General features: G+C 55.8%; 56 protein-coding genes (1 of these 56 cut by a window edge). 38 read left to right on the top strand and 18 right to left on the bottom strand.

Annotated features, from left to right (window positions below; genetic code table 11):
* Together AU511_RS09995 and AU511_RS09990 are read left to right on the top strand one after the other, a co-directional pair.
* A protein-coding gene (locus tag AU511_RS09995) for an ABC transporter ATP-binding protein (RefSeq protein WP_094109558.1) crosses the window boundary here: on the top strand, positions 1 to 118 show its end. 569 nt of this gene lie to the left of the window's left edge; the window shows 118 of its 687 coding nt (coding positions 570-687); its start codon lies off the left edge, out of view; the stop codon is at positions 116 to 118.
* The gene (locus AU511_RS09990) at positions 115 to 1,347 is read left to right on the top strand and encodes an ABC transporter permease (RefSeq protein ID WP_094109557.1); all 1,233 of its coding nucleotides are present in this window, start codon (positions 115 to 117) and stop codon (positions 1,345 to 1,347) included. Before AU511_RS09995 ends, AU511_RS09990 begins: the two co-directional genes overlap by 4 nt.
* 39 nt (positions 1,348 to 1,386) lie before the next feature.
* Here the strand turns inward: AU511_RS09990 and AU511_RS17435 are convergent, their stop codons facing one another.
* Both AU511_RS17435 and AU511_RS09985 read right to left on the bottom strand, forming a co-directional pair.
* Complete coding sequence (locus AU511_RS17435) at positions 1,387 to 1,545, bottom strand: hypothetical protein (RefSeq protein ID WP_167372016.1); 159 nt, start codon at positions 1,543 to 1,545, stop codon at positions 1,387 to 1,389.
* Between the two features lie 216 nt (positions 1,546 to 1,761).
* A complete protein-coding gene (locus AU511_RS09985; RefSeq protein ID WP_094109556.1) occupies positions 1,762 to 4,080 on the bottom strand; it encodes a Tex family protein in 2,319 nt (772 codons plus the stop codon).
* Positions 4,081 to 4,348: 268 nt separating this feature from the next.
* On the opposite strand from AU511_RS09985, the gene AU511_RS09980 reads away from it, so the two are divergent.
* Positions 4,349 to 5,632: a citrate synthase gene (locus AU511_RS09980; protein WP_094109555.1), complete on the top strand. Its 1,284-nt coding sequence runs from the start codon at positions 4,349 to 4,351 to the stop codon at positions 5,630 to 5,632.
* A 20-nt stretch (positions 5,633 to 5,652) separates the two neighbouring features.
* Here AU511_RS09980 and poxB read toward each other — a convergent pair whose 3' ends face one another.
* The 3 genes from poxB to greB all read right to left on the bottom strand — a co-directional run bounded on the left by poxB (position 5,653) and on the right by greB (position 10,172).
* Positions 5,653 to 7,374: a ubiquinone-dependent pyruvate dehydrogenase gene (poxB, locus tag AU511_RS09975; protein ID WP_094109554.1), complete on the bottom strand. Its 1,722-nt coding sequence runs from the start codon at positions 7,372 to 7,374 to the stop codon at positions 5,653 to 5,655.
* Between the two features lie 216 nt (positions 7,375 to 7,590).
* A complete protein-coding gene (olsF, locus tag AU511_RS09970; RefSeq protein WP_094101561.1) occupies positions 7,591 to 9,333 on the bottom strand; it encodes a bifunctional ornithine lipid synthase OlsF in 1,743 nt (580 codons plus the stop codon).
* Positions 9,334 to 9,689: 356 nt separating this feature from the next.
* Positions 9,690 to 10,172 (bottom strand): transcription elongation factor GreB, encoded by a 483-nt coding sequence (gene greB, locus AU511_RS09965; RefSeq protein ID WP_026741292.1) that lies wholly within the window; start codon positions 10,170 to 10,172, stop codon positions 9,690 to 9,692.
* 248 nt (positions 10,173 to 10,420) lie between these two features.
* On the opposite strand from greB, the gene ompR reads away from it, so the two are divergent.
* On the top strand, positions 10,421 to 11,140 hold the full coding sequence (gene ompR / locus AU511_RS09960) for an osmolarity response regulator transcription factor OmpR (RefSeq protein WP_026744242.1): 720 nt from the start codon (positions 10,421 to 10,423) through the stop codon (positions 11,138 to 11,140).
* Complete coding sequence (gene envZ, locus AU511_RS09955) at positions 11,137 to 12,510, top strand: two-component system sensor histidine kinase EnvZ (protein ID WP_094101560.1); 1,374 nt, start codon at positions 11,137 to 11,139, stop codon at positions 12,508 to 12,510. The genes ompR and envZ overlap by 4 nt, the downstream gene beginning before the upstream one ends.
* Before the next feature lie 304 nt (positions 12,511 to 12,814).
* On the opposite strand, the gene pckA is transcribed toward envZ, so the two are convergent.
* The 5 genes from pckA to AU511_RS09930 form a co-directional block, all read right to left on the bottom strand.
* The gene (pckA, locus tag AU511_RS09950; RefSeq protein WP_094101559.1) at positions 12,815 to 14,434 is read right to left on the bottom strand and encodes a phosphoenolpyruvate carboxykinase (ATP); all 1,620 of its coding nucleotides are present in this window, start codon (positions 14,432 to 14,434) and stop codon (positions 12,815 to 12,817) included.
* A 200-nt stretch (positions 14,435 to 14,634) separates the two neighbouring features.
* A complete protein-coding gene (hslO, locus tag AU511_RS09945) occupies positions 14,635 to 15,507 on the bottom strand; it encodes an Hsp33 family molecular chaperone HslO (RefSeq protein ID WP_094101558.1) in 873 nt (290 codons plus the stop codon).
* 24 nt (positions 15,508 to 15,531) lie between these two features.
* A complete protein-coding gene (hslR, locus tag AU511_RS09940; protein WP_026741296.1) occupies positions 15,532 to 15,945 on the bottom strand; it encodes a ribosome-associated heat shock protein Hsp15 in 414 nt (137 codons plus the stop codon).
* Positions 15,946 to 15,954: 9 nt separating this feature from the next.
* Positions 15,955 to 16,641: a GMP/IMP nucleotidase gene (yrfG, locus tag AU511_RS09935; protein ID WP_094101572.1), complete on the bottom strand. Its 687-nt coding sequence runs from the start codon at positions 16,639 to 16,641 to the stop codon at positions 15,955 to 15,957.
* Positions 16,642 to 16,732: 91 nt separating this feature from the next.
* Positions 16,733 to 18,877, bottom strand: coding sequence for an intracellular growth attenuator family protein (locus AU511_RS09930; RefSeq protein WP_094109553.1), 2,145 nt, complete (start codon positions 18,875 to 18,877; stop codon positions 16,733 to 16,735).
* A gap of 389 nt (positions 18,878 to 19,266) precedes the next feature.
* Here AU511_RS09930 and nudE point away from each other — a divergent pair, with 389 nt between their 5' ends.
* Positions 19,267 to 19,830, top strand: a complete 564-nt coding sequence (gene nudE, locus AU511_RS09925; protein ID WP_094101556.1) for an ADP compounds hydrolase NudE — start codon at positions 19,267 to 19,269, stop codon at positions 19,828 to 19,830.
* Between the two features lie 56 nt (positions 19,831 to 19,886).
* Here nudE and mrcA read toward each other — a convergent pair whose 3' ends face one another.
* Positions 19,887 to 22,445 (bottom strand): peptidoglycan glycosyltransferase/peptidoglycan DD-transpeptidase MrcA, encoded by a 2,559-nt coding sequence (gene mrcA / locus AU511_RS09920; protein ID WP_094101555.1) that lies wholly within the window; start codon positions 22,443 to 22,445, stop codon positions 19,887 to 19,889.
* 114 nt (positions 22,446 to 22,559) lie between these two features.
* Between mrcA and pilM the strand changes: the two genes are divergently transcribed.
* The 15 genes from pilM to argD all read left to right on the top strand — a co-directional run bounded on the left by pilM (position 22,560) and on the right by argD (position 35,661).
* A complete protein-coding gene (gene pilM / locus AU511_RS09915; RefSeq protein ID WP_094109552.1) occupies positions 22,560 to 23,420 on the top strand; it encodes a type IV pilus biogenesis protein PilM in 861 nt (286 codons plus the stop codon).
* Positions 23,420 to 23,995 carry a PilN domain-containing protein gene (locus tag AU511_RS09910; RefSeq protein ID WP_094101553.1) on the top strand — a complete coding sequence of 192 codons (576 nt, stop codon included), beginning with the start codon at positions 23,420 to 23,422 and terminating at the stop codon, positions 23,993 to 23,995. The genes pilM and AU511_RS09910 overlap by 1 nt, the downstream gene beginning before the upstream one ends.
* A gap of 41 nt (positions 23,996 to 24,036) precedes the next feature.
* Positions 24,037 to 24,540, top strand: coding sequence for a hypothetical protein (locus AU511_RS09905; protein ID WP_094109551.1), 504 nt, complete (start codon positions 24,037 to 24,039; stop codon positions 24,538 to 24,540).
* Positions 24,537 to 24,947, top strand: coding sequence for a HofP DNA utilization family protein (locus AU511_RS09900; RefSeq protein WP_094109550.1), 411 nt, complete (start codon positions 24,537 to 24,539; stop codon positions 24,945 to 24,947). Before AU511_RS09905 ends, AU511_RS09900 begins: the two co-directional genes overlap by 4 nt.
* Before the next feature lie 20 nt (positions 24,948 to 24,967).
* Positions 24,968 to 26,233, top strand: a complete 1,266-nt coding sequence (gene hofQ, locus AU511_RS09895; protein ID WP_094109562.1) for a DNA uptake porin HofQ — start codon at positions 24,968 to 24,970, stop codon at positions 26,231 to 26,233.
* Positions 26,234 to 26,548: 315 nt separating this feature from the next.
* The gene (gene aroK, locus AU511_RS09890) at positions 26,549 to 27,070 is read left to right on the top strand and encodes a shikimate kinase AroK (protein ID WP_026741304.1); all 522 of its coding nucleotides are present in this window, start codon (positions 26,549 to 26,551) and stop codon (positions 27,068 to 27,070) included.
* 52 nt (positions 27,071 to 27,122) lie between these two features.
* A complete protein-coding gene (aroB, locus tag AU511_RS09885; RefSeq protein WP_094101549.1) occupies positions 27,123 to 28,208 on the top strand; it encodes a 3-dehydroquinate synthase in 1,086 nt (361 codons plus the stop codon).
* A gap of 127 nt (positions 28,209 to 28,335) precedes the next feature.
* On the top strand, positions 28,336 to 29,355 hold the full coding sequence (locus tag AU511_RS09880; protein WP_094109549.1) for an SPOR domain-containing protein: 1,020 nt from the start codon (positions 28,336 to 28,338) through the stop codon (positions 29,353 to 29,355).
* A gap of 77 nt (positions 29,356 to 29,432) precedes the next feature.
* Positions 29,433 to 30,263, top strand: coding sequence for an adenine-specific DNA-methyltransferase (gene dam, locus AU511_RS09875; protein WP_094101547.1), 831 nt, complete (start codon positions 29,433 to 29,435; stop codon positions 30,261 to 30,263).
* 120 nt (positions 30,264 to 30,383) lie between these two features.
* Positions 30,384 to 31,061 carry a ribulose-phosphate 3-epimerase gene (gene rpe, locus AU511_RS09870; RefSeq protein ID WP_094109548.1) on the top strand — a complete coding sequence of 226 codons (678 nt, stop codon included), beginning with the start codon at positions 30,384 to 30,386 and terminating at the stop codon, positions 31,059 to 31,061.
* Positions 31,054 to 31,758, top strand: coding sequence for a phosphoglycolate phosphatase (locus AU511_RS09865; protein WP_094101805.1), 705 nt, complete (start codon positions 31,054 to 31,056; stop codon positions 31,756 to 31,758). The genes rpe and AU511_RS09865 overlap by 8 nt, the downstream gene beginning before the upstream one ends.
* Positions 31,755 to 32,759, top strand: a complete 1,005-nt coding sequence (trpS, locus tag AU511_RS09860) for a tryptophan--tRNA ligase (RefSeq protein WP_094109547.1) — start codon at positions 31,755 to 31,757, stop codon at positions 32,757 to 32,759. The genes AU511_RS09865 and trpS overlap by 4 nt, the downstream gene beginning before the upstream one ends.
* A gap of 239 nt (positions 32,760 to 32,998) precedes the next feature.
* On the top strand, positions 32,999 to 33,568 hold the full coding sequence (gene ppiA / locus AU511_RS09855) for a peptidylprolyl isomerase A (RefSeq protein WP_094101807.1): 570 nt from the start codon (positions 32,999 to 33,001) through the stop codon (positions 33,566 to 33,568).
* 163 nt (positions 33,569 to 33,731) lie between these two features.
* Positions 33,732 to 34,313, top strand: a complete 582-nt coding sequence (locus tag AU511_RS09850; RefSeq protein WP_094109546.1) for an aminodeoxychorismate synthase component II — start codon at positions 33,732 to 33,734, stop codon at positions 34,311 to 34,313.
* 115 nt (positions 34,314 to 34,428) lie between these two features.
* Complete coding sequence (gene argD, locus AU511_RS09845; protein ID WP_094109545.1) at positions 34,429 to 35,661, top strand: bifunctional acetylornithine/succinyldiaminopimelate transaminase; 1,233 nt, start codon at positions 34,429 to 34,431, stop codon at positions 35,659 to 35,661.
* A 51-nt stretch (positions 35,662 to 35,712) separates the two neighbouring features.
* Here argD and crp read toward each other — a convergent pair whose 3' ends face one another.
* The gene (gene crp / locus AU511_RS09840; protein ID WP_026741314.1) at positions 35,713 to 36,345 is read right to left on the bottom strand and encodes a cAMP-activated global transcriptional regulator CRP; all 633 of its coding nucleotides are present in this window, start codon (positions 36,343 to 36,345) and stop codon (positions 35,713 to 35,715) included.
* 321 nt (positions 36,346 to 36,666) lie between these two features.
* Here crp and AU511_RS09835 point away from each other — a divergent pair, with 321 nt between their 5' ends.
* Positions 36,667 to 37,074 (top strand): OsmC family protein, encoded by a 408-nt coding sequence (locus AU511_RS09835; RefSeq protein WP_094109544.1) that lies wholly within the window; start codon positions 36,667 to 36,669, stop codon positions 37,072 to 37,074.
* Positions 37,075 to 37,110: 36 nt separating this feature from the next.
* Here the strand turns inward: AU511_RS09835 and AU511_RS09830 are convergent, their stop codons facing one another.
* From AU511_RS09830 to AU511_RS09820, 3 genes are all read right to left on the bottom strand, one after another.
* Complete coding sequence (locus tag AU511_RS09830; protein WP_094109543.1) at positions 37,111 to 37,980, bottom strand: phosphoribulokinase; 870 nt, start codon at positions 37,978 to 37,980, stop codon at positions 37,111 to 37,113.
* Between the two features lie 124 nt (positions 37,981 to 38,104).
* The gene (locus tag AU511_RS09825; RefSeq protein ID WP_094101812.1) at positions 38,105 to 38,335 is read right to left on the bottom strand and encodes a YheU family protein; all 231 of its coding nucleotides are present in this window, start codon (positions 38,333 to 38,335) and stop codon (positions 38,105 to 38,107) included.
* 1 nt (position 38,336) lies between these two features.
* Positions 38,337 to 39,302, bottom strand: a complete 966-nt coding sequence (locus AU511_RS09820) for a hydrolase (protein ID WP_240503807.1) — start codon at positions 39,300 to 39,302, stop codon at positions 38,337 to 38,339.
* 109 nt (positions 39,303 to 39,411) lie between these two features.
* Here AU511_RS09820 and AU511_RS09815 point away from each other — a divergent pair, with 109 nt between their 5' ends.
* Complete coding sequence (locus tag AU511_RS09815; RefSeq protein ID WP_094101814.1) at positions 39,412 to 40,017, top strand: LysE family translocator; 606 nt, start codon at positions 39,412 to 39,414, stop codon at positions 40,015 to 40,017.
* 40 nt (positions 40,018 to 40,057) lie between these two features.
* On the opposite strand, the gene AU511_RS09810 is transcribed toward AU511_RS09815, so the two are convergent.
* Positions 40,058 to 41,962 (bottom strand): ABC transporter ATP-binding protein, encoded by a 1,905-nt coding sequence (locus AU511_RS09810; RefSeq protein WP_094101815.1) that lies wholly within the window; start codon positions 41,960 to 41,962, stop codon positions 40,058 to 40,060.
* Between the two features lie 124 nt (positions 41,963 to 42,086).
* Here AU511_RS09810 and kefG point away from each other — a divergent pair, with 124 nt between their 5' ends.
* From kefG to slyD, 4 genes are all read left to right on the top strand, one after another.
* Positions 42,087 to 42,641 carry a glutathione-regulated potassium-efflux system ancillary protein KefG gene (gene kefG, locus AU511_RS09805; protein WP_100053005.1) on the top strand — a complete coding sequence of 185 codons (555 nt, stop codon included), beginning with the start codon at positions 42,087 to 42,089 and terminating at the stop codon, positions 42,639 to 42,641.
* 1 nt (position 42,642) lies between these two features.
* Positions 42,643 to 44,454 (top strand): glutathione-regulated potassium-efflux system protein KefB, encoded by a 1,812-nt coding sequence (gene kefB / locus AU511_RS09800; protein WP_094109542.1) that lies wholly within the window; start codon positions 42,643 to 42,645, stop codon positions 44,452 to 44,454.
* 32 nt (positions 44,455 to 44,486) lie between these two features.
* A complete protein-coding gene (locus AU511_RS09795) occupies positions 44,487 to 44,687 on the top strand; it encodes a YheV family putative zinc ribbon protein (RefSeq protein WP_094101816.1) in 201 nt (66 codons plus the stop codon).
* A 93-nt stretch (positions 44,688 to 44,780) separates the two neighbouring features.
* Positions 44,781 to 45,347 (top strand): peptidylprolyl isomerase, encoded by a 567-nt coding sequence (gene slyD / locus AU511_RS09790; RefSeq protein ID WP_094101817.1) that lies wholly within the window; start codon positions 44,781 to 44,783, stop codon positions 45,345 to 45,347.
* A gap of 96 nt (positions 45,348 to 45,443) precedes the next feature.
* Here slyD and eat read toward each other — a convergent pair whose 3' ends face one another.
* Positions 45,444 to 46,811 (bottom strand): ethanolamine permease, encoded by a 1,368-nt coding sequence (eat, locus tag AU511_RS09785; RefSeq protein ID WP_094109541.1) that lies wholly within the window; start codon positions 46,809 to 46,811, stop codon positions 45,444 to 45,446.
* Positions 46,812 to 47,109: 298 nt separating this feature from the next.
* On the opposite strand from eat, the gene AU511_RS09780 reads away from it, so the two are divergent.
* Positions 47,110 to 48,108 (top strand): phosphotransferase enzyme family protein, encoded by a 999-nt coding sequence (locus AU511_RS09780; RefSeq protein ID WP_094109540.1) that lies wholly within the window; start codon positions 47,110 to 47,112, stop codon positions 48,106 to 48,108.
* Positions 48,109 to 48,335: 227 nt separating this feature from the next.
* Positions 48,336 to 49,379 carry an AraC-like transcriptional regulator QhpR gene (qhpR, locus tag AU511_RS09775; protein WP_094109539.1) on the top strand — a complete coding sequence of 348 codons (1,044 nt, stop codon included), beginning with the start codon at positions 48,336 to 48,338 and terminating at the stop codon, positions 49,377 to 49,379.
* Between the two features lie 21 nt (positions 49,380 to 49,400).
* On the opposite strand, the gene AU511_RS09770 is transcribed toward qhpR, so the two are convergent.
* Positions 49,401 to 49,619, bottom strand: coding sequence for a SlyX family protein (locus AU511_RS09770; protein ID WP_026741328.1), 219 nt, complete (start codon positions 49,617 to 49,619; stop codon positions 49,401 to 49,403).
* Positions 49,620 to 49,834: 215 nt separating this feature from the next.
* Here AU511_RS09770 and fkpA point away from each other — a divergent pair, with 215 nt between their 5' ends.
* The 9 genes from fkpA to AU511_RS09720 form a co-directional block, all read left to right on the top strand.
* A complete protein-coding gene (gene fkpA, locus AU511_RS09765) occupies positions 49,835 to 50,671 on the top strand; it encodes an FKBP-type peptidyl-prolyl cis-trans isomerase (protein WP_094101821.1) in 837 nt (278 codons plus the stop codon).
* Between the two features lie 532 nt (positions 50,672 to 51,203).
* Positions 51,204 to 51,926: a helix-turn-helix transcriptional regulator gene (locus tag AU511_RS09760; protein WP_094109538.1), complete on the top strand. Its 723-nt coding sequence runs from the start codon at positions 51,204 to 51,206 to the stop codon at positions 51,924 to 51,926.
* On the top strand, positions 51,926 to 52,315 hold the full coding sequence (tusD, locus tag AU511_RS09755) for a sulfurtransferase complex subunit TusD (protein ID WP_094101824.1): 390 nt from the start codon (positions 51,926 to 51,928) through the stop codon (positions 52,313 to 52,315). The genes AU511_RS09760 and tusD overlap by 1 nt, the downstream gene beginning before the upstream one ends.
* A gap of 14 nt (positions 52,316 to 52,329) precedes the next feature.
* Positions 52,330 to 52,689 carry a sulfurtransferase complex subunit TusC gene (tusC, locus tag AU511_RS09750; protein WP_094101825.1) on the top strand — a complete coding sequence of 120 codons (360 nt, stop codon included), beginning with the start codon at positions 52,330 to 52,332 and terminating at the stop codon, positions 52,687 to 52,689.
* Positions 52,690 to 52,699: 10 nt separating this feature from the next.
* On the top strand, positions 52,700 to 52,987 hold the full coding sequence (tusB, locus tag AU511_RS09745) for a sulfurtransferase complex subunit TusB (protein ID WP_094109537.1): 288 nt from the start codon (positions 52,700 to 52,702) through the stop codon (positions 52,985 to 52,987).
* A 129-nt stretch (positions 52,988 to 53,116) separates the two neighbouring features.
* Positions 53,117 to 53,491, top strand: a complete 375-nt coding sequence (gene rpsL, locus AU511_RS09740) for a 30S ribosomal protein S12 (protein ID WP_012768095.1) — start codon at positions 53,117 to 53,119, stop codon at positions 53,489 to 53,491.
* A 96-nt stretch (positions 53,492 to 53,587) separates the two neighbouring features.
* Positions 53,588 to 54,058: a 30S ribosomal protein S7 gene (rpsG, locus tag AU511_RS09735; RefSeq protein WP_009111198.1), complete on the top strand. Its 471-nt coding sequence runs from the start codon at positions 53,588 to 53,590 to the stop codon at positions 54,056 to 54,058.
* Between the two features lie 95 nt (positions 54,059 to 54,153).
* Positions 54,154 to 56,262 (top strand): elongation factor G, encoded by a 2,109-nt coding sequence (fusA, locus tag AU511_RS09730; protein WP_094101827.1) that lies wholly within the window; start codon positions 54,154 to 54,156, stop codon positions 56,260 to 56,262.
* A 68-nt stretch (positions 56,263 to 56,330) separates the two neighbouring features.
* Positions 56,331 to 56,590, top strand: a 260-nt coding sequence (locus AU511_RS09720; protein ID WP_240503806.1) for a GTP-binding protein, incomplete at its 3' end; no start/stop codon positions are given.

Raw genomic sequence — 56,590 nt, 5'->3', positions numbered from 1 at the left:
CACGACGCTGATTACAGTCACGCACGATCGTCAGTTGTCCGATGGAATGGCGCGTTGCATCCGGCTGGAGCAAGGACGAATTGTGTCGGATGAGAAAAAGAAGGAGCAAACGGAATGATCCCCTGGCCGTTATTAGGTGCTGATGTACGCAGGCTGTGGCCTGGCATGTTAGTCGTCATGCTGTTGATCGCGCTGGCGACGGCGCTGAGTATTGCGGTCAGCCTTCAGGAACGGGCGCTACAGCAAGGGAGCGCGCGAGCGGCGGATCGTTTCGATCTGGTCATAGGCGCGCCGGGCAGTGAAACGCAACTGGTGCTGTCATCGGTCTTTCTCCAGCCGTCGGCGCTGACGCTGATTCCGGCGTCGGTGCTGGATACATTGGCGCATCATCCGCTGGTCGAGTGGGCCGCGCCAGTGGCGTTCGGCGATTTCTATCAGGGCATGCCGGTGGTAGGGACGACGGCCCCGCTGGTCACTGATAATGGCAAGCGGGCGCTCCAGAACGGACGGGGGTTTGAACAGGATTTTGACGCCGTTGTCGGTGCGCATACGGGCCTGAAACCCGGCGATACCTTTAGCCCGATCCACGGTCGCGTCGGCGAAAGCGGCGCGCACGCGCATGAGCATGTCCACTACACCGTCGTCGGCGTGCTGCCGGAAGACGGCAGCGCCTGGGATCGCGCCATACTGGTGCCGGTCGCGGCGGTCTGGCGCGTACATGGCATCGCGGTGCCGGGACACGAGCGTGACGACGAAGAGGAACATCATCACGACGGCGATGAGGCGGAGGCGAACCACGCCGAAACGCAAGCAGGCGTGCCGGCCATCGTGGTGAAACCGAAAAGTATTGCCGGTGCCTATCAGTTGCGCGCCCAGTTCCGCACGGACACCACGCTGGCGGTGTTCCCCGGCGAGGTTTTGGTCAAGCTCTACGGCATTTTGGGGGATATCCGTCTGCTGCTGGACTACGTGGCGATGGGCACCGAGGGGCTGGTGGGCATTGCCGTCGCGATGGTCGCGGTGCTGCATCTGCATCAGCGGCGCCGTCAGATCGGCGCGCTCCGCGCTTTTGGCGCGCCACGTTCCGGTATCTTTCTACTGGTCTGGTCCGGACTGATGCTGCTGGTCAGCGCGGGTATTCTGGCGGGCGTCGGGCTCGGTTATCTGGCGGCGAAGGCGATTGCCGTGGTAATGAGCGAGAAAAGCGGCTTTGTGTTGCCGGTCACGCTCGGCGAGGAGGATATTCAGTTCTCGCTGTTGCTGCTGGTGATCGCGGCAGTGGTGCTCACTGTTCCCGCGATGTTGTCCTGGCGACACTCTCCGGCCGAGGCTTTGCGGGAAGCGTAGCCCGCTTTTCACGATCGCCCGCGTGGGCTGCATCGGTTTTCAGGAGGATGCGAGCGCTCGTCGGGCGATATTTTTTCCCGTGAAGTTCATCTCTCCCTCTCCGAGCACATTCAGGAAAGTCTTCACACGCTGCGGCAGATCGTCGCCCTCTCCGAGATACCTCTCTTCAAGAACGCCGAGTGCGTCAGTGTACGGCATGAACTCTTTGTCCCTTAAAGACGGCCGAGCGAGAGCATCAGACGCCGGCGGTGCTGCCGTGTGTTGCTACTGTGCGGGGTCGAAGATGAGCCATGATTGGGAATGCGGCATTGCCGCCGACGTGCTGAAGCCGCCTTGCGTGATGGGAATAGGGGGATTGTTCACGACCCTAAACGCAGAGGGAGAACACCGGTGGCGCTCTCCCTCCAAGTGGCGTTAGCGTTTTTTGAACGCCGCCGCCAGCGCGTCGCTCATCGCGCTGTTGCCAGACGATGTGCTGGCCGCACGCGGACGCGGTTTGTTGGCGGACGGTTTGCGCGGCTGCGCAGCGTCCTGACCGCCGCGACGCGCGCCGGTTTCTCCCGGCTGCTCATCCAGACGCATCGTTAACGCGATGCGTTTACGCTGCAAATCCACTTCCAGCACTTTCACCTTGACGATATCGCCGGCCTTGACCACCGTATGCGGATCTTCCACATAGCGGTTCGCCAGCGAGGAGATATGCACCAGCCCATCCTGATGGACGCCGATATCTACGAAGGCGCCGAAGTTGGTGACGTTGGTGACGGCGCCTTCCAAAATCATGCCCGGCAGCAGGTCGTTCATTGTCTCTACGCCTTCGGCGAAGCTGGCGGTTTTGAACTCGGGGCGCGGGTCGCGTCCGGGTTTTTCCAGCTCTTTGATAATGTCGGTCACCGTCGGAATCCCAAAGCGTTCGTCGGTGAATTCGCTGGCTTTCAGCGAGCGCAGCGCCGTGGCGTCGCCCATCAGCTCCTGTAGTTTCTGCTCGGTGGCGGCCAGAATACGTTCCACCACCGGATAGGCTTCCGGGTGAACCGTCGAGGCATCCAGCGGGTTGTCGCCGTGGTTGATGCGCAGGAAGCCGGCACACTGCTCGAACGCTTTGGGGCCGAGACGGCTGACTTTCAACAGCTGCGCGCGGTTAAGAAAACGTCCGTTCTCGTCGCGCCAGTTGACGATGTTCTGCGCCATCATACGGGTCAGACCCGCGACGCGGGTCAGCAGCGGCACGGAGGCGGTGTTCAGATCCACCCCGACGGCGTTCACGCAGTCTTCCACTACCGCATCCAGCTTTTTAGCCAGCAGCGTTTGACTGACGTCGTGCTGGTACTGGCCGACGCCGATGGATTTCGGTTCAATCTTCACTAGCTCGGACAATGGATCTTGCAGTCGGCGGGCGATCGAGACCGCGCCGCGCAGCGAGACATCGAGATTTGGAAATTCCAACGCGGCCAGCTCGGACGCGGAGTAGACCGAGGCGCCCGCTTCGCTGACGATGACTTTCTGGGCCTTGATGGCCGGGAACTGTTTCTGGGTGTCGAGGAAGAAGCGCTCGGTTTCGCGCGAGGCGGTGCCGTTGCCGATGGCGACCAGCTCCACTTGGTGTTTCATGCACAGCGCGGCGACGCTGGCGGCCGCTTTGGCGGCTTGACCCGTGTGCGGGTAGATGGTGTCGGTCGCCACCAGCTTGCCGGTGGCGTCTACGACCGCGACCTTAACGCCAGTGCGCAGGCCGGGGTCCAGCCCCATCGTGGCGCGCATTCCGGCAGGCGCGGCCATCAACAGATCGTTCAGGTTGCGGGCGAACACGTTGATGGCTTCATCTTCGGCTTTTTCGCGCACGCTGCTCATCAGTTCGGTTTCCAGATGCATTAGCACCTTGATACGCCAGGTCCAGTTGACGACGGCGCGGCGCCAACTGTCGGCGGGGGCGTTGTTCAGCCGCAGGCCCAGGTGGTCGATGATGATCTGCTCGCCGTAGCTTTCACGCGGCGGTTCATCGAACTGCGGATCGGCGTTCAGCGCCAGTTGCAGGACGCCTTCATTGCGGCCGCGAAACATCGCCAGCGCGCGATGAGAGGGCACTTGCGCGATAGGCTCGTGATGGTCGAAGTAGTCGCGGAACTTTGCCCCTTCTACCTCTTTGCCCTCCGCCACGCGGGAGACAAGATGCGCATTTTTCCACAGATAGTCGCGCACCTTCGCCAGCAAGGCGGCGTCCTCGGAGAACCGCTCCATCAGGATGTAACGCGCGCCGTCCAGCGCGGCTTTGGCGTCGGCGACGCCTTTATCGGCATCAATATAGGCTGTAGCGGCGCTTTCCGGCGTTTGGGATGGGTCGTTCCACAGGCTGTCCGCCAGCGGCTCAAGGCCCGCTTCGATAGCAATCTGACCGCGTGTGCGGCGCTTCGGTTTATACGGCAGGTAGAGATCTTCCAGCTCGGTTTTGCTGAGCGTGGTGCGAATGGACTGCGCCAAATCGTCGGTCAGTTTTCCCTGCTCGTCGATGGATTTCAGAATAGTCTGGCGACGATCTTCCAGCTCGCGCAGGTAACCCAGCCGGGCTTCCAGCTGACGCAGCTGCGTATCATCCAGCCCGCCGGTTACTTCTTTACGGTAACGGGCGATGAAAGGGACGGTATTTCCCTCGTCCAGAAGTTGAACCGCGGCGCTGACCTGCTCGGTGCGGGCGCTCAGCTCTTGGGCGATGATATGGCTTAATGAGGCATTCATGAGGTTGATATCACTCGTCTTCAATTAAGGGGTGTAAAAGCTTGCGATAGTTATACGGATTGACGGCGGAAAATGCCAGCCGACGCAGACGCGGCGCACGAGCGGGCTGCGGCGAACGTTTATCTGCATCAAAATTACGCCAGATTGTGGTGACTTAACGCGGAATTAGCGTATTAAATAAACAAGGGGCAGCGATGCCGTGGTGATTTTAGACCGCCTACGTCAGTACGACGGGGTAAGTGTGTTCATTCGATCGGGAGATTGAGGCATGACAGTAAAAGCACCCACGCTGACGGTGGGCGGGAAGGAAAACATTGAGCTGGAGATCCGCCGCGGCGTGATGGGAAGGGAGGCGGTGGACGTCCGTCCGTTAGGGGATAGAAATCTGTGCAGCTTCGACCCCGGTTTCGCCAACACGGCCGGCTGCGAGTCCGCCATTACCTATATTGACCCTGTCGACAGCGTGTTGCTGCATCGCGGCTTTCCGGTCGAACAGCTGGCGGAACAGTGCGATTACCTTGAGGTCTGCTTTATCCTGCTGCACGGCGAAGCGCCCTCACGGAAGGAGTACGACGCCTTTTCGGAGACGATTACCCGCCATACGTTGATCCACGAGCAGATTAGCCGGATGTGCAGCGGCTTTCGTCGGGACTCCCATCCTATGGCGCTGATGTGTGCGGTTGTCGGCGCGCTAGCGGCGTTCTATCACGATGTGCTGAATGTGGAGCAACCGGAGGACAGAGAGCTGGCGGCGGTGCGGCTGCTGTCGAAGATGCCGACGCTGGCCGCCATGAGCTACAAGTTTTCCATCGAGCAACCGGCGGTTTATCCGCGCAATTCACTCTCCTATACCGCGAATTTTATGCATATGCTGTTCTCTATTCCGGCGGAAACCTATGAAGTGAATCCGGTACTGGAGCGGGCGATGAACCGAATTTTGATCCTGCACGCCGACCACGGGCAGTGTCCGTCGACGATGGCGGTCCGGGCCTCCGGATCGTCCGGTGCCAATCCGTTCGCCTGTATTGCATCGGGCCTGGCGTCCATGTGGGGGCCGCGACACGGCGGCGCGAACGAAGCCTGTATGCGTATGCTGGGCGAAATCAAAACGGTGGATCGCGTTCCGGAGTTCGTGCGTCGGGCGAAAGAGGGCGACAGTGCGATGCATCTGATGGGATTCGGCAATTCGGTGTACCACCACTTCGACCCCCGCGCGGCGATCCTGCGTAAAACCTGTTACGAGGTGCTCAACGAACTGGGCATGGCCGACGATCTGCTGCAGGTGGCGATGGAGCTGGAGCATGTGGCGCTGACCGACGCTTATTTCCTTGAGCATCGGCTGTACCCCAGCGCCGACTTCTATACGGCGGTGATCCTTAAGGCGATGGGCCTGCCGCCCGCGATGTTTCCGGTCATTGCCGCCGTGGGGCGCACCAGCGGTTGGATTGCCCATTGGAAAGAGATGCACGAGCAGGGATTGACTCTGTATCGCCCCCGGCAGGTTTACAACGGCCAGCCGCTCCGAGACTTTCGGTCCGCCTTAAACGATTGACCGTCTTGGCTGGCGGGCGGCTAGCGCAGCCAGTTGGTTTTCGCCAGCTCAATCACTTCGTCGCCGCGTCCGCTGATGATGGCTCGCAGCATGTACAGGCTGAACCCCTTGGCCTGTTCCAGCTTGATTTCCGGCGGCATCACCAGCTCGTCCGTGGCGGTGACCACATCCAGCAGAACCGGGCCGTCGTGGGCGAACGCGTCTTGCAGCGCAGCGTCCAGCTCGGAGGCTTTCTCCACGCGGACGCCCTTGACGCCGCAGGCGTTGGCGATGTCCGCGAAGTTGGGATTGTGCAGTTCGGTGCCGTCCGTCAGGAAACCGCCCGCTTTCATCTCCATCGCCACGAATCCCAGCGCGCTGTTATTAAACACCACGATTTTCACCGGCAGTTTGAGCTGGGCCACGGACAGAAAATCGCCCATCAGCATGGTGAAGCCCCCATCGCCGCTGAACGACACCACCTGCCGGTTAGGATCGACCGACTGCGCGCCTAGTGCCTGAGGCATCGCGCTGGCCATGGAACCGTGGCTAAAGGAACCGATAAGACGGCGTTTGCCGTTCATTTTCAGGTAACGCGCGGCCCAGACGGTCGGCGTGCCGACGTCGCAGGTGAAGATGGCGTCTTCGCTGGCATAGTGGCTGATTTGCTGGGCGAGATACTGGGGATGAATCTCCTGTTTGTCGTTCGGCTTCGCCAGATCGTCCAGATCCTCGCGCGCGTCGGCATAATGCTTCAACGCCTTATCGAGGAAGTGGCGGTCGTCCTTCTGATCCAACAACGGGAGCAGCGCCGTCAGGGTAGATTTGACGTCGCCCAGCAGCGCCATGTCTACGTGGCAATGGGAGCCGATACTGCCAGGATTGATGTCGATCTGGATAATCTTGGCGTCTGTCGGATAGAACGCGCGGTACGGAAACTGCGTTCCCAGCAGTAATACCATATCGGCATTCATCATCGCGTGGTAGCCGGACGAAAAACCGATAAGCCCGGTCATGCCGACGCTGTAGGGGTTGTCATATTCGATGTACTCTTTGCCCCGCAGCGCGTGAACAACCGGCGCATGTAGCGTGGCCGCCAGTTGCACGACATCATCATGCGCGTCCGCGCAGCCGTTGCCGCACATCAGGGTGATGTTTTTAGAGGCGTTCAGCAGCTCGGCCAGCTTGTGCAACTCGCTATCCACCGGCAGCACGTGTGGCGCTGGGATAGGGTACCAGTCTGTCGATGCGTCTTCCGGCGCAGGCTTCAGCGCGATGTCGCCAGGCAGCACGATGACCGACACTCCGCGATTGAGGATGGCTTTACGCATGGCGATAGCCAGCACGTGCGGCAGCTGTTCAGGGTTGGAAATCAGTTCGCAGTAGTGGCTGCATTCTCGGAATAGCTCCTCCGGGTGGGTTTCCTGAAAATAGTTGCTGCCGATCTCGCTGGAAGGAATGTGCGCCGCGATGGCGAGGACCGGAACGTGGTTTCGATGGCAGTCGAACAGTCCGTTAATCAGATGCAGATTGCCGGGGCCGCAGGATCCGGCGCAGACGGCGAGTTCTCCGGTCAACTGCGCTTCGGCGCCTGCCGCGAAGGCGGCGACCTCTTCGTGACGGGTCGGCATCCATGCAAGTGTGCCCATGCGGTTCAGGCTATCGCTCAGCCCGTTCAGAGAATCGCCGGTGACTCCCCAAATCCGTTTTACCCCGGCGCTTTCCAACGTTTTTGCGACAAAATCGGCAACAGTTTGCTTCATACGCTTTCGCTCCTTACGACGATGTGACATCTCTTCGATGGCGAAGTATCTCCAGAAAAGCGTAGTTGAATAACATGCCGTACGGGCGCGCCGGGGCGGTGAAAAGTGTGAACTGATGTTGTGTTCGTAAGCCTCGCGCCGGGATGCCGCAGGAGGCGATTGGGGAAATCAGACGGGAAGGGAGCAACCCCTCCGCGTTTAACTGTTCGACATCGGCTAGCCGGGGACGTCGGCTGCGTCGCTTTGCGGCGCGTGCTCGGGCGCGGGATCCGTCGCGAACGGCGCAATGTAGCGCTGATAACGCGAGGGTTTGAGCTGCTGTAAGTCAACCAGTACCAGCCCGTCGATACAGTTGTTGAAGTCCGGGTCGATGCCGAAGTCGATGAACTGCACGCCGCCGGTTTCACACAGCTCGGAATACTGCTTGTAAAGCGTGGGGATCGCGCAGCCGAGGTTGTTGAGCATACTCTTGAGGCGCGTGAGATCTTGCTGATAGTCGGTGCCTTCGAACTGCTTCAGGACATCTGGCAACGACGCGGGGTAAGGGCGCCGCGACCGCGCCAACGGCTGGCGCGGCGGGAAATACAGCCGATAGAACGCCACCAGCAGGTCCCGGGCGGTGATGGGCAGCGTGCCGGACAGCGACACCGGGCCGAACAGATAACGGTATTGCGGATAGCGCGCCACATAGGCGCCGATGCCCAGCCACAGATATTCCAGTCCCCGTTTGCCCCAGTATTTTGGCTGAATGAAGCTGCGGCCTAACTCGATACCGCTGGCGAGTATCGTCTCCATCTCGCTGCCGTACTGAAACAGGCTGTGGCTATACAACTGATGCGGGTCCTGATGGGCGGTGGTGGTGAAACGGTAGGCCCCCACGATATCCAGCTTTTCTTCGTCCCACAGCACCAGGTGCAGATAATGATCGTCGAAGTGATCCAGATCTCGCCGCATCCCGCAGCCTTCGCCGACGGCGCGGAAGGCGATCTCCCGCAGACGGCCTAGCTCGCGCAGAATCGGCGAATAGTCTTCGTCTTTACGCTGATAGAGATAAATCGTTTTACCGTCCGGGGTGGTGCCCAGTACGTCGCATTCGGTCAGCGCCTGCTTAAGCCGCGACCGATCTTCCGGCAGCGCGATGGGCTTCTCCCCGGCGAAGCAGCCCGGCTTGCCCTGACCTAAGCGGTAGACATGGCGGCGGAAGCGAGCCGCCAGATCGTTGGCCTGCCACTCACCCTGACTCCAGGTCGCGTAAGGGATCTGCGGCCCGATACGCAGGCTGAGCTTATTGCCGCGCTGATGAAACATCTCTCTTACCAGCAGCAGCGTGGATAACGGGCGATAGATTAGCGATGAGAGGTAAAAAAGTCCGCTGTTGCGCCCCTTGATGTGGATGGGGACGATGGGGGCCCGCGCTTTGGCCGCCATCCGAATAAAGCCGCTGTGCCAGTGGCCGTCGCGGATCCCATGCAGACTGATGCGCGAGACCTCGCCGGCGGGGAACAGGATGACGGCGCCATCCTGAGTGAGATGATTTTGGATGTTGGCGATTTGCTGGCGGTTGGTGCGGTTGCTGAAGTTGTCGACGGAGAAGAACAGCGATTTGAGCGGTTCTATGTAGGAAAGCAGCTGGCTGGCGACGATGCGGACATCCGGCCTCACGCTGGCGACGTGCCGCAGCAGAGCGAGACCATCCAGTGAGCCGATGGGATGATTCGCCGCAAGAACCACCGGGCCGTGGCTGGGTATGTTTTCCAGATCGCCTTCAACCATTTCACAGTTGAGGTCGAAATAGTCCAGTATTTCTTCAACCAGATCGAGTCCCCGCAGGTGGGGATGACGTTGGGCGAACTGCTGCATTTCCTGCTCAAACAACAGCGTTCGCAATACCGTGCGTTGCCAGGTTGGCGTGTGTCTATGCGGAGCCAGATCCTGCAATAAGGTGTCTAAGCTGAACATATTCGGACCTCCATGATCACCAAGAGTCACGGTAAGCGATAAAAATGACACATATATTTCAGACTAGATTAAACCGGTGATTTTGCTTTTTTTGTCGCGTGCTTAGGGCTCTTCCATGGCCGGAAAAATAGCGCTGTAAGGCGGTGAGATATTGAGCGGTTTATTTCGTCGAAAGCGTAGAAATAACAGGCTGATGAAGGGGGAAATAATGTTTTTGCGCGTGAATGCGGTTATTTCCTAACGTGGAAAGCGCCGCGTTAATAAAGGGTTCAGGCGTTTTGTTGTTGTGATATCGCGGTATTTTTACGCATCCGCCTGACGTGTGAATGAAGGTGGCGGATGCGTGACAACGGCGGCTATGGGGCTGTCGTACCGTAGGCGATTTTATTGATGTACCAGGTTTTTCTCCCGGTCGGCGTTGGAACGTCCGCCTCTTCGTCGACGCTTTTTTTCAGCAGCGCCCGGGCCATCGGCGCGTCGATGGAGATGTAGTCCTTGCGGCCGTATATTTCGTCCGGGCCAACAATGCGAAACAGCTTCACGTCGCCGTCTTCGTTTTCCACCTCGACCCATGCACCGAAAAAGACTTTGCCATCCTGCTGCGGCGAGTAGTCCACCACGCGCACCACCTGTAGGCGCTTGCGCAGGTAGCGGACGCGCCGGTCGATCTCACGCAGGAGCCGTTTGTTGTACTGGTAGTCGGCGTTTTCGCTACGGTCGCCCAGACTGGCGGCCCACGCGACTTTTTCTGTGATTTCCGGTCGGCGCTCTTTCCACAGGTAATTGAGTTCCTGATGCAGGGACTCGTATCCTTCACGGGTAATAAGGTCGGTTTTCATACGTCTCGGTTAAAAATCTATGTTATTAAATCTCGGTGTCACGACAGTCGTCTGTCAACGATAACGGAATTAATGCTGTCTATATGTCATTATCTTCGAATATGGACAAAGGAAATGTTTGATTACAACGTATTTTTATATGGTTTGTAACAATTATGATTAGAATATATACCAGAAAAGATTGTCCAGTGTTTAACAAGTTTTGAACAATATCAACATAGGCGTTCATCCCGTCTTTGGAGAATAAAATGCAAGAGAATTACAAAATTCTGGTTGTTGATGACGATATGCGCCTGCGTGCGTTATTGGAGCGTTATTTAACCGAACAAGGATTTCAGGTACGCAGTGTCGCCAACGCGGAACAGATGGACCGTCTGCTGACGCGCGAGTCTTTCCATCTGATGGTGCTGGACCTGATGTTGCCGGGCGAAGATGGTTTGTCCATCTGCCGTCGCCTGCGTAGTCAGAGCAACCCGATGCCGATCATTATGGTGACCGCGAAAGGGGAAGAGGTGGACCGCATCGTCGGGCTGGAAATCGGCGCGGACGACTATATTCCGAAACCGTTCAACCCACGTGAACTGCTGGCCCGTATTCGCGCGGTACTGCGCCGTCAGGCGAACGAACTGCCGGGCGCGCCGTCGCAGGAAGAAGCGATTGTCGCTTTCGGCAAGTTCAAGCTGAATCTGGGGACGCGCGAAATGTTCCGCGACGACGAGCCGATGCCGCTCACCAGCGGCGAATTCGCCGTATTGAAGGCGCTGGTCAGCCATCCCCGTGAGCCTTTGTCTCGCGATAAGCTGATGAATCTGGCCCGTGGTCGCGAATACAGCGCGATGGAACGTTCCATCGACGTACAGATTTCCCGCCTGCGCCGCATGGTCGAGGAAGATCCGGCGCACCCGCGTTATATTCAGACCGTCTGGGGTCTGGGCTACGTCTTCGTCCCGGACGGTAGTAAGGCATGAGACGCTGGCGCTTCTCTCCGCGCAGCTCCTTTGCCCGAACGCTGTTGCTGATTGTCACCCTGCTGTTCGTCAGCCTGGTGACCACCTATCTTGTCGTGCTGAACTTCGCGATCCTGCCGAGTTTGCAGCAGTTCAACAAGGTGCTGGCCTATGAGGTCAGGATGCTGATGACCGACAAGCTGCAGCTGGAAGACGGATCTACGCTGGAAGTGCCGCCGGCCTTTCGGCGGGAAATCTACCGGGAGCTGGGCATTTCGCTGTATACCAATGCCGCAGCGGAAGAGAGCGGGTTGCGCTGGGCGCAGCACTATCAATTTCTGAGCCAGCAGATGGCGCAGCAGCTTGGCGGCCCGACGGAAGTGCGGGTCGAAGTCAGTAAAAATACCCCGGTGGTGTGGCTGAAAACCTGGCTCTCTCCCGACATCTGGGTGCGCGTGCCGCTGACCGAAATTCATCAGGGCGACTTCTCGCCGCTGTTCCGTTATACCCTGGCGATTATGCTGCTGGTGATTGGGGGCGCCTGGTTGTTTATCCGAGTGCAAAACCGCCCGTTGGTGGAGCTGGAGCATGCAGCGTTGCAGGTCGGGAAAGGTATTATCCCGCCGCCGTTGCGGGAGTATGGCGCGTCTGAGGTACGATCGGTGACTCGCGCCTTCAACCAAATGGCGGCAGGCGTCAAGCTTCTGGCGGACGACCGCACCCTACTGATGGCGGGCGTTAGCCATGATTTACGCACGCCGCTGACGCGCATTCGTCTGGCGACGGAAATGATGGATAAAGAGGATGAGTATCTGGCGGAGTCGATCAATAAAGATATCGAAGAGTGCAACGCCATCATCGAACAATTCATCGACTATCTGCGCACCGGCCAGGAGATGCAGATGGAGATCGCCGACCTCAACAGTATTCTGGGCGAGGTAGTCGCTTCGGAAAGCGGTTATGAACGTCGAATCGACAGCAAGTTTTGGGAGGGGGAGCTGTTAGTCAATGCCAGTCCGCTTTCCATCAAACGCGCGGCGTTGAATCTGGTGGTCAACGCCACCCGCTACGGCAATGGCTGGGTCCGCGTCAGCAGCGGCAGCGAACTCCAGCGCGCCTGGTTCCAGGTGGAGGACGACGGAGAAGGTATCGCTCCCGAAAACCTCAAACATCTGTTCCAGCCGTTTGTCCGCGGCGACAGCGCCCGCAGCACCAGCGGTACCGGCCTGGGACTGGCTATCGTGCAGCGCATCATTGACGCGCATCACGGTTCGCTGGAAGTAGGCAGCAGCGAACGCGGGGGACTGCTGGTCAGAGTCTACTTGCCGCTGACCTACGCGAGAACCGCCCCCGAACCGGCGGAGACGGCGGATAATCTCCCCGGCGCCTGAAGATAATGGATTTCCTTCTATCGCCGGTTTCCCGATCGGCGACACTTTTAGGTTTTACACGTCATTAAGCTCGCTTCCCGATGAGTCCTCCCATTTCGTTGGAGGGCTTTGCCCTGGAACGTTTAGAACGAAAAATAGCGAGCGTGATTTCGCCGCCCCGTATAGTCCCCCGGCAATCCACCTTGACTATTCAACGCTCACCGAATTGACTGGCATCAATCTTCGGCGGCGTGACAGCCTGTCCTTTGGATCAAAAAAAATGCCTGCGGTTGCAGGCATTCGTTGTGGTGTCGCTAATGAGGCATCAGATCTTCGGACCGGCGGCGACCAGCGCTGCCCCTGCCGGGGTATCAGTGTATTTGTCAAAGTTGGCGATAAAGCGTTGAGCCAGATCTTCGGCATTCGCTTGCCACTGTTCAGCGCGCTCGTAGGTGTCGCGCGGATCCAGAATTGATGGGTCCACGCCGGCCAACGCCGTTGGGACAGACAGATTGAAGATAGGCAGCGTTTTCGTCTCCGCCTCCTCAATGCTGCCATTAAGAATGGCGGCGATAATGCCCCGCGTATCCTTGATGGAAATGCGTTTGCCGGTGCCGTTCCAACCGGTATTTACCAGGTAGGCCTGTGCGCCGGAGGCCTGCATTCTTTTCACCAATACTTCGGCATACTGCGTGGGATGCAGCGTGAGGAAGGCTGCGCCGAAGCAGGCGGAGAATGTCGGGGTTGGCTCGGTAATGCCGCGTTCCGTCCCGGCCAGTTTAGCGGTGAATCCGGACAGGAAGTGATACTGCGTCTGATCGGACGTCAGGCGAGACACCGGCGGGAGCACGCCGAACGCGTCGGCGGTCAGGAAAATGACCTTGGTGGCATGACCCGCTTTGGAAACCGGTTTGACGATATTCAGAATATGGTCGATCGGATAAGAAACCCGGGTGTTTTCGGTTTTCGAACCGTCATCGAAGTCGATGCTGCCGTCCTCGCGCACGGTCACGTTTTCCAGCAGTGCGTCACGTTTGATGGCGCCGTAGATATCCGGCTCGGCTTCCTGCGAGAGCCTGATGGTTTTGGCGTAGCAGCCGCCTTCAAAGTTAAAGACGCCGTCGTCGTCCCAGCCGTGTTCGTCATCGCCAATCAACTGGCGGTTAGGATCGGTGGACAGCGTGGTTTTACCTGTGCCGGAAAGGCCGAAGAAGACAGCGACGTCGCCCGCTTCGCCGACGTTGGCGGAGCAGTGCATGGAGGCGATGCCTTTTAGCGGCAGCAGGTAGTTCATGATGGCGAACAGCCCTTTCTTCATCTCGCCGCCGTACCACGTTCCGCCGATCAGCTGGATGCCTTCGGTAAGGTTGAAGGCAACAAAGTTTTCTGAATTGAGCCCTTGTTCCCGCCAGTTCGGATTGGTGCACTTCGCGCCGTTCAGCACGGTGAAGTCAGGGACAAAATCGCGCAGTTCGTCGTCGCTGGGACGGATAAACATGTTTTTTACGAAATGAGCCTGCCAGGCGACTTCGGTAATGAAGCGGACTTTCAGCCGGCTGTCGGGGTTGGCTCCGCAGTAAGCATCAACGACAAAGAGGCGTTTCCCGGAGAGTTGCTCGCCGACCAGTTGTTTCAATTGTAGCCAGACGTCCTGGCTGAGGGGATGGTTGTCGTTCTTGCCGGTGCCTTGATCGGCCCACCAGACGGTATCGCGCGTCACGTCATCACGGACGATGTATTTATCTTTCGGGGAACGTCCGGTGAAAATACCGGTGTTGACGGCGACCGCACCCAGCTCAGTTTCGATGCCGCGTTCGTAACCTTCTAATGCAGGGGATGTTTCTTCTTCAAACAGTAAATCGTAGCTCGGGTTATAGACGAGTTCGCGGATGTCATGAATGCCGTAAGCGGAAAGCGCCTGTGACATCTGGCCGTTAATCTCCATGTGGCTACTCCTCAATGGGTATTGTCCTACTGCCTATTAGTGTAGGGCCAGAGCTTATTTTAACTACGAGAAGTATCATAAAATTAAATAAATTCTTTAATAACTTTGCTTGTTATTGTGACGCAAAAGTAACAATAATGTGATATTGAGCACAGATTGGAAAGAAAGGGCGCCTGACGGCGCCCTTTTTACTGGCGGGATTAATGCAGGTGGGTACGTGAGGCGGACTGACGAATTTCGTCAATGTCAGCCGCGTTGAAGACGTAATGGCTACCGCAATAATCGCAATGCATGTCGATGTTGCCGTCCTTCGCCAGAATATCGTCCACTTCACTTTCCGACAGCGTTAGCAGGGCGTTCTCACAGCGTTCGCGCGAGCAGTGGCAGTGGAAACTGACCGGCTGCGGCTCATACACCGTCACCTCTTCCTGGTGATACAGGCGATACAATACTTCGTTGGCCGGCAGAGAGAACAGTTCCTCGCCTTTCACGGTGGTCGTCAGCTGAGAGAGATGATCGAAGTCGTCTCGGTGACTTTCCTCAGCCGGCAGCACCTGTAGCAGCATACCGGCGGCGCAAGGTTTGCCATCGTGCTCGCCGGTACGGATAAACAGGCGCGTCGGCAGCTGTTCTGATTGCAGGAAGTAGTTTTCCAGGCAAGCAGCCAGCGTGTCGCCTTCCAGGCCGACGACGCCCTGATAGCGCTCGCCTTCGGTTGGCGTGATGGTAATTACGAGATAGCCGTTGCCGATCATGTCGTGCAGTGAGCTTTCAGGGGCAATGTCTCCCTGTAGGCGAGCCACGCCGCGCATCTGCTGAGCGTTGTTGCCGTTGATGACGGCCAGTTTGAGCGGACCATCGCCTTGTAACTGAACCGTGATGTCGCCGCTGAATTTCAGCGTAGCAGTCAGCAGGCTGGTGGCGACCAGCAGTTCGCCGAGTAGCGTCTGTACGGGGGCTGGGTAGGCATGATTCTCCAGCACCTGCCGGAGCGTTTCGCTGACCGTGACCAGTTCACCGCGAACGGCGTGGCTTTCGAACAGGTAACGGTGCAATTGATCGTGTGTGGACATAATATTTTCTCGCGGCGACGGGGGTTATTCCGCATCGCTATATTTAAATTTAATCAAATCCCGGCGCTCTTTTTTATCTGGGCGACGGTCGGGGTGGGGCATGGACAGCGCGTTCATTTTTCTTGCCTGCGCCATTTTTTCCCGTTTTTCGATACTGACCTCGGTTTCCCGGTACATCGCCTGCGCCTGAGGCGCGGAACGGCGCTGCGCGCAGATTTCCTGGATCACGATGGTGCGTTCATCGTTGCCCTGACGTAGTTTGAGCTCCGCATTCAGTTCGACCAGTTTGCTGGGCTTGCTGCGTTGACCGTTATAGTGAACCTTGCCGCCTTCAACCATATCGCGGGCGACGGCACGGGTTTTGTAAATCCGCGCTGCCCATAGCCACTTGTCCAGACGGACCGCGGCGTTGTCTTCATGCTGGCTGGCCTTGCTCATACATGCTCCTCAAAAACCGGTTGCGCCTGTTAAGGCGGGGATCAGCGTCCGATAATCGTTGGTCGCCGGATGACGATGGAACGTTTTTCCCTCAGGCAGACTGGAGTCCGGATTGCTGACGCCCAGACAGTAGCCAATCCCGAAGGTCTTGGCCGCGTCCAAAATGGGCTCGCTGTCATCCACAAACAAGGTTCTCGCCGGGTCGAATCCGATTTGAGTTTGTACCGCCTGCCACAAACGCTGATCTTCTTTCGGAAAGCCATAAGTATGGGTGGAAAGTAATAAATCAAGGTGCTGATCGAGTCCCGTGCGTTCGATTTTGACCGACAGGCTGTGTGGGTGGGCATTCGTCAGCAAAACCGTGTGGCGGCCGCTTTCCTTTAATGCACGAAGAAACGGCGTGGTGTCGTCCCGCAGCCGGGCGCGTGAAGCGATGTCACGCGTCATCTGACGTATATCCAGATCCAACTGCTGGCTCCAATAGTCGAAGCAGTACCAGCTTAGCGTGTGCTGAACGGATTGATATTCGTGCGCCATCTGTTCTTTCGCTTCTTCCAGCGAAATGCCGCGCCTTTCGCTGAGCGATTGCGGCACCAACTGCAGCCAGAAATAGCTGTCGAAAGCGAGGTCAAGCAGGGTGCCGTCCATGTCCAGCAGCACGGTATCTATCTCATTCCAGTCAAATTCGGAATTCATCATCACTCCGGCAAAGAGGCCATTGCCGCCGGAGGCGGCCATCAGGCAGAGGGTGTCTGTACGCCAGTATACCGGTTTAAGGCTGATGATTTCACGACGGGCGAGAGGCGCTGCCGTGTAACGCTGGTGTAGCGGAGGTCTCCGGCGCCAGATATCTGGCGTAATACTGTTGAATATCGGCAATACGCTGTTTGCTGCGGCGATGCTTCATGACCAGCTGTACGACGTTGATGATGAACACGCTCGTAAACAGCAGAAGCAGCACGCTGCTGCCGAGGTAGCGCCACAGCGTGACCGCATCGGGTTCGCTGTGCAGGGAGATATGGCGTGTACCGTTGGCGTCCAACGAGATGGCCGTGATCACGCCGCTGGCTTCGAACGAAGTGTGCAGCAGCATAGCCGACAAACGCTGCAATTCCTGCCACTGTTCCGCCGGTCGATACTCTGGCAACGATGTCATCGGCTCTGGGTGGGTGACGAACTGGTTGCCTTCATCGCTACGGATCAGGAACCCGGCCGGCGGCGGGCTATTCAACGCATTGGTGGCGTTGCGAAGCTCCTGTAAATAAAAGTAGTCCGTGGCGTTGTTGACCAGGGTATCCAGCGTTTCGGCACTCACGGGGCGCAGTATGACGCTGGTGCCTTTCAGCGCGCCAGAGCTGGCGCGCCTCACCAAAACGTTCCAGCTTTTCACGTTGCCGAGGTTAATCAGCGCGTTTTTAAGACGCGTACAATCCTCTTCTTTTTCGCACAGGTCTTCGGTTTTCAGCACGATGTCGGAAAAGTCATTGAGCAGAATCATGCCGGACTTCTGGATCGCGCTGGCTAACGGTGAGTTGGCTCCGTCGCTATTCGTTGAGGGATGTAGCTGATCGTTGACCGTGGCGCGCAGGGCGATGGTTTTTTCGATGATATCGGATTCAGGCAGCGGTAGCGGGTCAGCTTTGTTCCAGTAGATAGCGGAACAGTCGAAGGGTTGGAAGGCCGACGTGCTGGGAGGCGTAGGGCCGTGATCGACCGGCGGGACGTAACACATGCCGGTGCCGCGCACCTGCAAGGTGTCGCCGACATGGAGCGGCATCTTCTCCAGTTCATCGACCTGTGTGACCTTGATGTTATTCGCGCCTTTGATCCAGGCGAGGCTGAGCTTAAGCGGTAGATCGAGCGGAACATAGCTCAACAGCAGTAGTAGGCTGCATAGCGCGCCGCAAGCCAGCACCAGATTTTTGCCGCGTTTCTGCAAGGGGAAGCGTTTCACTTCATTGTGCAGCGACAGATATTTTCCTTGCCGTACGACTTGGCGGTTCTGATAGATGTCCACATCGGTCTTTTTCCCTAAATCGTGACCGATATAAGGCTGCCAGTGCGGCGGATAAATCAGATCGATGTTCCCGAGAGAGATATTGCCAAGACGGCCCTGGTTCGATTCGCCGAAAAGCCCCAGACACTGCGGCGTGCCATTCAGGCAGTGAACGTCCTGCAGCTCTTTTTCCCGGGGGGCTCGAAATAGCTGCCAACAGCTCCATGCGGCCAGGATACAGGCGGTGGCCGCCAGCCACGGTAGCACGGCCAACGGGCTGTTGAGACTGAAGACCAAAAGCAAAAAGGCGCAGCAAAGCACGGCGGCGTCTTTAAGCCCGCGAGAACGGTGCGTGGCGTATTCCTCCTGCGTTTCCTTCCGCACGGAAAGCAGTTCTGTATGCTCGTTTTCTTCCGGGAGTATCGACGCATTGCCAATCGGCAGTTCGCGGTTGTTAGAGGCGTCTCGGTTGTTGATATATTCCGTGATCGAGTGTCCGTTAAGCGAAATGACCAGCGGCATCGAACGCGTGGTGATCAGTTCGATCTCGTTATTTTGCGTGATGTATTGTTCCCAACTGGGAGGAAGGTGAACTTCTTGTGTATCAATGAAGTATCGCCATTTATTCGGCGCATCGGTGCTAAGCCCATAGCGGGTGATACTGTGTGTGATGGGATAAACACGGTTGCTGAGCAGAGAACGCGTCAGACGTGGGGAAGACGCCGACGCGGTAAGCGGCAGCGCATTTCCAGCGTCTTTCGACACCAAATATTGTTCTACAGCCTTGCGTTCCGTCGAGGTCAGCTGGCGATGTCCAGAGACTACGGGCAGGCGTTTAGCAAAAAGAAAACGACGATACATGCGATAGCCAATGAAACCCCCTACCGCAATCAGACAGGCTAACAATACAGACAATATGATGAGTATTGTACTCATATCATTACCATCCAATAGCGTCAGGTTTCCTCTGTTTTTTTTTGGATACTAACAAAGATACACAGGCTAAGTTACCCCATCTAGCTTTGCTGGCTGCCTTTGCTAACTGAATTTATATATTCTTGTCTTTATCCTTGGATGCTAACAAGGCCAGACATGAACAAAAATGAGGATAATCCTATTTTTTTTTCATTCAGGTGCCTCTTTGGCTTACATGAGTAAGGCTTATGTTTTTAAGCTGTTGCAATATTGTTGTTTTGGTATGGTAAAGTTGCAGACGGCAACGCGATTGCCGCAAAATGCCCGCATCAACCATGCGGTGAAGCGTACCAGTATTTTTCCAACTGTGCGGTCAGCGTCAGTCAATTTCCTCTGTAACTGGGGTTTCTATGGAAAATAACCTGCAAAAACCCAAAATTCTCGGGGTTGAAACCGTAGCCCGCTCGCGTCTGTTTAATGTTGAATCGGTGGATCTGGAGTTCAGCAACGGCGAGCGCCGCGTGTATGAACGGATGCGTCCTTCCGGCCGTGAGGCGGTGATGATCGTGCCGGTGATCGGCGATGACCTGCTGCTGATCCGCGAATATGCGGTGGGGATTGAACAGTACGAACTGGGCTTTCCCAAAGGGCTGATCGACGCGGGGGAAACGGTGTTTGAAGCAGCTGACCGAGAATTGAAAGAAGAAGTCGGATTTGGTGCGGAGCACTTCGAATTGCTGGCAACGTTGACGCTGGCCCCGTCTTATTTTTCCAGCCAAATGAACATCGTCATTGCACGTGGGCTTTATCCGCAGCGCTTACAGGGCGATGAGCCGGAACCGTTGATCCCGGTCCCTTGGCCGCAGGCGCGGATGATGTCGCTATTGCAGGAGCCGGATTTCCGCGAGGCTCGCAATGTCAGCGCGCTATTCCTGGCGCACGCCCATCTTTTCTCGCCGTCTTCCCTGAAATAGCAGCGCATTTCTGCAGGCAGGCGCGCTGGCCTCAGCGCACCTGCCTGATAGCGCAATTAGAATAACTCCTCGGATTGACCGCTGCCTGCGTCGTACAACGTCGTACCGGAATCATGAGTCGCGTGCTGTGTCGGCTGCGTTCCGTCGATGAAGTACTCCTGGCGACTGTTACCGCCTCCGTCTGACAGCATGCCTGTGCTGCGATCGATAGTGACGGTAGTAATGCCCGGCGGCGGCGAGGTTTTTTGCTCCGGTACGCCGCTCAGCGCGACTTTCATGAAGCTATCCCAGGCCGGTTGCGCGCTTTTGGCGCCCCCTTCGTATCCGGAAATCTGATCGCGAATCGCCCCCGACAGGGTCGAGCGTCCCAGATCGCGGCGATGATCGTCGAAGCCAATCCAGATGGACGTCACGATATTTGGTCCGTAGCCGGAGAACCAGGCATCCTTGGAGTTGTTGGTTGTCCCTGTTTTCCCTCCGATATCGTGGCGTTGCAGCACTTTTCCTGCGCGCCAGCCAGTCCCTAACCAGCCCGGTTCGCCGAAGACGTTACTATTCATGGCATCTTTGATAAGAAATGCCAGCGGCGTGCTGATGACGTGCGGCGCATACGGTTGGTTGGCTTGTCGCGCCGCTTCGGGCGGAGTAATCGGGTCAGGCTGCGGCGCGGCGTTGGGCTGTGGATGCTCCTGCGACGTGGCCACATTCTCCATTGAATCTGGAGACAGCTCGAGGGAACGTTGGGTTTCGCTGTAAATCACCGGCAAATTACAATCGTTGCAGACAATTTTTGGTGCGGCGGCGAACAGCGTGTTACCGAAGTCATCGACGATCTTGCTGATGAAGTACGGGTCGACCAAATAGCCGCCGTTCGTCATCACTGAATAGCCGCGAACCATCTGCAGCGGAGTGAATGCAGCCGCGCCCAGCGCTAGTGACTCGGTGTGTACGATGTTCTGCTGTGGGAAACCGAAACGCTCCAGATAATCGGCCGCATAGTCCACGCCCATCGCGCGCATCGCGCGTACCATCACGACGTTTTTCGACTGTCCGAGCCCCTGACGAAGCCGGATGGGGCCGTCATACTGCGGCGGGGAGTTTTTCGGACTCCAGTCGGAACCGGCGCCCGGATCCCAACGGGTAATCGGGGCGTCGTTCAGCAAGCTCGCGAGCGTCAGCCCTTTGTCCATCGCCGCCGTGTAGAGGAACGGTTTAATGTTCGATCCGATCTGGCGCAAAGCCTGAGTGGCGCGGTTGAACTTGCTCTGGTTAAAGTCGAAGCCGCCCACCAGCGCTAATACGGCGCCGTTGTTCGGGTCCAAAGACACCATGGCGGAATTGACGTCGGGCACCTGAGCCAGCCACCAGACGTTGTCAACTTGACGCACCCAGATCTGCTGGCCCGCCTGCAGGACGTCCGTCACGCGTCGCGGTATGGCTCCCTGCAAATAGTCGGTTTTGAACGGGCGCGCCCAGCGTACGGTTTCCAGCGGGAGAATGACTTTTTCGCCTGATGATAGCGTTGCGGTGGCCTGATCGGCGGCGGAGGCCGTGACTACCGCTGGCTGTAGTGGCCCGTAGACCGGCAATTTTTTCAGGGTTTCAATGATTTTCTTCTCGGGCCAGGCCGGCATACCGACTTTCCACAATTCCTGGTCCGCGCCGCGGTAACCGTGGCGCATATCGTAGTCGATCACGTTGTTGCGTACGGCTTCATCAGCGGCCTGCTGAAGCTTCTGAGTGATAGTGGTGTACACCTTATAGCCGTCGTTATAGGCGCCGTCGCCATAACGTTTCACCATTTCCTGACGCACCATCTCCGCCATGTAAGGCGCGGAGAAAGCGATTTTAGGCGCATGGTAGTCGGCCTCTAATTTCTCGTTGCGTGCCTGATCGTACTGGGCCCGAGTGATGTAGTTTTCATCCAGCATGCGCGACAAAACCACGTTGCGGCGAGCAAGCGCGCGGTCGTACGAGTAGAGCGGGTTGAAGGTCGACGGCGCTTTGGGCAGGCCGGCAATCATCGCCATTTCTCCCAACGTCAGCTGATCCACCGTGCGGCCGAAATAGACTTGAGCTGCCGCGCCGACGCCGTATGCACGATACCCCAGATAGATTTTATTGAGGTACAGCTCAAGGATTTCATCCTTCGTCATCATCTGCTCGATGCGGATGGCGAGAAAGACCTCTTTAACCTTACGCAGCAGCGTGCGCTCCGGGCTTAAGAAGAAGTTACGCGCCAGCTGCTGAGTGATGGTGCTTGCGCCCTGGGACGCATGGCCCGACAGCATTGCAATCGACGTCGCACGCAGGATGCCCTGCGGGTCGATGCCGTGGTGTTCATAGAAGCGGCTGTCTTCAGTGGCGATAAACGCGTGCACCAGCTCGGGCGGGATTTGGGATAGCTGCAACGGTATGCGGCGTTTCTCGCCGAATTGAGCGATGAGCTCGCCGTCGGCGCTGTATACCTGCATTGGGGTTTGCAGTCGAATGTCTTTGAGTGTCGCGACATCGGGTAACTGGGGCTCAATATAGCGATAAAGGCCATAGAGCGAGGCGGCTCCAAGCAGAATGCAAGTTACTGCAAGGATGAATAAATACTTTACGAGCTTCACCTGAGATTTTCCATTCAGTAGCGGTTGAATAGTTTATAAGCAATCGGGCGCTAAGTATAAAGGTAAGCCAGCGCTGAGAACACGTTCTTTTAGCTGACGATAAGGAGATCGAACATGGCTTACCACATATGGCGAGTTGGATTGGATATACAAAATGGCGTCGTGCGCGCTCTGGCGGTGCAACGTCGCCGCGAAGGCTGGCAACTGCGCCACTGGTGGCAATTACCGTTGCCGGGCGATACGTTACGCGCAGGTAGTCTACATGATCCAGACTCACTTTGTGAGGTGCTTCATCAATGGCGGCGGGAGTTGCCGCGCTTCATTTCTCTGCGCATCGCACTGCCGCCGGCGCTGATATTTCAACAGCGGATGGCGGCTCCCGATCCCCGGCTGCGTGAGCCGGAACGCAGCGGATATATCGAAAAGATGGCGTCGCGCACGCTCCCGGTGAGTCGGGAAGCGCTGGCGCTCGACTATCGCGACGACCCGCATACAGCGGATACGGTGCTGGTGACGGCCGCTAGAAAAACAGCGCTGGCGGCATGGTTGTCCTGTCTGGCTAAAGCCGGTTTGAATGCCGACGTGGTGGATATCAGTCCCTGCGCCCTTCGCTGTGTTGCCAGACAGGTCGGGATTTCTCCCCACGCGCCGCTTTTGCACCGGTTCGAAGACAGCTGGCTGTGGATCTCGCCGGTCGGACAGCCGCTGCACTTTGGTAACTTCACTTCGCAAGACTCGGGCGAAGATGCCACGTTGCTCGACTGTATCTGCGAGATAGACGAGCGTTTCCCGGCTTCTGCGCATTATCCGGTCTACCTGAGCTCGTCGGTCTCAAATTCAGAGGTAGGAAAAACGGAACGCCTGATCCCTTGGTCGCCGCTGGCGGCGTTCAGCTATCAGCAACCGCCGTTGCCGACGGAACCGTCGACGTTCGCCATCGCCGCTGGACTGGCGCTGCGCCCGGGGGATGAGTGATGCCGGTTATCAATCTGCTTCCCTGGCGCCGCCGCCGGCTCATTCGGCGTGTTCGCCTATGGAGCTTGCTGTTGACCGTGCAGCTGGCGATTGCGGCGTTCGTTATCACAGGAGACTACCTGGCTTCCCAACGACGGCATACGACGCTGGCGCAGCGCATCACCCAGCTGCAATCAGCCAGGCAGGCATACGAGTCCCAGCATCAACGTGTTCTCCTGATCAATCAGCAACAGGCGGTCGAACAGGTCCAGCAGACGTTAAGTGAACAGGGGCAACGACACAACCGGCGCTATCAGGAACTCTTGAAATATCTTCCCCGGCTGATGCCGGAGGCGTTGTGGCTGACGGAGATCAGCGACAGCGAGCGCGGTCTGCTGCTGTCGGGCGTGAGTCATCATTATCAGGCGATTGTCGATTTCTCCAGACGTCTGGCCGGAAATCCGCTGGCTGCGGCACCCCAACTTCGGCTAACTCGCCGCTATTCGAAGGATGCGACGTTGCTGGAGTTCACTTTGCAATTGGGGGAAACGGAGAGTGTCCGTGGGACACCGCGTGTTGGGAGAAGAGAAAAATGAGGCATGTCTCCCCATTCGTGTGTCGATGGTTCAATACTCCGATGCGAACGTTGTTGACGACGCAGTGTGGACTGGTCGCGGCGCTGTCGCTGGTGATTTGGGGCTCGGTGAATAGCGGATTGCGCCAGCAAACGGTGCTGTTGCAGGAACAGCGGCAAAGAGAGCAGAAGGCGGTCTCACAGTGGCAGAAAAGGCTGGCGGCGTTGCCTGCATCGGCCGAGTTGCCGCTGCATTCAGAGGCGCGGCCGTTGGCGGATAAACGTTTGGAACCGGGTATCGCCTTACCCACAGAGGCGCTGCGGGCGTCCGGCGGACAGTTGATCTCTTGGTCCCCGTTGTCTCCTGACGCCAATAAAAGCGACGACAGCGGATGGCGGCTGGTCTTCAATGCGGACTACGCGGGCATACGGCGCTTCATTACTCGACTCAACGGCTCCACCGTCGTCCCGCGTATTGATCGACTGGTGATGACGCGAGAAAAGGAGGGCATCCGAACCGAGCTGCTGCTGCGTTCTCCCGTGCCGGGAGCGGGAGAACTGCGATGACATCGGCGTCAGTGTTTTTCAACGGTAAATCGCGCATGGCGATGGTTTTCCTGTCGCTGGCATTGGCTTCGGGAGCCGTGCGGTCCTCTTCCCTGGAGTCAGAGAGAGAAAGAGATCCGTTTCAACCGCAGGCTGTGACTTGCGCCATGTCTTCATCCCCGAATCAGTGGCGGCTGCAAGGGTTGGTTGGCGATACGTCGCGCTGGGTGGGATGGGTAAAGCAGTCGGAAAATGGATGGCTTAGGGTGAGGTATGACGAGGCAGTGACCCAAACTGAAGGCTTGAGGGTATGGCTTGATCGCGAGCATGGAACGCTGCGGCTGTTCCCTTCCCAAGTCGATTGTCCGGTGTCGGAAATAACACTGTCTTCGCCGTTTCCTGGCTGGTCACAAGGAGTGGTGCCATGAGGTTTTATTATGTTTTACGTATGCGAAAAGCAACGTTCCGCTACGTGCTGCTGGTGTGTCTTTGCGTCAACCAACCTGTCGTGGCGCAGGATACGCTCCCGGTTTCGCTGGCCTTCGACGATGTACCGGTCGCGCGCGTGTTACAAGCGCTGGCGGAACATCAGCGATTGAACCTTGTCGTCGCACCCGGCGTGGAGGGTAACATCAGCCTGCAGTTGAATAATGTTCCGTGGCGGCAGGCGTTGGATATCACGCTGAAAATGGCCGATCTGACGTTGGAGAGGGAAGGCAATGTGCTGATGGTATACACCCGCGGGATGATCTCGGACACGGCACAAGCGGGGCTGGGGACTCATGATGCGGAACCGTTGGAAAACGCATCTTTAATGCTGCAGTACGCGGAGGCGAGCGACGTTGCCGCCGGTTTACAGGGGCAACGCGGCACGCTATTGAGTGAACGCGGTCGGGTGACGGCGGATAAACGCACCAATACGTTGCTGATAAGGGACGAAGCGGCGGCGGTAGCGGAGATTAAAGCCTGGATTCTAGAAATGGATAAACCGCTGGCTCAGGTGCAATTGACGGCTCACATCGTGACGATAGGCAGCGAACAGCTAGAATCGTTGGGAGTGAACTGGGGGCTGGGTGAGCGCGTGGGACCGGGCAAGGGCCTTAGCGTGAACAACTTTAATATCGATCTGCCGGTTACGACGCCCGCGATTAAGGCTGGCATTCACCTCGCCCGACTTGACGGGCGGCTACTCGATCTGGAGCTGCAGGCGCTTGAACTCGAAAACGCGGTCGAGATTATTGCCAGTCCGCGGCTGTTTACCGCGCACCGGCAGACGGCCAGCATTAAGCAGGGGACGGAGATCCCCTATCAGGTGTCGAGCGGAGCAAGTGGTTCGACGTCGATAGAGTTCAAAGAAGCGGTATTGGGTATGGAGGTGACGCCACGAGTACTGCCCCAAAACCGTATCAGCCTGAATCTGTTAATCAGCCAAAACATGCCGGGAAGAGCCATCAAACAGGGCGAAGGAGAAATACTGGCGATTGATAAGCAGGAAATTCAAACGCAGGTCACGGTTACCGACGGTGAAACCATTGTTTTAGGCGGAATTTTTCAGCAGCAGAAAAATCAGGCTGAAAACCGCGTGCCCGGACTGGGTCAATTGCCGGTCGTCGGCGGCCTATTTAAAAGCCGCAGCCAGCAAAACACGCGGCGCGAGCTGGTGATCTTCATCACGCCGACGCTTATTCACGACGCGCCACAAACCGAGTTATAGCTTTATCGGTAGCGATGAGGGAAATTGCGCATTTCATCAATAATTCCCTTCACCGTTTGACGATGCGGCGGTTTTAGCATACAAGGATTAGCGAATTGAGTACTGAAGTGTCGTTCCACCGGCGATGACGATAACTTACATTATTCTTGTTTGGATAATGTGACATTTTATTAGGTTGCCAAACTACCCTGAGTATTGAGATAATTTTTCGTCTGATTCTCGCACTATCGCTCATGAGGTTTCAGTTTAGGTTCCGCCGCTGGTTACATGGCGGGGCGGGTTATCATTAACGAATTTCTTAGTAATACCAAAAAAATGGCAGAGAAACGCAATATCTTTCTGGTTGGGCCTATGGGTGCCGGCAAAAGCACTATTGGCCGTCAGTTAGCTCAGCAACTTAACATGGAGTTCTTCGACTCCGATCAAGAAATTGAGCGACGTACCGGGGCTGATGTGGGCTGGGTATTTGATGTGGAAGGCGAAGAAGGCTTCCGCGAGCGCGAAGAGAAAGTCATTAATGAATTGACGGAGAAACAAGGGATCGTGCTGGCAACCGGCGGCGGTTCGGTGAAAACACGCGAAACCCGCAATCGCCTTTCTGCGCGAGGCGTTGTCGTGTATCTAGAAACCACCATCGAGAAGCAGTTGGCCCGCACTCAGCGTGATAAAAAGCGCCCGTTGTTGCAGGTTGAGGCCCCTCCACGCGAAGTACTGGAAGCGTTAGCGAGAGAACGTAATCCACTGTACGAAGAAATCGCAGACATCACGATTCGCACTGATGAACAAAGCGCCAAGGTAGTTGCTAACCAGATCATCAGCATGCTGGAAAACAACTGATTTTGTATAGCCGCCTGCACTCTAAGGGCTTCCGACAGGTCATGGAACGCGCATGGAAAGAATTATCGTCACTCTCGGGGAACGCAGTTATCCCATTACGATAGCCGCTGGATTATTCAGCAATGCAGACTCTTTTTTGCCGTTAAAAGCGGGCGATCAGGTGATGTTGGTGACCAATGATACTTTGGCGCCGCTCTACCTGAACGCCGTGCGGACCGTGTTGGAAAATGTAGGGGTGCGGGTTGATCAGGTGATTCTTCCCGACGGAGAGAAGTACAAATCTCTGACGGTACTTGATCAGGTCTTCTCCGCGCTATTGGAGAAACCCCATGGCAGGGACACCACGTTGGTGGCGCTGGGCGGCGGAGTTATCGGTGATTTGACCGGTTTCGCAGCGGCCTGCTATCAGCGCGGCGTTCGCTTCATTCAAGTTCCTACCTCTCTCTTGGCTCAGGTTGATTCATCCGTCGGCGGCAAAACCGCGGTAAATCATCCCTTAGGCAAAAACATGATTGGCGCTTTCTATCAGCCGGCCTCCGTCGTGATAGATATCGACTGTCTGAAAACGCTGCCTGCCAACGAACTTTCTTCCGGTCTGGCCGAAGTCATCAAATACGGCATCGTATTCGATAGCGACTTTTTCGCCTGGTTGGAAACACATATCGACGCCGTGCGCGCTTTAGACAACGCCCCGGTGGCCTACTGTATTCGACGCTGCTGTGAACTCAAGGCAGAAGTCGTCGCGGCCGATGAACGTGAAAACGGTCTGCGCGCCTTGCTGAATTTAGGCCACACTTACGGCCATGCTATCGAAGCGGAAATGGGCTACGGCAACTGGCTGCATGGCGAAGCGGTGGCGGTCGGTACAGTCATGGCCGCTCAGGCCGCATATCGCCTTGGCCTGCTGGGTTCGGCAGAGGTTGATCGTATTAAAGCGTTATTGACGCGAGCCGGACTGCCGATCACGGGGCCGGCTTCAATGACTCCCGAGTCTTATCTGCCGCACATGATGCGTGATAAAAAAGTATTGGGTGGTGAGCTGCGTCTGATATTGCCGATGGCTATAGGCCAGGCTGAAATACGCAGCGGCGTCGCCCATGATGTAGTTCTGGCTTCCATTGCTGATTGCCTTCCCTGACATAGACTTAGTGAGAAGTCTCCCTGTAGGGGCGATGGTTTTTATTTGTACTATGATACCTGATGATATAGCTATTCGCGGCGGTTGCATCACCACGAGCAGCTGCCGTTCAGTGGGAGGGGTATAGATGGGTGAGTTCAATCCGGAAGACGAGCTGAAGCCGGATACCAGCGATCGTCGGCCACAGCGCCAGCAAAAAAGAAAGCAGGGGTTCACTCTGCCTAGCGTGGCGTTATCCAAACAGCATGTCATGATTGGTGTCGGCATTATCGTGCTGGTACTGCTGATTGTTGCCGTCGGCGCCGCACTTCAGTCGCCGAGTCAGGATGCGACGCCGCCCGCCGCCTCCAGCGGCGGTTCAAAGAGCATAGAGCTTGCACCGCCTTCGGCTTCAACCACCGGCGCCACCGCGCCGGCCTCGCCTCAAACGCAGGTTCCCGGCCAGATGCCAGCTGGCGAACCGCAGTCGTTGAGCGCGCCTCCGGTAGCGGAAGCGCCCACTCAGGCGCCGTTACCCGTCCAGAACAAGAACCAACAGCGTATTGAGCTGCCGGGCAATATGATGGATACGCTCTCTCAGCCGCAACAACAGCAGCAGTTGAATGCGGTGGCTCAGAACAGCGCTGGCTCAGAGGTGACTTTGCCGACGTCGCCGGCTTCGGTGTCACCTGGCAGCAAAGCGCGCCCTCCGCGGGAGACCACGACGCCGCTGCGTCCCGGCACGGAGAAATCTCGCCACACGGACGCCAATGGCTCGTCGCATAAGGCTCCCGCAAAAAACAGCAACGTGTCTAAAGCGCCGACCACGGCTATCACGCCAGCGCCGTCAGGCAAATCAGTTGCATCGGCTGGCGGCACTCAGGCGAATGGTTCGATTCAAAACGCGCCGGCCAGCCACTTTACGCTTCAGCTTAGCGGTGCGTCCCGCGAGAGTTCGCTGCAGGCCTATGCCAAATCGCAGCGGCTAACGAATTATTGGGTCTATCAGACTCGAAGGGATGGCAAACCCTGGTATGTGCTTGTGAGCGGCGTTTACGCTTCCTCGGATGAAGCCAAACGCGCCGTTGCATCATTGCCTGCCGATGTCCAGGCTAAAAAACCATGGGTTAAGCCGATCCGACAGGTGAAGCAGGACTTGAGTAAGTAACACCAATTAGCCCTGATGTGCTGTCTGAAACAGAGTACAATCCGCGGCTCTGAAAAGTATGAGTAACTAACGACGGCATGAAGAAAAACCGCGCTTTCTTAAAATGGGCTGGTGGTAAGTATCCGCTGGTAGAAGAGATTCGCCGATATCTACCAGCGGGAGATTGCTTAATCGAACCCTTTGTAGGTGCCGGCTCGGTGTTTCTCAATACCGACTACGACAACTACATCCTGGCTGATATCAACAGCGATCTCATCAATCTTTACGATATCGTTAAAACCAAAACGGAACATTTCATCCGCGATGCCCGCGAGTTATTCACGCAAGAAATGAATACCTCGGAGGTTTTTTATCTACTACGCAGCGAATTTAATGCTTGTGATAACGCCTACCGACGTGCGCTTCTGTTCCTCTATCTGAACCGACATTGTTACAACGGGTTATGCCGTTATAACATGAGTGGCGAATTCAACGTGCCCTTCGGGCGTTACAAGAAACCCTATTTTCCCGAAGACGAACTGCGCTGGTTTGCGCAAAAGGCTCAAAATGCCACGTTCGTCTGCGAGCACTACCAGGACACGTTGACGAAGGCGAAGCAGGGATCCGTGGTGTATTGCGATCCGCCCTATGCACCGCTGTCCGCCACCGCGAATTTCACGGCGTACCACACCAACAATTTTAATCACGACGATCAGCGGGGTTTGGCGCGGCTGGCGGAACAGCTATCGGCGGAAAGCCAAATACCGGTTCTGATTTCCAATCACGATACGGAGCTAACGCGCGAATGGTATCAGTCGGCCTCTTCCCTGTACGTGGTCAAGGCCCGGCGGACGATTAGCCGCAATATCGCCGGTCGCAGCAAGGTGAACGAACTGCTGGCTTTGTACCGCGGCGAGGAGTTAGGGTAAAAACATTAGGCTGGGCTGATTAAAGCCCCGTGTTTTCGCCAACACAGAGGCTGTACGAGTCCTTTTGAACCCGAAGTGGCTTCGGCAGCAATATGCAGACTTGATGGTTTGGAGAAGCGAATGAAACCGTTTTTAATCGCCCCGTCTATATTGTCGGCTGACTTTGCCCGGCTGGGAGAGGACACCGCCAAAGCGCTGGCGGCGGGAGCCGATGTCGTCCACTTCGACGTCATGGATAACCATTACGTGCCCAATCTGACCATGGGGCCGATGGTGCTTAAGGCATTGCGAGATTACGGCGTTACCGCCCCGATAGACGTCCACCTGATGGTCAAGCCGGTGGATCGCCTCATCCCGGACTTTGCCGAGGCCGGCGCCAGTTATATCACTTTTCATCCCGAAGCCTCAGAGCATGTCGACCGCTCGCTGCAACTGATTAAAGATCACGGCTGCCGCGCGGGATTGGTGCTGAACCCTGCCACACCGTTGAGTTATCTGGATTACGTCATGGATAAGCTGGATATCATTCTGCTGATGTCAGTCAACCCCGGCTTTGGCGGACAGTCGTTCATTCCCTCCACGCTCACCAAGCTGCGTCAGGTGCGCAAACTGATCGACGACAGCGGATACGACATTCGTCTGGAAGTCGACGGCGGCGTCAAAGTGGACAATATCGGTGAGATTGCCGCCGCCGGCGCGGATATGTTTGTGGCGGGGTCGGCGATTTTCAATCAGCCTGACTATCAGGCGGTAATCGATAAAATGCGTCATGAATTAGCGAAGGTATCCTATGGCTGAACTCAACGCCGTACGCGGGCTGGCTTTCGACCTCGATGGTACGTTGGTCAACAGTGCGCCGGGCCTGTCTCAGGCGCTGGACCGAGCGATGCAGACTCAGGGCCTGCCCGCGCCGGGTGAAGCCTTACTGACGACCTGGATCGGCAATGGTGCCGATAAAGTCGTCGAGCGAGCGCTGCGCTGGGCCGACATCGAGCCTTCTCCTGAGCGCATGCAGGCCGTGCGCCAGCAGTTTGACATCGCCTACGCGCAAACGGTCGATGCTGGCAGCCAGCTTTATCCCGAGGTCAAAGATACACTGCATGCGCTGGCCGCTCGCAATGTCCCTATGGCGCTGGTAACCAATAAACCTACGCCTTTCGTGGCGCCGTTGTTACGTTCGCTTGGGATCGACGCCTACTTCACGTTAGTGCTGGGCGGCGATGACGTCCCGAGCAAGAAGCCCCATCCCGCGCCGCTTTATCTGGTGTTGGGAAAGCTGGGGTTGCGAGCGAACGAATTGTTGTTCGTCGGCGATTCCCGCAATGATATACAAGCCGCGCAGGCGGCTGGTTGCCCGAGCGTCGGCATGACCTACGGCTATAACTATGGCGAAGCGATAACCTTAAGCCACCCGAGTGTGGTGTTGGAGCGCTTTGCGGATCTCTTGTCCCTTGTCGGACCGTCCATTTCAGATAATCAGGAAGCATTAACATGAGCAAGCCCATTGTATTTAGCGGCGCGCAGCCGTCTGGCGAGTTGACCATTGGTAACTACATGGGTGCATTACGTCAGTGGGTCCATATGCAGGATGATTACGACTGCATCTATTGCATCGTGGATCTGCATGCCATCACGGTTCGTCAGGATGCGGAACAGTTGAGAAAAGCGACGCTGGATACGCTGGCCCTTTATCTGGCCTGCGGTATCGACCCGCAGAAGAGCACCATCTTCGTACAGTCACACGTACCTGAGCATACCCAACTGGCCTGGGCGCTAAACTGCTACACTTATTTCGGCGAACTGAGCCGTATGACCCAGTTCAAGGACAAGTCAGCCCGCTATGCGGAAAACATCAACGCCGGTCTGTTCGGTTATCCGGTGCTGATGGCGGCGGATATCCTGCTGTATCAGACAAATCAGGTACCGGTAGGGGAAGACCAGAAGCAGCATCTGGAGCTGAGCCGCGATATCGCACAACGTTTCAACACGTTGTACGGCGACACCTTCAGGGTGCCGGAACCGTTTATTCCCAAGTCCGGTGCGCGTGTGATGTCGCTGCTGGAACCGACCAAAAAAATGTCCAAATCGGACGATAACCGCAACAACGTGATTGGCCTGCTGGAAGATCCGAAAGCGGTGACCAAAAAAATCAAACGCGCGGTGACCGATTCGGATGAGCCGCCGGTGGTACGCTATGACATCGCCAATAAACCCGGCGTGTCGAACCTGCTCGATATCCTCTCCGGCGTTACGGGGAAATCAGTCGCGCAGCTGGAACAGGAATTTGAAGGCCAGATGTATGGTCACCTCAAAGGCTCCGTGGCGGAAGCGGTATCCGGCATGCTGGGCGAATTGCAGGAGCGTTATCATCGCTTCCGCAACGACGAAGCCTATTTGCAGCAGGTGATGCGTGACGGCGCCGAGAAGGCCCGTGAACGCGCCAGCCAGACGCTGAACAAGGTTTATGACGCTATTGGGTTCGTCGCTCGTCCATAAGTCTTAGCGCCCGTTGGGCGGATATCTACAAGATCCGAAGACGAGCCACACGGCTCGTCTTTTTCGTTTCAGGTCAGCGATATCAAGGTTGTTGCCGTGAAACGCGCTGCATTAGCCGTATTGCCGCCGTCAGCACGTTCCTCAATCCTGCGTAAAAAAAGGTAAATCGGTAGCGCGCGGGCAGGCGGCTATTTACAATCGATACGCTTTCTGTAGTTGGCCCCTAAAAGGAATTCTCCATGTCAAAACGTATATTGGCAACGATAGCGACCGTATTTACTTTGTCTGCGTTCTCGCCAGCATTTGCTGCAACTGCGTCAACGCATGTGTTGCTTACCACTTCGGCCGGCAATATCGAACTGGCGCTGGACGATCAAAAAGCGCCAGAGTCAGTGAAAAATTTTGTGAGTTATGTCGATAGCGGTTTTTATAACGGTACTGTTTTCCACCGCGTTATCCCGGGATTTATGGTTCAGGGTGGCGGATTCACCAGCGACCTTAAACAGAAGGCGACTAACCCGCCGATCAAAAATGAAGCTGACAACGGGTTGCGTAACCTGCGTGGCACCATATCGATGGCGCGTACCAGTGAGAAAGACAGCGCCACCAGCCAGTTCTTCCTCAACGTGGCGGATAACGCATTTCTGGATCACGGCCAGCGTGACTTCGGTTATGCCGTCTTCGGCAAAGTAGTGAAGGGGATGGATGTGGCGGATAAGATTTCCCAGGTGCAGACGGAGAACGTTGGCCCTTACCAAAACGTTCCCATCAAGCCGATCGTCATCCAGTCCGCCAAGATCATAAAATAATTATGACCATCAAGGCCCCGGCGTTGTTCGCCTAGGCTTTTTAGCATGCTCCCGACGCATCCCATCGGGTGTATGTCTGGTTGTCCTATCCCGTCTTGAATCCTCTTTCTGCGCGATAACAGGGTGTTTTCCCGGTTATCGCCAGCCTGTTTCAGAGTGATGAATGTTACTGATCATAGATAACTACGACTCCTTTACCTACAACCTGTACCAGTACTTCTGCGAGCTGGGCGAGGAGGTAGTGGTCAAGCGTAATGATGAGCTGAGTCTCGAGGCGATTGAACGCTTATCGCCGCAGCATCTGGTGATATCGCCGGGCCCCTGTACGCCAAACGAAGCGGGCATCTCGCTGCAGGCCATCCGTCATTTTGCCGGGCAACTGCCGATTTTGGGCGTTTGTTTGGGGCATCAGGCGCTGGGGCAGGCTTTTGGCGCTCAGGTTGTGCGTGCGCGAGAAGTCATGCACGGTAAGACCTCTCTAATTCGCCATCGCGACGTCGGCGTTTTCACCGGGTTGGCGCAGCCGCTGACGGTGACGCGCTATCACTCTCTGATCGTCGACAGCGCCTCGCTGCCGGAGTGCTTCGAAATCACCGCCTGGACGGAAAATAGCGCAGGAACCCTGGATGAAATCATGGGGATCCGTCATCGGAGCCTGCCGCTGGAGGGCGTGCAGTTTCACCCGGAAAGCATTTTGAGTCAGCACGGGCATAAGCTGTTGCATAATTTTCTGCATGGAGAATGAGTCCGCCGCCGATTGGCTACCCTCGCGGATTAATTATTGCCTGTCTTTGATTTTTTATGCATATTTAATGACTATAATTTCAAATTAAACCTGAAATCTTAAAGCGGGGCAGCAGATGGCAACAGATAAAACCGCAGTGACGCGTGATACCTACGACAAGGTCATTCTTCCTGTTTATGCACCGGCGCAGTTCGTCCCGGTGAAGGGGAAAGGCAGCCGGGTATGGGATCAGCAGGGTAAGGAATACATCGATTTTTCCGGCGGTATTGCTGTTACGGCGTTGGGTCATTGCCATCCTGCGTTGGTGAATGCCCTCAAGACGCAGGGCGAAACGCTGTGGCATACCAGCAACGTTTTCACCAACGAGCCCGCGCTGCGCCTGGCCAGCAAGCTGATTGCAGCGACGTTCGCTGAACGCGTCTTCTTCGCCAACTCAGGGGCGGAAGCCAACGAGGCGGCCTTTAAACTGGCGCGTCACTATGCCATCGAACGTTTTAGCCCGTATAAAACCAAGATTATCGCCTTTCATCAGGCATTTCATGGCCGTACGCTCTTTACCGTCTCGGTTGGCGGGCAGCCGAAGTACGCGGACGGATTCGGGCCGAAGCCCGCCGATATTATTCATGTGCCGTTTAACGATCTGGATGCGGTGAAGGCGGTGATCGACGATCATACGTGCGCGGTGGTTTTGGAGCCGGTACAGGGCGAAGGCGGCGTGCTGCCTGCCACGCAAGCATTCATGGAAGGTGTGCGTGAACTGTGCGATCAAAATCAGGCGCTGCTGGTGTTTGATGAGGTGCAATGCGGGATGGGGCGTACCGGTGAGCTGTTCACCTATATGCACTATGACGTGACGCCCGACATCTTGACGACTGCTAAGGCATTAGGAGGCGGATTTCCCATCAGCGCCATGCTGACCACGGAGGACGTCGCTTCTGTCATGAAGGTCGGGACTCACGGCACCACCTACGGCGGCAACCCTCTGGCCTGTGCGGTGGCGGAAGCTGCGTTGGACGTCATCAATACGCCAGAAGTGCTGTCAGGCGTCTCCGCCCGACACGATCGTTTCATTTCCGCACTGGACGACATCAATCAACAATTCGACATTTTTGATGGCGTGCGCGGCATGGGCCTTTTACTCGGTGCTCAGCTGAAACCGCAATGGCATGGACGGGCGCGTGATTTTCTGACGGCCGCCGCCGAGCTGGGAGTGATGATTTTGGTCGCTGGTCCTGACGTTATCCGCTTTGTGCCGTCGCTGGTGATTGAACTGGACGATATTGACGAGGGGATGGCGCAGTTTGCGAAAGCGGTCGCACGGGTTGTGAACGGAGAACCGGATCTCTAAGCGGAGAGTGAACAGCGCGTTGCGCGCTGTTCATGTATCGGGGTGTTGAAGTTACCGAGTGCCAAAGACCACGATGGTTTTGCCGTGCGCTGAAATCAGCTCCTGATCCTCCAGCATCTTCAGAATTCGGCCGACGGTTTCGCGGGAGCAGCCCACGATCTGGCCGATTTCCTGTCGGGTAATTTTAATCTGCATCCCGTCTGGGTGCGTCATGGCGTCAGGCTGTTTGGCGAGGTTTAGCAGGGTCTGTGCGATGCGGCCGGTGACATCAAGAAACGCCAGGTTGCCCACTTTCTGGGAGGTGACTTGAAGTCTTCGCGCAATCTGGGATGACAGGCGCATCAGAATATCGGGGTTGACCTGAATCAGCTGGCGGAATTTTTTATAGGAAATCTCGGCAACTTCGCAGGCGCTTTTGGCTCGCACCCAAGCGCTGCGCTCCTGATCCTCTTCGAATAAGCCTAGCTCACCAATAAAATCCCCTTGATTTAGATAGGAAAGAATCATTTCTTTCCCTTCTTCATCCTTTATCAATACGGCAACGGAACCCTTAACGATGTAGTAAAGCGTTTCTGCTTTTTCACCTTGGTGAATCAGCGTACTCTTTGAGGGGTACTTGTGGATATGACAATGAGAAAGGAACCATTCAAGAGTCGGGTCTGTTTGCGGTTTGCCGAGAACCATTCGCTGTTATCCTCTGTTGTAATTCACTACGTAAATCACAGGGCTCAGAGTTCCCTGTAAGGCATGATAACTCTAGTTATAATCAAATTCCGTTGGGCGAAATTTGTCAGGGAATTGACTGAAACCTCTTTGTCAGGTGACTCTGCAAACTGCTGTTTTCAGCATTGCGCAGAACGCACCGGATGCTGCCTTTGTTTGTAACACAGGTTGAGAGTACTGTCTTGTGTTGTCTCGCTTCAGCATGATTACGCCTTGATACTCAGGCATTTTCTACATAAGCGCGATAAAATTTCAAAAAAAGTTGAGTGGGAGTGTAAGTCTATGCAAGCGCGGGTGAAATGGGTTGAAGGGTTGACGTTTATTGGCGAATCCGCCTCCGGCCACCAAATTGTTATGGACGGCAATGCGGGCGACAAAGCGCCGAGCCCGATGGAAGTCCTCTTGATGTCGGCCGGGGGATGCAGCGCTATCGATGTCGTGTCCATTCTGCAAAAAGGACGACACGATGTAGCGGATTGCGAAGTCCGCCTGACCTCTGAGCGCCGGCAGGAAGCCCCCCGGCTGTTCACGGCTATCAACCTGCACTTCATCGTGACCGGGAAAGGGCTGACCGAACAAGCCGTGTCGCGCGCGGTGTCCCTGTCGGCAGACAAGTACTGCTCGGTTGCGTTGATGCTGGGCTCGGCGGTGACCATCACGCACAGCCACGAAGTGATTACCCTCGATTAATAAAGATACGGCCGTTCAGGCCGTATTGTCACGACCTTACATGATCGTCTTGCCTTCCAGCAGCTGCTGCACTAGCGGCATCATTATCAGTTCCATCGCCAGCCCCATTTTACCTCCGGGCACGACCAGCGTATTGATATGGGAAATGTACGACCCCTGCAGCATGGCGAGCAGATAGGGAAAGTCGATGTTTTCCAGACGTTGGAAATGAATGACCACCAGACTTTCGTCCAGCGACGGGATCGCTTTCGCGGCGAACGGGTTAGACGTATCGACGGTGGGCACCCGCTGGAAGTTAATATGCGTACGGGAAAACTGCGGCGTGATGTAGGTGATGTAGTCTTCCATCGATCGTACAACGGAGTCCATGACCGCATCGCGCGAGTGCCCGCGTTCGTTGACGTCGCGGTGCAGCTTCTGGATCCACTCGAGATTCACGATAGGCACGACGCCCACCAGCAGATCGACATGGCGAGCCACGTTGTGCTGCTCGGTGACGACGCCGCCGTGCAACCCCTCATAGAACAGCACATCGGTGGGATCGGGCATGGCCTCCCAGGGCGTAAACGTGCCGGGCACCTGGTTGTAGGGGATCGCCTCATCGTAGGTATGCAGATACTTGCGGGTTTGTCCGGTTCCTTGGCTACCGTAGTCGGCAAGCGTTTGTTCCAGCAAAGGAAAATCGTTGGCTTCCGGGCCGAAATAACTGATGTGGCGGCCTAGATCGCGTGCTTTACGAATGGCCATGTCCATTTCCGGACGGGTGTAGCGGTGAAAGCTGTCGCCTTCCAGTTCTGCGGCCCGGATTTTCAACTGCTGAAAAATTTTTCGGAATGCCAGACTGGTTGTGGTTGTGCCGGCGCCGCTGGAACCGGTCACGGCAATAATAGGGTGTTGATGCGACATAGGGCTGCAACTCCGCAATTGACGGTAAAACCCTGCAGGAAACGCCGGGGATTCGGCCTTCATTGTTACCCTGTTTGCGCCAATGCGCCACGCCAATTTTGTCTCGGCCGCGGCGTCTATGCCGTTATGAATCGTGTCCGGTTTTAAACTGGGTGCGCGGCATGAGATTGACCGTCTCATGCAGTTCGGACCAGACCAGCACCACGTCGCCGCTTTCCAACTGGCGGCGTACGTCCGCCACCTTTTGTTCCAGCGTGCGCTCTTGCTCGCCGTAGTCGGTGCCTTCGCGCAGAACGAAGGACTCAATCAGATTCTCCAGCGTATCCGCCGCGAGTTCTTGCCAGGGAATAATCACCTTATCGCTCCAGATGTGGGGTAAGCCAGTCGGGAATCCGCTGCTCCAGCCACAGTTTCGGTTTTAATAATGACCCGCTCACAAAGCCGACGTGCCCGCCGTACTCCGTCAGCTGATACTCAATATTAGGCGGTAACGACGTGGCGGCAGGAATGACATCCTCCGTCATGAACGGATCGTCCTTAGCGTGAATGATCAGCAGCGGCGTGCGGACGTTGGGCAGAAAGGGCAGGGCGCTACAACGCTCATAGTAGTCATTGGCGTCGGTAAATCCATGAATGCGCGCGGTAATAATGTTATCGAACTCCCGCAGTCCCCGAATTTTTCTCAACTGATGCAGGTGAACCGGTAGCGTATCCGGATAGGCCGCCAGTTTGCGGATGGCATTCCGTTTCAACAGCCGCAGCAAATAGTGCTGATAAAAGCGTGAAAAGCCTTTTTCGATATGCCGACAGCACGGCTCCAGCATCAGCGGCGCGGAAACAACCGTCGCGGCGTCCAGCAACGGTTCTTCCGTCTGCTGGCCGAGCAGGCAGGCCAGCATGTTGCCGCCCAGCGAGACACCGATGGCGGCGGTCGGCGCATCGCCGTAGGTAGACTTCAGCCAGCGCAGGAAATAGCGTGCATCCTCGGTCTCGCCGGAGTGATACATCTGGGGCGTACGATTGGGCGTGCCGCCGCAGCCGCGAAAATGCATGACGACGGACAGCCAGCCGCGTTGGTGGCAGGCGGCCACCAGACCATGCGCATACGGACTATGGAAGCTGCCTTCAAGGCCGTGGAACAGAACCACCCGAGGTTTATGGCGAGCCAGCATGGGATCTTCGCTCCAGGCCAGGTCGAGAAAATCGCCGTCCGGCAGTTCAAGCGTCTGCCAGAGTGGCTTGAGCAGCGCGCGTCGCCGTAACAGACGGGGAAGCAAGGTTTGCAAATGGGGGTTGTTCATACCGGCCAGGGGACGAAACATCTGGCTAGTCGTGGGATGAATATTCATAGTCAAAAGCTTGTACCGGCGACATCACGCTGCTAGGTTGAAGAACTGCAAATTTCGTTTGTTAGAAGGCCTTTTTAATTACATGGCGCACTTCAATCTGTTTCTTTCCATGCTTGGCTTCCTGTGGGTTGCAGCGATTACCCCAGGCCCCAATAATATGCTACTTACTGCTTCCGCTGCTAATTTTGGTTTTCTCCGCTCCATACCGCTGATGGTCGGTATCATGATCGGGATGCAAAGTGTCTTGCTGCTGGTGGCGCTGGGATTGGGGAGCCTGATTCTACTCTATCCTTCGCTTCACCTCGCACTCAAAATTTTGGGCAGCGCTTATTTGCTGTGGCTGGCGTTCAAAATCGCCAGCGCTCGCTACGAGGAGCTCGACACCCAAACCGCGCCACCGCGCCCGATGCCCCTTTATCAGGGCGGACTGCTGCAATTTCTGAACCCGAAAGCCTGGCTGATGGCGCTGGGCGCCGTAGCCGGTTTCAGCCTCTCGGGGAGTGAGTACGTGGGTTCCGTCATCGCCATCAGCATCGCCACGTTCAGCGTGAATCTGGTCGCCGGTATTGTCTGGCTGGGGTTCGGCACGATGATCGGCAAAATGCTGCGCAGTCGCCGATCGTGGCGGATATTCAACCTATTTATGGGGCTGCTGACCGCCGCCTGCGTGCTGATGATCTGGCATTAGTCTAAGCGGCGGGGCTGGCTATGACGCCTGCCCCGCGTTATCAGGACTGTAGCATCTGCTCAAGCTGTTCCTGCGCGTCCAACCAGCCCATTTCGGTCTCTTCCAGTTCGCTTTTGACGGCAATCTGCTCCTGCAGGCAGGTCGTTAGCTCCGCTTTGCGGCTGGCGTCGTAAATCGCCGTATCCGCCAGGCGGTTTTCCAGCTCCGCCAGCTTGGTATTCAGCTTTTCCATCTGCTGCTCCAGCTTGGTGATTTGCTTGCGCAGCGGCTGTGTTTGGGTACGTAGCTCCGCCTCGCGTCGCTTCTGGTCTTTTCTGGCCTGAGCACTGTTGCCGGCGCTTTCTTTGGCCGGTGTCGACTCGCCAGCGTCCTGCTTTTGTGCGTCCAGCAGCCACTGTTGATAATCTTCAAGATCCCCGTCGAACGGCTCCACCCGGCGATCGTGGACCAGATACAGGTCGTCCGTCGTGGAGCGAATCAGATGGCGATCATGCGAGACGACGACCAAGGCGCCTTCGAAATCGATCAAGGCCTCGGTCAGCGCCTGACGCATGTCCAGATCGAGGTGGTTAGTCGGTTCATCGAGCAGCAGCAGATTAGGACGCTGCCAAACGATCAACGCCAGCACCAGGCGCGCTTTCTCGCCGCCAGAGAAACGTTCGGTGGGCTCGACCACTTTGTCGGCGCCGAAGCCGAAGCCGCCCAGATAGTCACGTAGCTGCTGTTCGGTTTCCTGCTCGGCCAGGCGGGTGAGATGCTGCAACGGCGATTCGTCCGCACGCAGGTACTCCAACTGATGCTGGGCGAAATAGCCCAGCCGAACGCCTTTCGCCAGCCCGACTTCGCCGCTCTGCGGGCGTAGCTCACCCGCCAGCAGTTTGATCAGTGTGGATTTCCCGGCGCCGTTGTGGCCGAGCAGACCGATGCGCGAGCCGGGCACCAGATTGAGTTTGATAGATTCCAGAATCAGCTTGTCGCCGTAGCCTGCGCTCACTTTCTCCATCCGCAATAACGGATTGGGCAACGCCTGCGGCGCGCGGAAACTGAAACGAAACGGGTTATCGACATGCGCTGGCGCAATCAGCTCCATTTTTTCCAGCATTTTGATACGGCTCTGCGCCTGCTTGGCTTTTGTCGCCTTGGCGCGGAAGCGGTCAATGTAATGCTGCAAATGCGCGACGCGTTCCTGCTGATGCTCATACAGCGACTGCTGCTGGGAAAGCCGCGTCGCTCGCTGCTGTTCAAACGACGTGTAGTTGCCGGTGTATTCGAACAGAGACTCCTGCTCGATATGCAAAATTTTATTAACAATCGGATCAAGAAAATCCCGGTCATGGGAAATCAGCACCAACGTGCCGGGATAGCTTTTAAGCCATTTCTCCAGCCAGATGACTGCGTCGAGATCCAAATGGTTGGTCGGTTCGTCCAGCAGCAGAAGATCGGAGCGACAAAGCAGGGCCTGCGCCAGATTGAGACGCATACGCCAGCCGCCGGAAAAGGCGCTGACAGGCTGTTGCAGCTGCTCCTGGCTGAATCCCAGCCCATTCAGCAGGCTGGCGGCGCGAGACGGGATCGACCAGGCGAGGATCGCATCTAGCTTGCCGTGCACGGTGGCGATAGCGTTGCCGTCGTTGCGCTCGTTGGCGTGCGCCAGCTCGCTCTCCAACTGGCGAAATTCCCGGTCGCCGTCTATCACATACTCTATCGCAGGACGTTCCAGCGCAGGCGTTTCCTGATTGACCCAGGCGAGGGACCAGTGCTGAGGAAAAGTGGCATTGCCGCCGTCAGCGCTAATTTCTCCTTTCAGCAGCGATAGCAGCGTCGATTTTCCGCAGCCATTTTTACCGACCAGACCCACTTTCTGACCCGGGTTGACGGTCGCTGTGGCGTTATCCAGCAGTACCCGCGTACCACGTCGAATTTGTAAAGAGGAGAAGACAATCATAAAGCGCCAACTAATGAGAATATGTTAAATTATGGATCAAGATTCAGGGCGGCAGCGTCCTGGTAATCCCCGCTGCGCTGCATGGTAGCGGAAAATATCTACGATGACGACGCTTTGGAGGGGAATGATGTCGCAGCCACCCAAGATTTTGCTGCTGTTTGCCCATCCGGAATTACAGGACTCGGTCGCGAATAAGCTGTTGTTACAATCCGCTCGGGGTTTAGAACATGTGACGGTACACGATTTGTACGCGAACTATCCTGATTTTTTCATTGATATTCACCATGAACAACAGTTACTGCGAGAGCACCAAATCATCGTGTTTCAACATCCGCTTTATACTTATAGCTGCCCGGCGTTACTGAAAGAGTGGCTCGACCGCGTATTGAGCCGTGGCTTCGCCAACGGCGCCGGGGGCAATGCTCTGTCAGGCAAATACTGGCGCAGCGTGGTGACGACAGGCGAGCCGGAATCCCGCTACACCTCGGAAGGCCACCAGCACTCATTCATGGATGATGTGCTGCGTCCTTTCGAGATGACGGCGACGATGTGCCATATGCGCTGGATGAAACCGTTGGTGATTTACAACGCGCGGCGAATGTCTCGCGATACGTTGCGCGAGCATGCCCATCGCTACGGAGATTGGCTGGCGGCGCCTTTGTCTGAGGGAGGGCACTGAGATGGATAGCGCTTCTACCCTGAGCGCGGGGGTTTTGTTCCTGTTCGTTACCGTATTGGCGGTGCCTATCGCTGCGCGTCTTGGTATCGGCGCGGTGCTGGGCTATTTACTGGCCGGTATCGCGATTGGTCCGTGGGGACTCGGTTTTATTCGCGACGTTTCCGCCATTCTTCATTTCTCTGAACTGGGCGTCGTGTTCCTGATGTTCATCATCGGACTTGAACTCAATCCGGCCAAATTGTGGAAACTGAGACGATCTATTTTCGGCATCGGTGCGGGTCAGGTATTGCTTAGCGCAGCGATACTGGGTGGCGTGCTGTTCATGAGTCAATTTTCCTGGCAGTCGGCCCTGATTGGCGGGATTGGGCTGGCGATGTCGTCCACCGCGATGGCGCTACAGCTGATGCGTGAAAAAGGGATGAACCGCAACGAATCTGGGCAGCTCGGTTTTTCCGTTTTACTGTTTCAGGATTTGGCGGTCATTCCCGCGTTGGCATTGATCCCTATTTTGTCGGGCGTTCAAGGGCAGATCGACGACTGGCAACATGTCGTGATGAAGGTGCTGGCGTTCGGCGGCATGCTGATTGGCGGTCGTTATCTGGTGCGCCCGTTGTTCCGGTTTATCGCCGCCTCCGGCGTGAGTGAAGTGTTTACCGCCGCTGCGCTGCTGCTGGTACTCGGCTCTGCGTTGTTTGTGGAAGCGCTGGGCCTATCGATGGCGCTCGGTACATTTATAGCAGGTGTGCTGCTGGCGGAAAGCGAGTATCGCCATGAGCTGGAGATTTCCATCGAGCCGTTTAAAGGATTGCTGCTGGGACTGTTTTTCATCTCGGTAGGGATGGCGCTCAATCTCGGCGTGTTGTACGCCAATATCGTTGAGGTCCTGCTGGGCGTCGTGATTCTGGTGTCCGTCAAAGGCCTCATCCTCTACGTGCTGGCGCGGATCTACGGACTGCGTTCGTCCGAACGGTTGCAGTTCTCGGGCGTGCTGAGTCAGGGCGGTGAGTTTGCCTTCGTGTTGTTCTCCGCGGCGGCGGCCCAGCATGTCCTGCAAGGCGATCAACTGCCGCTGCTGCTGGTCACCGTGACCTTGTCCATGATGGTGACGCCGCTGCTGATGCAGCTGATCGACCGTATTCTGGCGCGGCGTTACAACGCGCCGGAAGAGTCGACGGAAAAACACTATGTGGAAGATGATGAGCCGCAGGTGATTGTGGTGGGCTTTGGGCGCTTTGGTCAGGTGATTGGCCGCCTGCTGATGGCGAACAAAAAGCGCATTACCGTCCTTGAGCGAGATATCAGCGCAGTCAGTCTGATGAGGAGCTACGGTTATAAGGTGTATTACGGTGACGCCACCTCGGTGGACTTACTCCGTTCCGCGGGCGCGGAGCAGGCGCAGTCGATCGTGATCACCTGCAACGACCCTGAAGATACGATGGCCATCGTGCATCTGTGCCAGCAGCATTTCCCGCATCTGAAGATACTGGCGCGCGCTCGTGGTCGCGTGGAAGCGCACGAGCTATTGCAGTCAGGCGTGACGCAGTTTTCCCGCGAAACGTTTTCCAGTGCGTTGGAGTTGGGGCGTAAAACGCTGGTCTCTTTGGGGATGCATCCCCATCAGGCTCACCGATCGCAACAGCATTTCCGTCGTCTGGATATGCGTATGCTGCGTGAACTGATGCCAGAGCGTCAGGCTGAAGGCGAGGGCGCTCAGATCTCGCGGGTCAAAGAGGCCCGTCGTGAACTGGAAGATATTTTCCAGCGTGAGATGCAGCATGAGCGTCGGCGACTGGATGATTGGGATGAAACATAATCGCTCACAGGTTGATTGGACGGAAAAACATCATGTCGACGCAACGAAAACGGTTTATTGCCGGTGCGGTTTGCCCTGAGTGTCATACGCAGGATACCCTGACGGTCGGGATGGAAGATGTTGAGGAAGTCGTTAACTGCGTCAAATGTGGTTATCGCCAGAGCCGGCCGGAGGCAAAGCAGCAGTCTGCGGAGCGTCAGGACGAGCACATTATTGGCATGTTTCACCCTTAATAAGCGTGGTAGCGAATTTTGATTCCGTGCAGTAATGGGGATGTTTTTCAGCTACAATTCGCGCCAAAGCGATTTCCAACGGTAGGAGATATCATGAAAGTAGCAAAAGACCTGGTGGTCAGCCTGGCCTATCAGGTACGTACAGAAGACGGTGTATTGGTTGATGAGTCTCCGGTGAGTGCACCGCTGGACTATCTGCACGGTCGCGGCTCGCTCATTTCCGGCCTGGAAAAAGCGCTGGACGGTCGTGCGGTCGGCGAACGTTTCGATATCAAAGTAGGCCCGAATGAGGCTTACGGCAACTATGACGAAAATCTGGTACAGCGCGTACCGAAAGATGTCTTCATGGGTGTGGACGAGCTGCAGGTCGGCATGCGTTTCCTGGCTGAAACCGATCAGGGTCCGGTGCCTGTCGAAATTACTGAAGTTCAGGACGAGCACGTCGTGGTTGATGGTAACCACATGCTGGCGGGCCAGAACCTGAGCTTCAATGTCGAAGTCGTTGCAATTCGCGAAGCGACGGCGGAAGAGCTGGAGCACGGTCATGTTCACGGCGAACACGATCACGACCACGAGGGTTGCTGCGGCGGTCACGACCACGACCATGACCACGGTAATGGCGGTTGCGGCGGTCACGGCGGATGCGGCTGCCAGCACTAAGGGCGGCTTCACCTCTAAAAGCCCGGCGCTGCGTCATGCAGGCCGGGTTTTTTTACGTCTGATGTTTTCGATGGCGGGTAGGCTGAGGCTGAGGAATTACTCTTTTCCCATCAACATGTCATCCTGCGGCGCATTGAAGCGTTGGGCTTTAGTGAGCAGGAAGTAGATGTAAGCCGTGGCCATCAGCGCGATGAAAAGGGCGCCGATGAGCGGGTTGAACCACAGCATCGCCACTAAGCACAGACAGGCCAGCGCCAAGGCGATCCCCGGTATGATCGGATAGCCGGGCGCCAGGTAGGTACGTTCGAGCTCCGGCGCGGTGCGACGCAGCCGGAACAGACTCAGCATACTCATGATGTACATCACAATAGCCCCGAATACGGCCATTGTAATCATCGCGGCGGTGAGACTCATTCCCTGCAGGTTGATCCAGCTGTCGCTAAAAATAGCGGCAATCCCGATAACGCCGCCGGTGAGGATCGCCCGGTGCGGCGTTCTGAAGCGAGACAGCTTGGCCAACCCGGTCGGCAGGTAGCCCGCTCTGGCAAGTGCGAAAAACTGCCGAGAGTAGCCGAGAATGATGCCGTGGAAGCTGGCAATCAGCCCGAACAGACCAATCCACACCAGCATGTGCATCCACCCCGAATGGGCGCCCACCACGGCTTTCATCGCCTGCGGCAGCGGGTCGTTAATATTGGACAGCGTCCGCCAGTCGCCCACGCCGCCCGCCAGCAACATCACGCCCAGCGCCAGACTTACCAGCGTCATTATGCCGGTGATATAGGCTTTAGGGATGGTCCGCTTTGGATCTTTGGCTTCTTCCGCTGCCATCGCCGCGCCCTCTATCGCCAGGAAGAACCAGATAGCGAAGGGGATCGCCGCGAAGATGCCGGACAGCGCAGGCAGGCCGAAGTTATCGCTGCCTGCCCAACCGTTGGCGACAAAGTGGTTGATACTGAAGCCGGGCGCGACGACGCCCATAAAGACCAGCAGTTCGAATACCGCCAGCAGGGTGACGCAAAGTTCGAACATCGCGGCGAGTTTCACACCCAGAATATTCAGCCCCATAAACACCAAATAGGCGCCCGTTGCGGCATAGCGCGGGTCCAGATTGGGAAACTGTACGTTCAGATAGGCGCCGATCGCCATCGAGATAGCCGGAGGGGCAAAAACGAATTCAATCAGCGTCGCCATACCGGCGATCATTCCACCGGTTTCGCCGAAAGCACGACGGCTGTAGGCGAAAGGACCGCCGGCGTGAGGTATGGCTGTGGTCAGCTCGGTAAAACTGAAGATGAAACAGGTATACATGGCGGCGATCATGAGGGTAGTGACCAAAAATCCGAGCGTGCCTGCGACGCCCCAGCCGTAGCTCCAGCCAAAATACTCGCCGGAAATGACCAGACCGACGGCGATCCCCCAAAGATGCAGGGCCCCCAACGTGGGTTTTAACTGCATTGTCATGATGTTATCCCCTCTAAAGTATGGATGAAATGAACCGCATTTTTATAGGTACAACAGCTGGGTATGGCGTCTAAGGGCATTTTCTGCGGTGGGCTGCATCCGCTCGATGATGACGCCGTTGTGGGCGCGGATACTTGACACTAACGAGGTGTTTTTTGCGCTCTGGGGTCAAAGAAGAAAAGGAGAGAGGGCAGGTTGTCGTCTGCGGTCAACTTTTACTGCCTTTACGTCAAGCATCGGAATGGCCGTCATTACATGCTGAAGGTCTGTAAGCCACTTCCTTGGATGAGATCTTACGATGGCGGAACAATACGATACGCTTGATAACATCACGATGAGCCGGTTAGCGGCGCGGGCGATGGGCCGCTACTCTGCCGAGCTTCAGGGTACGCTGACGCTGCTGTGCCGTTCGGAAAATGCGACCTATCGGCTGGATGCCGGTGGAAAACGTTATGCCATGCGTATTCACCGGCCCGGCTATCACCATCGCGATGATATCAACGGCGAACTGAGCTGGTTGGCTGAATTGCGTCAGGAAGGCATCATCGTGCCGGAACCGCTGATGGGTCAGGATGGAAGCGCGGTGCAGACCGTGTCATTAGAGGACGGCGTGGAACGCAATGTCGTGCTCTTTCACTGGATTGAGGGCGAGATGCCGACGACCGATGTGGACGGCTCGGCCTTCGAGCAACTGGGCCGGATCACCGCCCGGCTGCATCAGCACAGTCGCCGTTGGCAGCCCCCTACCGGCTTTCGTCGTATCGTATGGGATCACGAAACGATGGTCGGGCCGAACGCGCATTGGGGGCGTTGGCAGGACGCGCCCTACCTTTTTCCGTCCGACCATCCTGTTATCGAAGAAACGATAAGGCGGGTGAGCGCAGTGCTGGCCGACTACGGTAAATCATCGCAGCGCTACGGATTGATCCATGCGGATCTGCGTTTGACGAATCTCTTGCTGCTGCGCGGGGAAACACGGGTGATTGACTTCGATGACTGCGGTTTGGGCTGGTATCTGCACGATCTCGCTGCGGCCATCAGCTTTGTCGAGCATCATCCGCGAGCGCCTGAATGGGTAGAAGGTTGGTTGAGGGGCTATCAACAGATCTGTCCCTTGAGCGACGCAGACTTGGCGGTGATCCCTTCGCTAATTGTGCAGCGCCGCATCCAGATGACGGCCTGGATTGGTTCCCATCAGCAAACGGAACAGGCCAAAAGCATGGGTGAACGTTGGTGCCCCAATACCGTCAGGCTGTGCCAGCGATATCTGGACGGTGGGCTGCCGGTAGGGGCCTAGCCCGCGCTTTTCGAAAACTATTTGCACCATCTCAAGGCACCGCTGTAGTGCGGCAGTGCCTCTTTTCGATTTTGCCGGCCTGTCTTCCTCCGTATTCTTCGGTCCTCCCAATATTATCCCACTGTTTTACCGGGTAACCGCCTGGAGCCGTCAGCCATAGCCATCCGCTGGTATGGAAATTGCTTTTTCTGTTCGATTTGACGTCTTGTATGACAGAGGGGGACATTATGGAAACACCGTCGTTTCGGCTTCCTCCGCCGGCGGGCATTCCGCTCGGCCACCGGGGCGTACTGGCAGCGGCAGCGGCAGGGTTGGGTCAATTCATCGGAGATAATGGCGGCGATGCCGACCGCATTCTCGGCATTAGCGGTATTGATCCGGAGCTGTTGGCCTGCCCAACGCTCAGTGTCGGGTTGGTCAACTACTGTCGCGTACTGGAAGAGGCGGCGCGTTACTCTGACTGCACCAATTTTGGTCTGCATTACGGCAGGCAGTTCAAACCGCAGGCGCTCGGGTTGATAGGCTACGTTGGGTTATGCAGTGCCACCCTCGAGCAGGCATTGCATAACGTTGCCCATGCTTTTCCATTTCATCAGCACGATACGCTGGTGCGCCTAGTCGATAAGGGCGAGTGTTGGCGTTTTGACTATCAGGTACGTCATGGCGCGATCCTGCACTGTCGGCAGGATGCCGAGCTGACGTTGGGTATGATTCTGAACCTTGTACGCCACGCCGCCGGCAAGCATTGGGCTCCGCGGGAGGTGCATTTCGAACACCCTCGGCCGGAGCAGTGGCATGAGCACTGTAAAGTGTTTGATGCGCCGGTTTACTTCGACCAGCCGTTCAATTCGCTGTTGATTCCCAAGCGCGACTTGCTTAAAGCCATGCCGCAACACGATCCGTTGCTGCTGTTGGTCGTGCAAGATTCTCTGCGGCAGTTGAACAGCGATGTGCAGCAGCAGAGCGTGGTGGATATGGCGCGCGCTCAACTGCGTCAGGGACTTTCGCAGGGAGAGCCTTCGCTGGACGAGGTGGCGGAAAATATCGGTTTGTCGAGCTGGTCGCTGCAGCGGAGGTTGAAGAATGCGGGTATCACCTTCACTCAACTGGTGGAGAAGGTGCGCTGTGAAATGGCGACGCACTATTTGCAGCAGCGGCAGCTCTCAATTTCTGAAATGGCTTTTTTACTGGGGTACTCGGAGGTGAGTGCGTTTTCCCGGGCATTTCGCCGTTGGTTTGGCATCAGTCCGCGCCAGTGGCGTAAGGCTTAGCACGACGGCAGAACGATGTATTTAGTAGTGCGGCGGAGGTGTTTCTTCAGACTGCGAGGCAATCAGAGACGGTGCCGTCGCCTTCAGTTTATCCACCAGCAAGTGCAGTTGTTCACGCACTCTGGCCATCTCCAGTTCATGCTGGACCACGGTTTGGTTCAGCTCCTCAATCGTTATCTCCTGAAACGCGATGCGGCTTTCCAGTAGTTCAAGGCGCTGTTCGAGTAATTGCTGCGACATGTGACTTCCTCCCAGACGGTCAGCGGTAGAGTTTGTCAGAAAGCGGAAACTTCTGGTAGTAAAAATGGTCGGAGTAGGGCGCAATGAGCGTATAAGGGAATTTTATCGAAGATAGCGGTGTGTTCGTTGTAATGTCTCCGCACACACAGCTATAGTAGTTTCGACTTTTTAAATGATTACCGGGGCCTACCGGGTCTCGGATGCTGGAGAGATGGATGAAATCACTGTTTAAAGTAACGCTGCTAGCAACCACAATGACACTGGCTTTGAATACCGGCGCAATGGCCGCGGAGACAGCAAAAGCGTCCGATAGCAGCTCGACAAGTACGACAACAGCAAAATTCAACAACGATGAACAGGCTGCGGCATACGCGTTGGGCGCCTCTCTGGGACGTTACATGGATAATTCCCTGAAAGAGCAAGAAAAACTTGGCATCAAGCTCGATAAAGAACAGCTGATCCAAGGCGTGCAGGACGCGTTTGCGGACAAGAGCAAACTGTCTGATGAAGAAATCGAAAAAACGTTGCAGTCATTTGAGGGCCGTGTGAAAGAAGCGGCTAAAATCAAAATGAAGCAAGATGCGAAAGAGAACGCGGACAAAGGTACTAAATACCGCGATACTTTTGCCAAAGAAAAAGGCGTGAAGAAAACTAACTCCGGCCTGCTTTATCAGGTAGAAAAGGAAGGCACGGGCGCAGCGCCGAAAGACAGTGATACCGTGGTAGTCAACTACAAAGGTACGCTGGTTGACGGCAATGAGTTCGACAACTCCTACAAACGCGGTGAACCGCTTTCTTTCCGTCTGGATGGCGTCATTCCGGGTTGGACCGAAGGCCTGAAACACGTCAAGAAAGGCGGCAAGATTAAAATGGTCATCCCGCCGGCACTGGCTTACGGTGAAACGGGCGTACCGGGCATTCCAGCCAACTCTACGCTGGTATTTGACGTGGAACTGCTGGACATCAAATCTGAAGCTGAAGCTAAAACGGCTGAAGCTGCAAAAGCTGAAAAACCAGCTGACGAGAAAGCTGCTCAGCCAAGCGCTAAGTAATACAGCGCTTTGCCACGAAGAACCGCAGGTCATCCTGCGGTTTTTTTATGCATGGGCATAATGTAGTGAGTACCATTAGATTTCCACCTTCTAAAATCATCACTCAAAATGACGATAAGCGTTTGTCGCTATAGGTTAATTTCGATAAGCAGCAGAAAACTATCGTCTGCATAAACGGCAATGTGAGACACAGCAGGAACGAGCATAACCGCATTTTATCCGCCGTCTATGGCATAGATGATGGGGCGCGAGCCCCTACGGTCTTCCTTTTCGATGTGATAAACGCGGCAAAAACCTTCGCAGGCGTTATACTGCTCCAGCGCGGTAGCCAATCCCAAGCTGATTTCCCCCCTCTGATAAGTCTGCCTTTAACGGGCGAGAAACGCTGACGAAAGCAGGTATCATGGAGGTCTCATCCTTTCAGTCTTGCGGTATGACGCCGCGAATTTCAGGGACGAGAGAGGGGGAGTTTTGGTAGACTAACCCTCCTGTCAATACGATCAATTGAATGACATTGAAGGTGGTGTTTGCCATGTCTAGTTCGCTTCTTTCAGCAGAGTCGAATGAGCTTGATTTGCTGGATGAACGTCCGTTTTCACAAACGGATTACGAAATCCTGAAGTCGTATGAAGCCGTCGTTGATGGTTTAGCGATGCTAATCGGTGAACACTGCGAAGTCGTGCTGCATTCGCTGGAAAATTTAAAATGTTCCGCGGTGCGTATCGCGAATGGCGAGCATACCGGGCGTAAAATCGGTTCGCCTATCACCGATATGGCGCTACGGATGGTGCATGATATGGCCGGTGAAGACAGCAGCGTGTCGCAGGTGTATTTCACACGCGCCAAAAGCGGCATGCTGATGAAGTCAATCATCATCGCTATTCGTAATCGTGAGCAGCGTGTGATTGGTCTGCTGTGTATGAACATGAATTTGGACGTGCCGTTCTCACAAATCATGCAAACATTTATGCCGCCTGAGATTAAAGCGGTGGCATCTTCCGTTAACTTCGCGTCTTCCGTGGAAGATTTGGTCACGCAAACGTTGGAGTTCACCATCGAAGAGGTGAACAGCGATCGCAATGTGTCCAATAACGCCAAGAACCGGCAGATTGTGCTTAACCTTTATGAGAAAGGGATTTTCGATATTAAGGATGCCATCAATCAGGTTGCCGATCGGTTGAATATCTCCAAGCACACCGTGTATCTCTATATTCGCCAGTTCAAAAACGGCGACCTCAGCGGGCATGATCGCTAATGCTGGAATACTGTCTGCTGGTCACCGGACCGGCATATGGAACACAGCAGTCGAGCAGCGCACTTCAGTTTGCGCAGACGCTGCTGGCCGCAGGCTATCGGCTCCAAAGCGTATTTTTTTATCGGGAAGGCGTACTCAACGCGAACCAGTTGACCTCCCCGGCCAACGACGAATTCGATATCGTGCGGGCCTGGCAACATTTGCATGAGGAGCATCAGGTCGCGTTGAATGTCTGCGTCGCGGCTGCGTTACGCCGCGGCGTCACCGATAGCGATCAGGCGGCTCAGTTGAAACTGAACGGCGCGAACCTGCAGCCGGGATTCAGTCTGAGTGGCCTGGGCGAACTGGCTCAATCCGTACTGACCTGCGACAGGGTCGTGCAGTTTTAACGCGGGCTCATGCTATGAAACGTGTCGCTTTTGTATTTACCCATTCCCCGCACGGCAGCGCTTCTGGTAGAGAAGGGCTGGATGCGCTTTTGGCGATGTCTGCGTTGACGGAAGACATCGGCGTATTTTTCCTCTCAGACGGTGTTTTCCAGCTTCTGCCGGAGCAACAGCCGGGCGTGATTCTCATGCGCGACTACATTGCGACCTTTGGCGTCCTACCGCTATACGATATCGATCAATGTTATGTTTGCGAGCGGTCATTACAGCAGCGTGGCATTTCAAAAGACACCCAGTGGGTTTTGCCGGTCGAAGTTCAGCCTTCGGAAAAACTGTCCCAAACATTGAAAACTTACGATACCGTTCTTACCTTCTAGTGAGACATTTATGCTGCATACACTTTCTCGCTCCCCGTATCAGATCGATATAGATGCCATGTTGCGCAACGTCGGAAGCGAAGATGTCATTCTCCTATTTCAGGATGGCGTGACGGCGGCGCTGGCCGATGCCGCGATGCTTATACCTATACTGGCCGTGGGCGTGCCCGTTTATGCCCTAAAAGAAGATGCCTCGGCGCGGGGAATAATTGCTCAAATATCGAGCGGCGTGGCGCTGATTGGCTATAATGAATTTGTAAAACTCACGGCCCAACATTCCGGACAGATGGCCTGGTAGCGGTATTTTTGTATATTTCTTGACTCCTCATCCGGGCAGCCCTAAAATTCTGCGTCCTTATACTTTGCCTTGTGCAAGTATGAGACGATTTATTACGTGTTTACGAAGCAAAACCCAGGAGCTTTTTGAATGGCAACAATTAACCAGCTGGTACGCAAGCCGCGCTCACTGAAGGTTGCTAAAAGCAACGTTCCAGCGCTGGAAGCATGCCCGCAGAAACGTGGCGTATGTACTCGTGTATATACTACCACCCCGAAAAAACCGAACTCCGCACTGCGTAAAGTTTGCCGTGTTCGTCTGACTAACGGTTTTGAAGTTACCTCCTATATTGGTGGTGAAGGTCATAACCTGCAGGAGCACTCCGTGATCCTGATCCGCGGCGGTCGTGTTAAAGACTTGCCGGGTGTGCGTTACCACACCGTTCGTGGCGCGCTGGACTGCTCAGGTGTTAAAGACCGTAAGCAATCCCGTTCCAAATACGGCGTGAAGAAGCCAAAGGCTTAATGGTTCTCCGTTAAGTAAGGCCAAACGTTTTAACTTTAATGTCAAACTAAACTCGTAGAGTTTTGGACAATCCTGAATTAACAACGGAGTATTTCCATGCCACGTCGTCGCGTCATTGGTCAGCGTAAAATTCTGCCGGATCCTAAGTTCGGATCTGAATTACTGGCCAAATTTGTAAATATCCTGATGGTAGATGGTAAAAAATCTACTGCAGAAGCAATCGTCTATACCGCGCTGGAGACCCTGGCTCAGCGTTCTGGTAAAGACCACCTGGAAGCCTTTGAAGTAGCTCTGGACAACGTGCGTCCGACTGTCGAAGTTAAGTCTCGCCGTGTTGGTGGTTCTACTTATCAGGTACCAGTTGAAGTACGTCCGGTTCGTCGTAATGCCCTGGCAATGCGTTGGATCGTAGAAGCTGCTCGTAAACGCGGTGATAAATCCATGGCTTTGCGCCTGGCGAACGAACTTTCCGATGCAGCAGAAAACAAAGGCACTGCTGTTAAAAAACGTGAAGACGTTCACCGTATGGCTGAAGCCAACAAGGCGTTCGCTCACTACCGCTGGTAATACCGGTGTAGATGTTAATAACCCAGCGGGCGCCTCAAAGGCTAACCCGTTTGGGTTTTTTACTACTTTGAACGCCCTAGGAATAGAGGAAACAAATGGCTCGTACAACACCCATTGCACGCTACCGTAATATCGGTATCAGTGCACACATCGACGCCGGTAAGACCACCACCACTGAACGTATTCTGTTCTACACTGGTGTGAATCACAAAATCGGTGAAGTTCATGACGGCGCTGCCACCATGGACTGGATGGCGCAGGAGCAGGAGCGTGGTATTACCATCACCTCCGCGGCGACGACTGCCTTCTGGTCAGGTATGGCCAAGCAGTATGAACCACATCGCATCAACATCATCGACACCCCGGGGCACGTTGACTTCACCATCGAAGTTGAACGTTCCATGCGTGTACTGGATGGCGCGGTAATGGTTTACTGTGCGGTAGGTGGTGTTCAGCCGCAGTCTGAAACTGTATGGCGTCAGGCTAACAAATATCATGTTCCGCGCATCGCGTTCGTTAACAAAATGGACCGCATGGGCGCGAACTTCCTGAAAGTGGTAAACCAGATTAAAACCCGTTTGGGTGCGAATCCGGTTCCACTTCAGCTGGCTATCGGTGCTGAAGAGCACTTCACTGGTGTTGTTGACCTGGTGAAAATGAAAGCCATCAACTGGAATGAAGCTGATCACGGTATTACCTTCGACTATGAAGAAATTCCAGCTGATATGCAGGAACTGGCCCAGGAATGGCACCAGAACCTGATCGAGTCTGCTGCTGAAGCTTCTGAAGAGCTGATGGATAAATACCTCGGCGGTGAAGAACTGACCGAAGAAGAAATCAAGAAAGCACTGCGTCAGCGCGTTCTGAACAACGAAATCATTCTGGTTACCTGTGGTTCCGCGTTCAAGAACAAGGGCGTACAGGCAATGCTGGATGCGGTAATTGATTACCTGCCGGCGCCGACAGAAGTTCCGCCAATCAGCGGTATTCTGGACGATGGTAAAGACACTCCGGCTGTACGTCATTCCGATGACAAAGAACCGTTTTCTGCCTTGGCGTTCAAAATTGCGACCGACCCGTTTGTTGGTAACCTGACGTTCTTCCGCGTGTACTCCGGTGTGGTTAACTCCGGTGATACCGTGCTGAACTCAGTGAAATCGGCTCGCGAGCGTTTTGGTCGTATCGTACAGATGCACGCCAACAAGCGTGAAGAGATCAAAGAAGTTCGTGCAGGTGATATCGCCGCTGCTATCGGTCTGAAAGACGTGACGACCGGTGATACGCTGTGTAATCCTGAGCATGCGATCATCTTGGAACGTATGGAGTTCCCGGAACCAGTTATCTCTATCGCCGTAGAACCGAAAACCAAAGCTGACCAAGAAAAAATGGGTCTGGCTCTGGGCCGTCTGGCGAAAGAAGACCCCTCATTCCGCGTATGGACTGACGAAGAGTCAAACCAGACCATTATCGCTGGTATGGGTGAGCTGCACCTTGAAATCATCGTTGACCGTATGCGTCGCGAATTCAACGTGGAAGCCAACATCGGTAAACCGCAGGTTGCTTACCGTGAAACCATCCGTGACACCGTTAAGGATGTTGAAGGTAAACATGCTAAACAGTCCGGTGGTCGTGGTCAGTATGGTCATGTCGTAATCGATATGATGCCGCTGGAACCAGGTGGTGAAGGATACGAATTTGTCAACGAAATCAAAGGTGGTGTGATTCCTGGTGAATACATCCCGGCCGTTGACAAAGGTATTCAGGAACAGCTGAAAGCAGGTCCGATGGCGGGTTACCCTGTTGTGGATATCAAAGTGCGTCTGCACTTCGGTTCTTACCATGACGTCGACTCCTCTGAACTGGCCTTTAAACTGGCTGCTTCTATCGCGTTTAAAGAAGCATTTAAACGTGCGAAGCCTGTCCTGCTTGAGCCGGTCATGAAAGTTGAAGTAGAAACGCCGGAAGACTACATGGGTGATGTGATCGGTGATCTTAACCGTCGTCGTGGTATCATCGAAGGTATGGAAGACACTGCTACTGGCAAGACTATCCGTGCCCAGGTTCCGTTGTCAGAAATGTTTGGTTATGCTACTGACCTGCGTTCGCAGACTCAGGGTCGTGCTTCTTACTCCATGGAGTTCCTGAAGTACGCCGAAGCACCGAACAACGTTGCCCAGACTGTTATCGAAGCCCGTGGTAAATAATCCGGGTTTAACATATTGATCCCGTGCTCTCTCCGTGAGGAGGGGGCACTCGAGTAAGGAATAACGCCGTGTCTAAAGAAAAATTTGAACGTACAAAACCCCATCTCAACGTCGGTACTATCGGCCACGTTGACCATGGTAAAACCACTCTGACTGCAGCTATCACTTCCGTACTGGCTAAAACCTACGGTGGTTCAGCTCGCGCATTCGATCAGATCGATAACGCGCCGGAAGAAAAAGCGCGTGGTATCACCATCAACACGTCTCACGTTGAATACGATACCCCGACTCGTCACTACGCGCACGTTGACTGCCCAGGCATGCCGAC

The organism is Lonsdalea iberica, from assembly GCF_002111585.1.
Lineage (GTDB): Bacteria > Pseudomonadota > Gammaproteobacteria > Enterobacterales > Enterobacteriaceae > Lonsdalea > Lonsdalea iberica.
Note: the sequence above shows the minus strand (reverse complement) of the source record. Positions and strands in the feature narration are given on the sequence as shown.

Bases quoted from the DNA above. Each gene is read 5' to 3' on its own strand.
- envZ (WP_094101560.1), top strand. From the start codon at position 11,137: ATGAGACGCTGGCGCTTCTCTCCGCGCAGCTCCTTTGCCCGAACGCTG.
- AU511_RS09760 (WP_094109538.1), top strand. From the start codon at position 51,204: ATGTCTAGTTCGCTTCTTTCAGCAGAGTCGAATGAGCTTGATTTGCTG.
- AU511_RS09905 (WP_094109551.1), top strand. From the start codon at position 24,037: ATGCGAACGTTGTTGACGACGCAGTGTGGACTGGTCGCGGCGCTGTCG.
- AU511_RS09900 (WP_094109550.1), top strand. From the start codon at position 24,537: ATGACATCGGCGTCAGTGTTTTTCAACGGTAAATCGCGCATGGCGATG.
- AU511_RS09795 (WP_094101816.1), top strand. From the start codon at position 44,487: ATGTCGACGCAACGAAAACGGTTTATTGCCGGTGCGGTTTGCCCTGAG.
- dam (WP_094101547.1), top strand. From the start codon at position 29,433: ATGAAGAAAAACCGCGCTTTCTTAAAATGGGCTGGTGGTAAGTATCCG.
- AU511_RS09930 (WP_094109553.1), bottom strand. From the start codon at position 18,877: ATGAGTACAATACTCATCATATTGTCTGTATTGTTAGCCTGTCTGATT.
- AU511_RS09985 (WP_094109556.1), bottom strand. From the start codon at position 4,080: ATGAATGCCTCATTAAGCCATATCATCGCCCAAGAGCTGAGCGCCCGC.
- pckA (WP_094101559.1), bottom strand. From the start codon at position 14,434: ATGGAGATTAACGGCCAGATGTCACAGGCGCTTTCCGCTTACGGCATT.
- ompR (WP_026744242.1), top strand. From the start codon at position 10,421: ATGCAAGAGAATTACAAAATTCTGGTTGTTGATGACGATATGCGCCTG.
- AU511_RS09850 (WP_094109546.1), top strand. From the start codon at position 33,732: ATGTTACTGATCATAGATAACTACGACTCCTTTACCTACAACCTGTAC.
- poxB (WP_094109554.1), bottom strand. From the start codon at position 7,374: ATGAAGCAAACTGTTGCCGATTTTGTCGCAAAAACGTTGGAAAGCGCC.
- aroK (WP_026741304.1), top strand. From the start codon at position 26,549: ATGGCAGAGAAACGCAATATCTTTCTGGTTGGGCCTATGGGTGCCGGC.
- AU511_RS09990 (WP_094109557.1), top strand. From the start codon at position 115: ATGATCCCCTGGCCGTTATTAGGTGCTGATGTACGCAGGCTGTGGCCT.
- AU511_RS09865 (WP_094101805.1), top strand. From the start codon at position 31,054: ATGGCTGAACTCAACGCCGTACGCGGGCTGGCTTTCGACCTCGATGGT.
- AU511_RS09830 (WP_094109543.1), bottom strand. From the start codon at position 37,980: ATGTCGCATCAACACCCTATTATTGCCGTGACCGGTTCCAGCGGCGCC.
- hslR (WP_026741296.1), bottom strand. From the start codon at position 15,945: ATGAGCAAGGCCAGCCAGCATGAAGACAACGCCGCGGTCCGTCTGGAC.
- fkpA (WP_094101821.1), top strand. From the start codon at position 49,835: ATGAAATCACTGTTTAAAGTAACGCTGCTAGCAACCACAATGACACTG.
- kefG (WP_100053005.1), top strand. From the start codon at position 42,087: ATGATGTCGCAGCCACCCAAGATTTTGCTGCTGTTTGCCCATCCGGAA.
- fusA (WP_094101827.1), top strand. From the start codon at position 54,154: ATGGCTCGTACAACACCCATTGCACGCTACCGTAATATCGGTATCAGT.
- nudE (WP_094101556.1), top strand. From the start codon at position 19,267: ATGGAAAATAACCTGCAAAAACCCAAAATTCTCGGGGTTGAAACCGTA.
- rpsL (WP_012768095.1), top strand. From the start codon at position 53,117: ATGGCAACAATTAACCAGCTGGTACGCAAGCCGCGCTCACTGAAGGTT.
- AU511_RS09815 (WP_094101814.1), top strand. From the start codon at position 39,412: ATGGCGCACTTCAATCTGTTTCTTTCCATGCTTGGCTTCCTGTGGGTT.
- AU511_RS17435 (WP_167372016.1), bottom strand. From the start codon at position 1,545: ATGCCGTACACTGACGCACTCGGCGTTCTTGAAGAGAGGTATCTCGGA.
- argD (WP_094109545.1), top strand. From the start codon at position 34,429: ATGGCAACAGATAAAACCGCAGTGACGCGTGATACCTACGACAAGGTC.
- AU511_RS09880 (WP_094109549.1), top strand. From the start codon at position 28,336: ATGGGTGAGTTCAATCCGGAAGACGAGCTGAAGCCGGATACCAGCGAT.
- trpS (WP_094109547.1), top strand. From the start codon at position 31,755: ATGAGCAAGCCCATTGTATTTAGCGGCGCGCAGCCGTCTGGCGAGTTG.
- tusC (WP_094101825.1), top strand. From the start codon at position 52,330: ATGAAACGTGTCGCTTTTGTATTTACCCATTCCCCGCACGGCAGCGCT.
- crp (WP_026741314.1), bottom strand. From the start codon at position 36,345: ATGGTTCTCGGCAAACCGCAAACAGACCCGACTCTTGAATGGTTCCTT.
- hofQ (WP_094109562.1), top strand. From the start codon at position 24,968: ATGCGAAAAGCAACGTTCCGCTACGTGCTGCTGGTGTGTCTTTGCGTC.
- slyD (WP_094101817.1), top strand. From the start codon at position 44,781: ATGAAAGTAGCAAAAGACCTGGTGGTCAGCCTGGCCTATCAGGTACGT.
- kefB (WP_094109542.1), top strand. From the start codon at position 42,643: ATGGATAGCGCTTCTACCCTGAGCGCGGGGGTTTTGTTCCTGTTCGTT.
- rpe (WP_094109548.1), top strand. From the start codon at position 30,384: ATGAAACCGTTTTTAATCGCCCCGTCTATATTGTCGGCTGACTTTGCC.
- rpsG (WP_009111198.1), top strand. From the start codon at position 53,588: ATGCCACGTCGTCGCGTCATTGGTCAGCGTAAAATTCTGCCGGATCCT.
- olsF (WP_094101561.1), bottom strand. From the start codon at position 9,333: ATGTTCAGCTTAGACACCTTATTGCAGGATCTGGCTCCGCATAGACAC.
- aroB (WP_094101549.1), top strand. From the start codon at position 27,123: ATGGAAAGAATTATCGTCACTCTCGGGGAACGCAGTTATCCCATTACG.
- ppiA (WP_094101807.1), top strand. From the start codon at position 32,999: ATGTCAAAACGTATATTGGCAACGATAGCGACCGTATTTACTTTGTCT.
- tusB (WP_094109537.1), top strand. From the start codon at position 52,700: ATGCTGCATACACTTTCTCGCTCCCCGTATCAGATCGATATAGATGCC.
- AU511_RS09810 (WP_094101815.1), bottom strand. From the start codon at position 41,962: ATGATTGTCTTCTCCTCTTTACAAATTCGACGTGGTACGCGGGTACTG.
- hslO (WP_094101558.1), bottom strand. From the start codon at position 15,507: ATGTCCACACACGATCAATTGCACCGTTACCTGTTCGAAAGCCACGCC.
- qhpR (WP_094109539.1), top strand. From the start codon at position 48,336: ATGGAAACACCGTCGTTTCGGCTTCCTCCGCCGGCGGGCATTCCGCTC.
- tusD (WP_094101824.1), top strand. From the start codon at position 51,926: ATGCTGGAATACTGTCTGCTGGTCACCGGACCGGCATATGGAACACAG.
- AU511_RS09770 (WP_026741328.1), bottom strand. From the start codon at position 49,619: ATGTCGCAGCAATTACTCGAACAGCGCCTTGAACTACTGGAAAGCCGC.
- pilM (WP_094109552.1), top strand. From the start codon at position 22,560: ATGGCTTACCACATATGGCGAGTTGGATTGGATATACAAAATGGCGTC.
- AU511_RS09820 (WP_240503807.1), bottom strand. From the start codon at position 39,302: ATGTTTCGTCCCCTGGCCGGTATGAACAACCCCCATTTGCAAACCTTG.
- AU511_RS09910 (WP_094101553.1), top strand. From the start codon at position 23,420: ATGCCGGTTATCAATCTGCTTCCCTGGCGCCGCCGCCGGCTCATTCGG.
- AU511_RS09980 (WP_094109555.1), top strand. From the start codon at position 4,349: ATGACAGTAAAAGCACCCACGCTGACGGTGGGCGGGAAGGAAAACATT.
- eat (WP_094109541.1), bottom strand. From the start codon at position 46,811: ATGACAATGCAGTTAAAACCCACGTTGGGGGCCCTGCATCTTTGGGGG.
- AU511_RS09835 (WP_094109544.1), top strand. From the start codon at position 36,667: ATGCAAGCGCGGGTGAAATGGGTTGAAGGGTTGACGTTTATTGGCGAA.
- AU511_RS09780 (WP_094109540.1), top strand. From the start codon at position 47,110: ATGGCGGAACAATACGATACGCTTGATAACATCACGATGAGCCGGTTA.
- greB (WP_026741292.1), bottom strand. From the start codon at position 10,172: ATGAAAACCGACCTTATTACCCGTGAAGGATACGAGTCCCTGCATCAG.
- yrfG (WP_094101572.1), bottom strand. From the start codon at position 16,641: ATGAATTCCGAATTTGACTGGAATGAGATAGATACCGTGCTGCTGGAC.